Below are 57,671 nucleotides of genomic sequence, written 5' to 3' on the forward strand. Positions count from 1 at the left end.
CGGTTACATTTCGAACCCGGAAGCTAAGCCTTTCAGCGCCGATGGTACTGCAGGGGGGACCCTGTGGGAGAGTAGGACGCCGCCGAACAATCTTTGTGGGAAGCCCCGCACCTTATGGTGCGGGGCTTTTCTGCGTTTACGACGAGGGCGGACGGACGTCCTTGTTGGTGGCCGTTTCGGAATGAAGTGTGTGAAGCCGTGGTGCGGCCCGTTTGGGGTTCGCGCTCAGCGACGCAGGCAGGGAGACGCCGACGGACCTCGGATATAGGCGTCGATCGTGCGCGAGGGGTTCTTCACCTGGGTGTCTGTGCGCCTGTGCGCGGAGCCGTTGATCAGCCCCGGATTCCTCACGGCGGACCAGGGAGGTCGTGTGGTGAGGTTGCGCGCGGTGGGCTCGCGTTGTGGGGCGGGCCAGGGCAGGTGTGTGTTCTGTGGGCGGAGAGAGGGGCCGCGCTCAGAGGCGGCCGGCGGACTTCAGGGTGAGGTAAGTGTCGGCCAGGTCTGAGGCCAGGTGGGCTGGGGTGGAGTCGATGACCGTGATGCCGTGGTGGCGGAGGCGGTCGGCCGTGTGGCGGCGGGCGGCGAGGGTTTGCTCGGCGGCTGCGGCTGCGTAGACGGCCTGAGGGGTGTGGCGGCCGGCGGCCATTTCTTCGATGCGCGGGTCGGCGACGGCCGCGACGATGAGTTCGTTGCGGTGGGTGAGGCTGGGGAGGACCGGCAGTAGGGCTTCTTCCACCGGGGCCGTGTCGAGGCCGGTGAAGAGCACGATGAGGGACCGGCGCGGGGTGCTGCGGTGGATTGTGGCGGCCAGACCGCGGGCGTCCGCCTCGACGAGTTCGGGTTCGAGGGGTGCCAGAGCATCGGTCAGGGCCGGGAGCAGGTCGCGGGCGGCGCGGCCCTGCACGGAGGCTCGTACGCGGCGGTCATATGCGAGGAGATCCACGCGGTCGCCGGCGCGAGCGGCCAGGGCGGCGAGAAGGAGGGCGGCGTCCATGGACGCGTCGAGGCGAGGTGTGTCGCCGACGCGGCCGGCGGAGGTCCGGCCGGTTTCCAGGACGAGCAGAATGCGGCGGTCGCGTTCGGGGCGCCAGGTGCGGACGGCGACGGCCTGCCGGCGGGCGGTGGCGCGCCAGTCGATGGAGCGGGTGTCGTCGCCGGGGGTGTAGTCGCGGAGGCTGTCGAATTCGGTGCCTTCGCCGCGGGTCAGGATGCTGGTACGGCCGTCGAGTTCGCGTAGTCGGGCGAGCTTGGCGGGGAGATGCTTGCGGCTGGTGAAGGGCGGCAGGACGCGCAGGGTCCAGGGGACGTGGTGGTTTCCTTGCCGGGCGGCCAGGCCGAGCGGGCCGTAGGAGCGGACGGTGACGCGGACTGCGTGGTGGTCGCCGCGGCGGGTGGGGTGGAGCGTGGTGGTGAGGCGTCTGCGCTCGGCGCCGGGGACGCGGACGGTGTGACGGGACGAGGGGATGTCCGAGCCGGGCTGGAAGGAGCTCGGGGGCCAGGCGTCGCGGATCTGCGCGCGCAGAGTGCGGCGGTCCGGATTGGTGAGGGTGAGGTGTGTGCGGGCCTCGCCAGTTAGTCGAACGGTTGTGTCACCTGTTCGGGTGAAATGGAGCTTTCGTACTGGCGCGGCGAGTGCGAGGTCGCACAAAATTGCTATCAGCAGGGTGAGTTGGACGGTGAGGACGCCGAGCCAGCTGGGGAGCACGAAGCCGACGAAGAGAGCTCCGACTGCGGCGACAAGAGCGGTGCGTCCGGTGAGGGCCACGGTGTCGCCTCAGCGGGGGACGGGGAGGTGGGCGAGCACGGCGTTGATCACGGAGTCTGTGGTGACTCCCTCCATCTCCGCTTCGGGGCGGAGCTGGATGCGGTGTCGGAGGGTGGGGAGAGCAAGGGCCTTGACGTCGTCGGGGGTGACGTAGTCGCGGCCGGTGAGCCAGGCCCAGGCGCGGGATGTGGAGAGCAGTGCGGTGGCGCCTCGGGGGGATACGCCGAGGGAGAGCGAGGGGGATTCGCGGGTGGCACGGCAGATATCGACGATATAGCCGGTGACTTCGGGGGAGACGGCGGTCTTGGCGACGGCGGCTCGGGCTGCCTCGAGGTCGGCGGCGGAGGCTACGGGGCGTAGGCCTGCGGCGCCGAGATCGCGGGGGCTGAAGCCGTCGGCGTGGCGGGTGAGGATGTCTATCTCGTCCTGGCGGGCGGGGAGCGGGACCGTCAGCTTCAGGAGGAATCGGTCGAGCTGGGCCTCGGGGAGTGGATAAGTGCCCTCGTACTCAACCGGGTTCTGGGTGGCGGCCACGAGGAATGGCTCGGGGAGGGGCCGGGGGGTGCCGTCGACGGTCACCTGGCGCTCTTCCATGGCTTCGAGGAGGGAGGCCTGGGTCTTGGGAGGCGTGCGGTTGATTTCGTCGGCGAGAAGGAGGTTGGTGAAGACGGGGCCGGGTTGGAAGGAGAACTCGGCGCTGCGGGCGTCATAGACCAGGGAGCCGGTGACGTCGCTCGGCATCAGGTCGGGGGTGAACTGGACGCGCTTGGTGTCGAGCTCGAGGGTGGCCGACAGGGCTCGTACGAGCAGGGTTTTCGCGACGCCGGGGACACCTTCGAGGAGCACATGGCCGCGGCAGAGCAGTGCGACGACCAGGCCGGTGACGGCGGGGTCCTGGCCGACGACGGCCTTGGCTATCTCGGTGCGCAGGGCTTCGAGGGAGGCTCGGGCGCTGTCAGCGGTCGGGGTGCTCACGGGGGGCGTGCCTCTCTTGGGAAACGATCGAGATGTTGAGTTCGTCGAGTTGGTCGGCCAGTTGGACCAGGGCCTTGTCGTCCGCGGGGGGCGGGCCGAAGAGCAGGGTATGCAGGCCGGCTTCGGCCGCGGGCGCGGTGGTCAAGTGGGTGTGAACGGCCGGGAGAAGGATGTCGGGGGTGTGCGCGTGCGCAGGGGGCACGCCGATGAGGGGGGCGAGTCGCGTGCGGGTGGCGGCGCGCAGGACGGCGGCGGCGCGGTCGCGGGCGTTGGCCTGCTCGTAGAGGCGGGCGTGGCCTTCGGTGGTCTCGGCGGCCGGGACGGCGACCGGGAGCCGTTCGGGCACCAGGGGGCCGAGCCGGCGGGCGCGCCAGAGCGCCGCGAAGGCGGCGGCGAACGCGAGTTGGAGAAGGCCCCAGCTCCAGCCTGAGGGGATGAGGTCGAGGAAGCCGCGCTGGTCGTCCTGGGCGGACGACGGGTCAGTCATGGAGGGGAGGTACCACACCAGATGCTTGTGCGCACCGAGGAGTTGAAGGGCCAGCGAGGCGTTGCCGTGTTCGGCAAGGCGATGGTTGTAGAGGAAGTCGGAGGAGCCGAGAAGAACGGTGTCGCGGCCGGTGCCCGAGGCAGGAAGGCGCAGAAGGGCGGGGTGGCCGTCGCTGAGGTAGCAGCGGTCGGCGGTGCCGTCGGGGGCTGCGTAGCGCAGACCGCCCAACAGGGCGCTGCCCGCGCGGCGAGCGGCTGGCAGCGAACAGGCGGGCCGGCGAGGCGAGTTGGCGACCGGGGGCTGTGTGGTGATGCGGGGAGCGAAGGTATCGAGGGTGGCCGGTCCGGGGGCGAGCAGGATGATGCGGCCGGGGGTGTGCGCGGTCGCGGTGCGCAGGCCGGTCAGCTGCTGAGGAGTGAGGGCGTCGGGGTTGGTGACGAGGAGTGTGGTGCCGGGGCCGGCCGCGGCGGCGGCCTCCTCGGAGGTGGTCACGACCTGGGTGGTGACGCCGTGGGATGTCAGCAGTTGGGCGAGGGCCCGGCTCCCGGTACGGTCCGCCGAGCGGGGGTCGAGCCTGCCGTGCTGTTCGCCGGACTGGAGGGCGGCGAGCACCACGCCGGCGACGACGAGCGCGAGGAGTGCGAGGAGCAGTCCCCGGGAGCGCTTCCACAGGTGCCGGGCGGTGGGGGAGAGCGCGGCGGGTGCCGTGGTCGTCGTGGTCATCCGCGGCTCCTGGCGGGTGCCGCGGCGAGGTGGGGCTTGGTGCGCTGCAGGTCGCTGTCGAGGGCGGTCAGGAGGGCGTACTCCCGCTCGGTGCCGGGGCGGCCGCCGTATGTGACGTCGTCGAAAGTACGAGCCGCGGCGCTCAATCGGTCGGCGTGCGCGGGGAGTGCCCGGCCGGCCGCGGCGGCGGCCTCGTCCGCGGTGCGGCCCGGACCGGGCGTGAGCAGTGCACGCTCTTCGAGGGCGAGGACGATGGCGCGCATGCGTTCCTGTATCGCCTGGCTCCACTGGCCTTCGGCGGCGAGCCGATCGGCGGCCGAACGGTGCTCGGCGGCGGACCGGGGTATGTCGTCGAAGAGCGCCCCGCCGGTGGTCGGGGTGCGGCGTATCGCGCCGAGCCGCAGGCGCAGGGCGACTATCAGCAGCAACACCACGGCGGCGACGGCGAGAAGCCCGATCCAGCCGCCCGGTGTGGCGACGGCGGCCGCGTTGAACAAACCGTCGACGCGGTCCCAGAGCCAGTTCAGGGCCTGCTGGACCGGGTTGGGGTCGTGCTGGTGGTACCGAGGATCGGACAGCTCGCGCTCCGCCGCTTCCCGGGCGGGGACGCGCGGGGTCCGCACCGGTATGTCGTCACCGATGCGCGCCATGAGCCGTCCTGGCACGGCCGTGCTCCCCCCTGTTGTCACCGCATCAGCTTCCCGGAGTGGTGTCGGCGGGGGAGTCTGTGGGGGCGCCGGGGCCGGGCGTACCCGCGGTGTCCGTGCCGTAGCCGGGGAGACCGGCGGCGCGGGCGAGTTCGAGGTCGAGGGCCTCGCGGCGGATCCGCTGGTCCATGTAGAGGAGAGCGGTCACACCCGCGCTGATCGGGAAGGTGAGCGCGGAGCTGATGACGGCTCCGATGCCCATCACGGCCAGGAAGGTCCAACCGGTGGTGTCGTTGGTGCCGTTCGCCCAGTCCATCAGGCTCTCGCCGCTGACGACGAAGGCGATGAGGGTGGCCGGGATCTGGATGATGAACTCGACCAGCGCGACCAGGAGGTAGGCCAGGAGCTGGATGCCCAGCACCCGCCACCAGGAGCCCCGTACGAGCTTGGCGGAGCGGCGCATGGAGGTGATGACGCCCTGCTTCTCCAGCATCAGTGCAGGGGAGGCGAGGCTGTAGCGGACCGCCAGCCAGACGCTCACGATGGTGGCGGCAAGCCCGCCGAAAAGGGTGAGGAGCAGGCCCAGGGTTTGCGCGCCGGTGGAGATGAGGATGAGGCCGGGCGCCAGTCCGATCGCGGCGATGGCCAAGAGGATGACGGGAAGCAGGAGCAGCAGGCCGAGCAGGCGCGGGAGTTGGCCGCGGGCGTCCTGCCAGGCCGTGGCGGCGGTCACCGAACGGCCGAGGACGGCCCGGCTGGTGACCATGGTCAGCAGCCCGGTGGCGATGAGGGTGGCAAGGAGCCCGATCAGCGAGGTGACGCCGCTCGCGGCGAGGGAGTTGGCCATGTCGCGCATGGCCTCGCCCAGAGGCGAGCCGGAGCTCCTGTCCAGGGACGGTGCGTGGCCGGTGCTCTGGAACCACAGTCCGGTGACGACCGTGATGAGGGTCTGCGAGACGACCGCAACGATCAGAGATATGCCGAGCACGGTGCGCCAGTGAGCGCGCATCGTGGAGACCGCGCCGTCGAGTATCTCGCCGACGCCGAGCGGGCGCAGCGGGATGACACCGGGCTTGGCGGCCTGTGGCGTGGGGGCCCAGCCGGTGCCCCATCCGGGGCCGCCGCCCCATGGCGGTGGGTTGCCCGCCGGTCCGCCGTGCCAGCCGCTCTGGCCGGGGATGGTGGAGCCGGCGCGGGCGCGGGTGCCGCCCTGGGTGCTCTGGTCGGCCGGGCCGCTCTGGCCGGGGATCCCGGTGGGGGAAGACCACTGGCCGGCGGGCGGCTGTTGCTTGGACCAGTTCGGCGGGGACGGCTGCTCGCCGGCGGCGGCCTCGTTCGCTGCGGGCTGGGGGGCGGGCTGCTCCTGGGTGCCGCGGTCCGGCTCGTCGGAGGGGGCGGATCCGGGCGAGGCCCAGCCCGGAGAGTTGTTCATCTTCGCTCCTTCTTGCTACCCGTCCGCCGGGGCGGCCGGGGTCCGGGGTCCGCGGTGTCAGTCATCGTGTCATGGAGGGTGGCTCTGTGTACCCGGGCCCTGAGCAGTGAGGGACCTTCTGTTCGGAGCGGTATCGGCGGCAGACTGAAGCAATGGCCGATCAGTGCGAGGTATCCGAGGCGGGCGCTGCGGCGCTCGCGATCCCGTCGTTGCGTTGGGAGGAGCCACCGGAGGGGCCCGTCGTGGTCCTCCTTGATCAGACCCGGCTGCCGGCGGAGGAGGCCGAGCTGGTGTGCACGGACGTACCGGCGCTGGTGCAGGCGATCCGGACGCTGGCGGTGCGCGGTGCGCCGCTGCTGGGCATCGCGGGTGCGTACGGTGTCGCGCTGGCCGCGGCGCGTGGGTTCGACGTGGACGAGGCGGTGGAGGCGCTGGCACATGCCCGGCCGACCGCGGTCAATCTCGGATACGGAGTGCGGCGGGCTGCCGCCGCCTATCGGGAGGCGGCCGGCGGCGGGGCCGGTGCCGATGTTGCCGCGGCGGCGGCGCTGGCCGAGGCGCGGGCCGTACACGAGGAGGACATCGAGGCCAGCGCGCGGATGGCGGAGCACGGGCTGGCGCTGCTGGGAGAGCTGCTGCCGGGCGGCGGCCACCGGATTCTCACGCACTGCAATACGGGCGCGCTGGTGTCCGGTGGCGAGGGGACCGCCCTGGCGGTGGTGCGGGCGGCGCATCGGGCCGGTGAGCTGCGCCGGCTGTGGGTGGACGAGACCCGGCCGCTGCTGCAGGGGGCGCGGCTGACGGCGTACGAGGCGTCGCGCGCGGGCATGGCGTACAGCGTGCTGGCGGATGGGGCGGCGGGTTCGTTGTTCGCCGCGGGCGAGGTGGATGCGGTGCTGATCGGCGCGGACCGCATCTCGGCGGACGGGTCGGTCGCCAACAAGATCGGCAGCTATCCCCTGGCGGTTCTTGCCCGGTATCACCACGTTCCGTTCGTGGTCGTGGCGCCGACCAGCACGGTGGATCTGGAGACGGAGCAGGGGGCGGACATCGAGGTGGAGCAGCGTCCGGGCAGCGAGGTGACGGAGCTCTCGTTGGCGCCCGGACAGGGGGCCGGGGTGGGATCCGGCGCCGGAATAGTGGTGGCGCCGTTGGGTGCGCAGGCCTACAACCCGGCGTTCGATGTGACTCCGCCCGAGCTGGTGACGGCGGTCGTGACGGAGGCCGGAGTGGTCTCTCCGGTCACCCGCGACGGGCTTGCGCGGGTGTGTTCCACGTCACGATGGAGTAAGTCACGATCAGGTAATGGGATGATGGCCGAATGAAGGGACGCGTCCTGGTCGTCGACGACGACACCGCACTGGCAGAGATGCTCGGCATCGTGCTGCGTGGCGAAGGCTTTGAACCGTCGTTCGTGTCGGACGGTGACAAGGCCCTTGCGGCCTTCCGCGAGACCAAGCCCGATCTTGTGCTGCTCGACCTGATGCTGCCCGGACGGGACGGTATCGAGGTGTGCCGGCTGATCCGGGCTGAGTCCGGGGTGCCGATCGTGATGCTGACCGCCAAGAGCGACACCGTGGATGTGGTGGTCGGGCTCGAGTCGGGCGCGGACGACTACATCGTCAAGCCGTTCAAGCCCAAGGAGCTGGTGGCCCGGATCCGGGCGCGGCTGCGGCGCTCGGAGGAACCGACGCCCGAGCAGCTGTCGATCGGTGACCTGGTCATCGATGTCGCGGGCCACTCCGTGAAACGGGACGGGCAGTCGATAGCGCTGACGCCGCTGGAGTTCGATCTGCTGGTGGCGCTGGCGCGTAAGCCGTGGCAGGTGTTCACGCGTGAGGTGCTGCTGGAGCAGGTCTGGGGCTACCGGCATGCCGCCGACACCCGGCTGGTCAATGTCCATGTGCAGCGGCTGCGTTCCAAGGTCGAGCGGGATCCGGAGCGTCCGGAGATCGTGGTGACCGTGCGCGGGGTCGGCTACAAGGCCGGGCCCAGCTGAGATGACCCGGGACGGTGCGGCCCCGGAGGGAAAGCGGGGGCGTTCCGTCGGCCCGACGGCTGAAATGTCCTTTTCGGGAAGATTGGTCGCTCGGCTGCTACGGGGCGGACAGCTGCTGCCCGACGGCGCGGTGAGCGGGCCGGTACACCCGTTGCTGCGGCTCTTCAGCCGGTGGGTGCGGCGGCCGCTGCTGCCCGCCCTGCGACTGTGGCGGCGCAACATCCAGCTTCGCGTGGTCGCGACCACCTTGCTGATGTCACTCGCGGTGGTGCTGCTGCTCGGTGTCGTGGTCGTCGGCCAGGTCCGTAACGGCCTGCTCACCGCCAAGGCGCAGGCCGCGCAGAGCCAGGCCGTGGGCGGCTTCAGCGTCGCCCAGAAGATGGCCGACGGCGCCGACGACACCCGGCCCGACGACGCCGCTCGCACCGGAAACCGCGGCACCCAGGACTCCGCGACGTGGCTGACCGGCCTCGTCGAACAGCTCGCCAGCGGCGGGCAGGGCGTCTTTTCCGTCGTGGCCCTCAGCTCCGACTCCGACGAACCGTTCGGCGACTCCAGCCCCGGCACCCGCGGCCCGCGCGCCTCCGGGGACGTCGACCCCGAGCGCAGCGTGCCCGCCGAGCTGCGGCAGAAGCTGGACACCAAGTCCGGGACGTTCCGCCAGTACACCCAGATCAAGCGCATCGGGTCGGACGACGGCGTGCCGGCGCTGATCATCGGCAAGCGCCTCAATGACGTCAACAGCAACCAGTACCAGCTCTACTACCTCTTCCCGTTCTCTCAGGAAGAGGAGTCGCTGAAGCTGGTGACGGGGACGCTCGCGACGGCCGGCGTGTTCGTCGTGATCCTGCTCGGGGCCATCGCCTGGCTCGTGGTGCGCCAGGTCGTCACCCCCGTACGGATGGCCGCCGGGATCTCCGAGCGGCTGGCCGCGGGCCTCCTCCAGGAGCGGATGAAGGTCACCGGCGAGGACGACATCGCCCGGCTCGGCGAATCCTTCAACAAGATGGCGCAGAACCTCCAGATCAAGATCCAGCAGCTCGAGGAGCTGTCCAGGATGCAGCGCCGGTTCGTCTCCGACGTCTCGCACGAGCTCCGTACGCCGCTGACCACCGTACGGATGGCGGCCGACGTCATCCACGAGGTGCGGGACGAATTCGACCCCGCCACCGCACGCTCCGCCGAGCTGCTGCGCGGCCAGCTCGACCGCTTCGAGTCGCTTCTCGCGGAGCTGCTGGAGATCAGCCGGTTCGACGCGGGCGCGGCCGCGCTGGAGGCCGAGCCGATAGACCTGCGCGATGTTGTCAACCGCGTCATCGAGGGCGCCGAGCCGCTGGCCGAAGCGAAGGGCACCACCATCGTGGTCCGTGGCGCCGAGCGGCCCGTGATCGCCGAGGCGGACCCCCGCCGGGTGGAGCGGGTGCTGCGCAATCTCGTCGTCAACGCCGTCGAGCACGGCGAGGGCCGCGATGTCGTGGTGCGGCTGGCATCCGCGGGCGGCCACTCCGGCGGCGCGGTGGCCATCGCGGTGCGGGACTACGGCGTCGGCCTCAAGCCCGGCGAGGCAAGCCGGGTCTTCAACCGCTTCTGGCGCGCGGACCCGGCGCGGGCCCGTACGACGGGCGGTACGGGCCTGGGCCTGTCCATCGCCGTCGAGGACGCCCGGCTGCACGGCGGCTGGCTGCAGGCCTGGGGCGAGCCGGGCGGCGGTTCGCAGTTCCGGCTGACGCTGCCCCGTACGGCCGGCGAGGCGCTGCGCGGCTCGCCGATCCCCCTGGAGCCGGAGGACTCGCGGCGCAACCGAGGCCTGGACGAGGCGGGGCACCCGCGCGCCGGCGCGGGCCGCAAGGCGTCCACGATCCCGGTGCAGCCGCGCGCCGCGGAGCCGCGAGCGGCGGCCCGCCCGGCGGCCGACCCGGCGGCGCTGCCCGGCAGCGGCGGCGCCCGCGTGGTGCCGCAGACCGGGAGCGTACGGAGCAAGGGCACGGCGCGCGGCGAGGACGCGCACACCGGCGGACCGGCGCATGGCGGCGCGGCCGCCGACAGGTCGGAGCGGGAAGCCGGGCGGGGCGCGGAGCGGGAAGGCGGGCTGCGTGGACACTGAGCGCGGAGGCGAGGGCGAGGTGGGGTACGCATCCCCGGCCCAGGCCCGTAGAGGAGCCGGGCGGGCACGGAAGCTCGCGCTGCTCGGCTGTGCTGCCGTACTTCTGGCCGGCTGTGCGTCGATGCCGGACAGCGGCGACGTCAAGGCGGTCGATCAGTCGCCGCGAGCCGACGGCGACTCGCAGGTGCGGGTCTACGGCGTACCCCCGCAGGACGGCGCGCAGCCGACGAACATCGTCCGCAGCTTCCTCGACGCGACGACCAGCGACGAGGCGGATTTCCGTACGGCCAGCCAGTATCTGGCCAAGTCGGCCAGGCGTAAGTGGCAGCCGTTCCGGGGCACCGATGTCCTCCAGGAGCGTCCCAAGTCCGAGCCGCAGACGCGGCCCAGCCGCGAGGAGGGCAACGGCTACACGGTCACCCTCTCCGGCAGCCAGGTGGCGAAGGTGGACGCCAATCACGCCTACACGCCGGAAGAGAAGAAGTACCGGCAGACGATCCACCTCATCAAGGAGGACGGGCAGTGGCGCATCGACCGGCTGCCCAACGGCCTGGTGCTCGGGCAGTCCGACTTCCAGCGGATCTACCGCTCCGTCAACAAGTACTACTTCGCGTCCTACAACTCGGAGTCGTCGGAGCCGAAGGCGAGCCGGAACGTCCTGATTGCCGACCCGGTGTATCTGCGCCAGCGGATAGAGCCGATCGCGGCCAGTGTGGAGGCGCTGCTGTCCGGGCCGACCGACTGGCTGAGCCAGGTGACGTCGTCGGAGTTCCCGCCCGGCACCCGGCTCGCCGCCCGTGACCTGTCGCTGGACGACTCCAACGCGCTGCGGGTGAAGCTGAGCAAGCAGGCGGTCAGCACCGACACGGGCCAGTGCAAGCGGATGGCGGCCCAACTCTTCTTCACCGTCCAGGACATGACACGGGCGTCGAAGATCAGCGAGGTGGCGCTGGAGGACGCCGACGGCAACTCCTTGTGCGCGCTGACCCAGGAGCAGGCTGAACGCGACTTCTCGCCGACCCGGCACGCCGGTCACTCCGCTCAGGAGTACTTCATCGACGCCGACCACAAGGTGGTCGCCATGTCGGACTCCGCGACCGAACCGACTCCGGTGCGCGGCCCGTTCGGTACCGGCAAGACCCCGCTGCGCTCGGTCGCCATCTCGCGCGGCGAGAACACCGCGGCCGGGGTGTCGAGCGACGGCCGGTCGTTGTACGTGGCCGGCCTTGAGGACGGCATCGAGCGCGGCGCCCCGCTGCTGACCAGCACGGGCTCCGTCAAGAACCCGGACGAGGGGCTGACCGCGCCGAGCTGGGACGGCCTCGGCGATCTGTGGATCGCGAACCGCGACGCGCACGGCTCGCGGCTGCTGCGGATGCGCGAGGGGAAGGGCGACCCCGAGGAGGTCGCGGTGCCCGGCCTCGGGAAGCGGCGGATCAAGGCGATCAGGGTGGCGGCGGACGGGATCCGGATCGCGATGCTGGTGGAGGACAAGGGCCGTACGACGCTCCAGCTGGGCCGGGTCGAGCGCGGCGGCACGTCGGCGCATCCGGTGCTCTCGGTGGAGGAACTGCGACCGATCGCACCGCAGTTGGAGGACGTGGTGGCCGCCTCCTGGGCGGGCGGCAGCCGGCTGGTGGTCGTCGGGCGGGAGTCCGGCGGGGTGCAGCAGATGCAGTACATGGAGACCGACGGCTCGGCGTCCAACGCGCAGACGCTGCCCGGCGTCAACGGCGTCAAGGCGGTGGCGGCCTCGGAGGACGAGACCAGACCGCTGATCGCCGACGCCACCGAGGGCATCGTGCGGCTGCCTCCCGACGCGAACTGGAAAACGGTGGCCAAGGAGGGGACGGCTCCGGTCTACCCCGGATAACGTCCCAGCTCACGGCGCCGGCGGCGACGCGGTTGTCCACAGGGGTGGTGGCCGGGCGCCGTCGGCGGGACCCTGGAGTCATGCAGGGGGTATGGCGGGAACTGGCCGGCCTGGTGCTGCCGGTCGACTGCGCCGGGTGCGGTCGGCCGCGTAGCGAGCTGTGCACGCAGTGCCGCCGGGCGCTGTCGCGGGACGGGCGCGGTGCGCGACGGGTGACGCCGCGGCCGAGCCCCGCCGGGCTGCCGCGGGTATGGGCTGGTGCGCCGTACGCCGACGAGGTACGGGCCGTACTGCTCGCGCACAAGGAACGCGGCGCGCTGCGGCTGGCCGAGCCGCTGGGAGCGGCGCTGGCCACCGCGGTGCGGCGGGTGCCGGCCCGCGGTGGGGCGCCGGTGCTCGTACCGGTGCCGTCGGCCCGGAGATCCGTGGCCGGCCGGGGCCATGATCCGGTACGCAGAATCGCGCTGGCGGCCGCCGCCGACCTGCGGCGGACCGGTGCCGGGGCGCGAGTGCTCGCGGCGTTGCGGCAGGGCCGCACGGCGGCCGACCAGGCGGGGCTGAGCGCCCCGCAGCGGCTGGCGAACATGACCGGTGCGCTGGTGGTACGGGGCGGAGCCCGCAGGCTGCTGACGGGCGCGTCAGTGGTGCTGGTGGATGACCTGGTGACGACGGGGGCCACGCTCGCCGAGGCGGCGCGGGCGATCGGCGCGGCAGGCGGCCAGGTGTCCGGGGCGGCGGTGGTCGCGGCACCCCGTAGCGCTTTCGAAACCAACTGGAACTGACCGAAGGAATTCATCGTTGCAGGTAATGAGGGGCAAAAATCACTCAAACGGAGCTGGTGGTCGCAAGGGGGTGCCGACACCCGTCCAGGAGAGCTATGTTCGGTTGTGAGGACTTGGCGGACGCTTTGCCTCGGATGTCGTCATGGGTGCGCTTAGGGGTATTTTGCGGCGAACCTGAAATCGTGGGAATGGAGATCTTGTCCTTGGGGGAGGAGGAGGTGAAAGTCGCCAAGTCCGAGGCTTCGGCACTTACCGGAGCCTGGTGCAAGAAGGAGTTGCTCCGCCTGCGTAGCGGAGCGATCCGGGAACGGAGTTCTGCGTGGACATCGTCGTCAAGGGCCGCAAGACCGAGGTGCCCGAGCGGTTCCGCAAGCACGTGGCCGAGAAGCTGAAGCTGGAGAAAGTCCAGAAGCTCGACGGCAAGGTGATCAGCCTGGACGTCGAGGTGTCCAAGGAGCCCAACCCGCGGCAGGCCGACCGTTCCGACCGAGTGGAGATCACCCTCCGCTCCCGTGGCCCGGTGGTCCGGGCCGAGGCGGCCGCAGCCGACCCGTACGCCGCGCTGGATCTGGCCACCGCCAAGCTGGAGGCGCGACTGCGGAAGCAGCACGACAAGCGCCACTCACGTCGCGGCAACGGCCGCATCCCGGCGAGTGATGTCGCCGTCAGTGTCCCCGACGCCGCGCGCCTGAACACCAATGGCGAGCTCGCCGCCGAGGCCGAGACCGAGCCGACGGTGCCGACCACGAAGATGGGCTCGCTCGACGTCCTGGGTGAAGGCCCCCTGGTCGTTCGCGAGAAGACCCACGCGGCCGCACCGATGACGCTCACCCAGGCGCTCTACGAGATGGAGTTGGTCGGACACGACTTCTACCTCTTCGTCGATGCCGAGACCAAGCAGCCGAGTGTCGTCTACCGGCGGCACGCCTACGACTACGGCGTCATCCACTTGAACCCCGACTTGTTCGGGGAGGAAGAGCCGGGGGGCGCGGGCGGCGCGCTCGGCGGCTGACACTCACCCGCTCGGTGCCCCCGGCGTACGCCGGGGGCACCATCGTGCCTGAAGAAGGCAGGAGTTGAAGCCGTATAGTGTTTGTGCCAGCCAGGGAGTATGTGGACACGAAACGGCTACTCGCCGAGGAGACCGTCGTATGGCATTGATCGGGCTGGCCGCACGGGGCTGTTGTCAACCAGCCTTATATCCAAGCTCTGGCCCTTCGGCCGAGTAGTTGACGGGGAGGAACGATGGGGGACAGTTTCGGGCCCGTGAGGGACGGCGCGGACGACGAGGGAAGCGGAATCGGGGACGGCGCCGCGGCCGGTATTACTGCGAGCGTGCCGCGCAAGGAGCCGATCCGGGTCCTGGTGGTGGATGATCACGCGCTTTTCCGGCGGGGCCTGGAGATCGTTCTGGCCCAGGAAGAGGACATCCAGGTCGTCGGCGAGGCCGGGGACGGCGCGGAGGCGGTCGACAAGGCCGCGGATCTGCTGCCCGACATCGTGCTGATGGACGTACGGATGCCCAAACGGGGCGGTATCGAGGCCTGTACCTCCATCAAGGAGGTGGCCCCCAGCGCGAAGATCATCATGCTGACGATCAGCGATGAGGAAGCCGATCTCTACGATGCGATCAAGGCCGGCGCCACCGGCTATCTCCTCAAGGAGATCTCCACCGACGAGGTGGCCACCGCGATCCGTGCCGTCGCGGACGGTCAGTCGCAGATCAGCCCGTCGATGGCGTCCAAGCTCCTGACGGAGTTCAAGTCGATGATCCAGCGCACCGACGAGCGCCGGCTGGTGCCCGCGCCCCGGCTCACCGACCGTGAGCTGGAGGTCCTCAAGCTCGTCGCCACCGGCATGAACAATCGCGATATCGCCAAAGAGCTCTTCATTTCCGAGAACACCGTGAAAAATCACGTGCGCAACATCTTGGAGAAGCTGCAGCTGCACTCCCGGATGGAGGCTGTGGTGTATGCGATGCGGGAGAAGATTCTGGAGATCCGCTGAGCCGGTGCGCCGGTGAGTCCGTGACCGTGTGACCGCAGGGTTGCCGGCCGCCGGTCCGGGGGCCGCGCGAGCCCCCGGAGTGCCGGGCGGACCGAGCGGGCTCAGCTGAGCCGGTCGCTCATAGCTGGTCACTCGTATGAGTGAGTTCGGTGCGGAGCGCCGCGGCCAGGCCGGGGTTGTCGCAGCGCTCCAGGCGTACGGAGTCGCAGCCGACCCAGGCGGCGGCCTCATGGAGGGCCTGAGCCATGGGGCGGACGGCTTTGGGGCCCTGCAAGGAGACCTGGCGGGCGATGAGGGTCGTGCCCTCGCGGGCCGGGTCGACGCGGCCCTGCAGGCGACCGCCGGCCAGCAGAGGCATCGCGAAGTAGCCGTGTATCCGCTTGGGGCGCGGGACGTACGCCTCGAGGCGATGGGTGAAGCCGAAGATCCGCTCCGTACGCGGCCGGTCCCAGATGAGGGAGTCGAACGGCGAGAGCAGGGTCGTACGGTGCCGCCCGCGAGGCGGCGCGGCCAGGGCGGCCGGGTCGGCCCAGGCCGGCTTCCCCCAGCCCTCGACCGTCACCGGAACCAGCCCGGCGGCCTCGGCCACGGCATCCACCTGCTCGGCCTTCAAGCGGTGATAGTCGGCCAGATCTGCGCGGGTGGCCACGCCCATCGCGGCGCCGGCCTGAGCGACCAGGCGGCGGATGCACTCGGTGTCGTCCAGGTCGTCATGGAGCAGGGCATCGGGAAGGGCGCGCTCGGCGAGGTCGTACACCCGCTTCCAGCCGCGGCGCTCCGTGCAGACCACCTGGCCGGTGTCCAGCAGCCACTCCACCGCGATCTTCGTCTCGGACCAGTCCCACCACTCCCCGCCTTTCCGGCCCCCGCCCAGCTCGGACGTGGTGAGCGGGCCGTCCGCCTTGAGGCGGTCCAGGACGGCGGCGCAGGAGCGCTCGGAGTCCTCCATGATGTGCCAGCGGTGGCCCTTGGCGCGGTAGGCCCGGCGGCGGAAGGCGAAGTGCGGCCACTCCTCGATGGGCAGGATGCACGCGGCGTGCGACCAGTATTCGAAGCTGTGGGTGCCGCTCCAGTAGGCCGCGTCGACCGCCGTGCGGCCGACCGCGCCGAGGCGGGCGTAGGGCACCAGCTCATGCGAGCGGGCCAGCACCGAGATCGTGTCCAGCTGCACCGCGCCCAGATGCCGCAGCACCCCGCGCACCCCCGCCCGCCGGTCCGGGGCACCCAGCAGGCCCTGCGCCCGCAGCGCTATGCGCCGGGCGTCGTCCCGGGAGAGGGCGGCTACGGGCGGTGGCAGAGGCTGGGTGCGCGGCGCTGCGGTCATGCCGGAAAGCGTAGGGGCGGGCACTGACAACGGGCCCGGGAGCGGGCCGCGGCCCCTGACTCAGCCCGGGTAGGGAAGGTAGGGCGTGGGGTCCGGAACGGGTCGCCCGGTGGAGCCGGGCGGCGCCGGCGTCCCGGGCAGGTCGGACGGGAGCAGGGCACCGATCCACGCGTCCCGCCTGGTGCCCTCGTGGATCAGCTTGGCGCGCAGGGTGCCCTCCATCTGGAAGCCGAGCCTGCGGGCCACCGCCCGGGAGCCCTCGTTGCCCGCCTCCGCGAGCCACTCCATCCGCTCCACCCCGAGATCCGCGAACGCCCAGCGCACCACCGCGTGGGCCGCCTCGACGGTGTATCCCCTGCCGCGGTGCTCCTTGGCCGTCCAGTAGCCGAGCTCCGTCTGCCGCTCGGGGGTGTGCAGCTGAGTGAGCCGCACCAGGCCCATGGAGCCGACCAGAGAGCCGTCGGTCCGCGAGATCACGGCGAAGGCATAGCTGGTGTCGGTGCGCTAGCCCTCCGGGGCGGTCGTGCCGACGAACTGTGCCGCGTCCTGGAGGCCGTATGGAGAGGGGAGGCTCGTCCAGCGCGGAATGTCCGGTTCCTGACAAGCGGCGTGGACCGCGGCCGCGTCCGACGGTTCGAAGGGACGCAGGACGAGACGCTCGGTGGTGAGGGTGACAGGCTCCATACTGCGAGTCTGCGGGGCGGCGCGGACCGTCGCGAGGGGATTTCGCGGTGATTCCCGGCACCTTCTCGCGGGCTCATGCGTTCACGTGAGGAGGGCATACCTGCCGTCGTTGCGGCGGACCTCCCGGGCTGACGGCGTCCTCCCTTACGATGGCCGTTGCGGCGGGGCCTGCCCCTTGGAAAAATGCCGCGCCCGCGCACCCGACCGTGCCAGGCCCGACCGGCAAGGAGACCAGCCCAAGTGTCCGTCTTCAACAAGCTCATGCGTGCAGGCGAAGGAAAGATCCTGCGCAAACTGCACCGCATCGCGGGCCAGGTCAACTCCATCGAAGAGGACTTCGCGGCCCTCTCCGACGCCGAGCTGCGGGCGCTCACCGATGAGTACAAAGAGCGGTACGCGGACGGGGAGTCCCTGGACGACCTGCTGCCCGAGGCGTTCGCCACGGTCCGTGAGGCCGCCCGGCGGGTACTCGGCCAGCGTCCCTACGACGTCCAGCTGATGGGCGGCGCGGCCCTTCACATGGGATACGTCGCCGAGATGAAGACCGGTGAGGGCAAGACCCTCGTCGGCACCCTCCCGACGTATCTCAACGCGCTGTCCGGCAAGGGCGTCCACCTGATCACGGTGAACGACTATCTGGCCGAGCGCGACTCCGAGATGATGGGCCGGGTCCACAAGTTCCTGGGCCTGACGGTCGGTTGCATCCTCTCCGATATGACGCCCGCCCAGCGCCGCGAGCAGTACAACTGCGACATCACGTACGGCACGAACAACGAGTTCGGCTTCGACTATCTGCGCGACAACATGGCCTGGTCGCAGGACGAACTCGTTCAGCGCGGCCACAACTTCGCGGTCGTCGACGAGGTCGACTCGATCTTGGTCGACGAGGCCCGTACGCCGCTGATCATCTCCGGCCCGGCGGACTCGGCCACCAAGTGGTACGGCGACTTCGCCAAGTTGGTGAAGCGCCTCAAGAGGGGCGAGGCCGCCAACCCGCAGCGCGGCATCGAGGAGACCGGCGACTACGACGTCGACGAGAAGAAGCGCACGGTCGGCATCCACGAGTCCGGCGTCAGCAAGGTCGAGGACTGGCTGGGCATCGACAACCTCTACGAGTCGGTGAACACCCCGCTGGTCGGCTATCTGAACAACGCCATCAAGGCCAAGGAACTCTTCAAGAACGACAAGGACTACGTCGTCATCGACGGCGAAGTCATGATCGTCGACGAGCACACCGGCCGTATCCTCGCCGGCCGCCGCTACAACGAGGGCATGCACCAGGCCATCGAGGCGAAGGAAGGAGTGGAGATCAAGGACGAGAACCAGACGCTCGCCACGATCACCCTGCAGAACTTCTTCCGCCTCTACGGCAAGCTCTCCGGCATGACCGGTACGGCCATGACCGAGGCCGCCGAGTTCCACCAGATCTACAAGCTCGGCGTCGTCCCGATCCCGACGAACCGCCCGATGGTCCGGATGGACCAGGCCGACCTGATCTACCGCACCGAGACCGCGAAGTTCGACGCGGTCGTCGAGGACATCGTCGAGAAGAACGCGAAGGGCCAGCCGATCCTGGTCGGCACCACCTCGGTCGAGAAGTCCGAGTACCTCTCGCAGCAGCTCAACAAGCGCGGCGTCACCCACGAGGTGCTCAACGCCAAGCAGCACGACCGTGAGGCGCCGATCATCGCCCAGGCGGGCCGCAAGGGCGCCGTGACGGTCGCCACGAACATGGCCGGCCGCGGTACGGACATCAAGCTCGGCGGCAACCCCGACGACCTCGCCGAGGCGGAGCTGCGCCAGCGCGGCCTGGACCCGGTCGAGCACGTCGAGGAGTGGGCGGCCGCGCTGCCCGCCGCCCTGGAGCGGGCCGAGGCCGCGGTCAAGGCGGAGTTCGAGGAGGTCAAGGAGCTCGGCGGGCTCTACGTCCTGGGCACCGAGCGGCATGAGTCGCGCCGTATCGACAACCAGCTGCGCGGTCGCTCCGGCCGTCAGGGCGACCCCGGCGAGTCGCGGTTCTACCTCTCCCTGGGCGATGACCTGATGCGGCTGTTCAAGGCCCAGATGGTCGAGCGGGTCATGGCGATGGCCAACGTCCCCGACGACGTCCCGATCGAGAACAAGATGGTGACCCGGGCGATCGCCTCCGCCCAGTCGCAGGTCGAGCAGCAGAACTTCGAGACGCGCAAGAACGTCCTGAAGTACGACGAGGTCCTCAACCGCCAGCGTGAGGTCATCTACGGCGAGCGCCGCCGTGTCCTGGAGGGCGAGGATCTGCAGGAGCAGATCAAGCACTTCATGGACGACACCATCGACGCCTACATCCAGGCGGAGACGGTCGAGGGCTTCGCCGAGGAGTGGGACCTGGACCGGCTGTGGGGCGCCTTCAAGCAGCTCTACCCGGTCAAGGTGACCATCGATGAGCTCGAGGAGGAGGCCGGCGACCGCGCGGGCATCACCGCCGAGTTCATCGCCGATGCCGTCAAGGACGACATCAGCGAGCAGTACGCCGCCCGCGAGGAGCAGCTCAGCTCGGACGTCATGCGAGAGCTGGAGCGCCGTGTCGTGCTGTCGGTCCTGGACCGCAAGTGGCGCGAGCACCTCTACGAGATGGACTACCTCCAGGAGGGCATCGGCCTGCGGGCGATGGCCCAGAAGGACCCTCTGGTCGAGTACCAGCGCGAGGGCTACGACATGTTCACCGCGATGATGGAGGGCATCAAGGAGGAGTCCGTCGGCTATCTGTTCAACCTGGAGGTCCAGGTGGAGCAGCAGGTCGAGGAGGTCCCGGTGCAGGAGACGGCGGAACAGCCCTCCTTCGAGAAGGACCTGCAGGAGGTCCCCGCCGGCGCGCCCCGCCCCGAGATCCACGCCAAGGGTCTGGAGGCTCCGCAGCGGCCGGACCGGCTGCACTTCTCGGCGCCCAAGGTCGACGGTGAGGGCACGGTCATCGAGGGCGACTTCGTGAGCGAGGACGACGCCGACAGCCCGGCCCGCTCGGAGGCCGATGGGCTGACGCGTGCCGAGCGGCGCAAGGCGCAGAAGGGCGGCGGGCGTCGCCGCAAGAAGTAGGCGGCGATCCGCAGCGATGTCTGAGCGATGACGCGGCCCCGGCACCCCGTGCCGGGGCCGCGTTGCGCGACGGGGGCGCCCCGGTCCTGGTGGCCGGGGCGCTTCTGCGTGCCCGGGGCGGTTCTCCGGAGCGGGGACTGCGGCGGCTAGTGGGGTGCCGGGACCCAGGGCATCGGCGTCGGGCCGATGTCGAAGGCGGCGCAGCGCCAGCGGGTGTCGGCGCCGAGTTCCAGGCGGAAGGCGAGAGCGCGCAGGCGTTCGCCGGCCGCGATACGGGCGAATGCCTCGATGACGCCGGTCCGCGGCCGGCACAGCCCGCACTCGCGGAGGGCGAGGGCGGGCGTGCCGCGGCCCGGACGCGCGACGGGCCGCAGCGGAGCCTGCGGGGCGAGCTCGATCAGCCGGTCGTACGCGGTGGGCAGCGCGTGCCCCAGGAGGGCGTGGACGGGGCGCTGCCCGCTGAGCGTGAGCAGCAGCTGATGGGCGAACCACAGATGCGGCCGCCGCTCCTGGGCCCGGCGCTGGGCGCCCACGGTCGGCAGGCGCGCGGCGGTGGCGACGTCGGCCGCGGGGCCGACGGGGCGGCCCGGGGTGGTGCGGGCGGTGGCCGACGGTGCGCCGGGGCGGGTGCGGCCGGGGCCGCGACCGGGGCCCGCGCCGGGGCCGCGACCGGCGCCGGCGGGGCGGCGGGGGGAGGGGGTGCGGCGAGTACGGGGAGGGGTTCGGGCGGGCTGTTCGGGCGCGCCGGAAGCTCCGGGGCGGGTGCGGGGCTGTGGGGCGGCGCCGGGGCCGTCGGGGGCGGTGGCGGGGGCGCGGCGGGGCTGGGGGACGATTTCGGGCGTCGCCGGGGCGCCGGCGACAGGAGCCGGCCGGGGGCCGGCCTGCTCCGGCGCGGCGTGGGGCGCGGCGTGGGGTGCGCGGCCGCCGGCGGGCCCCCCGCTGCCGGGCGGCGGGGTGGCCGCCGAGTGACCGCCGTGGCCGGGCTCGGTGGCTGTTTCGGAGGCGGGGTGGGCGGGGTGGGCGGGGTTCAGATGGGTTTCCGTCATGGTGGTCTCCCCCTTGTGCCGGGCTGGTGTACCGGGCTGGTCGATTACCCGTCGGTAGCTTCGTGGGATCTTCTATCGGCGCGACGGTGCGGGCAGCAAGGTGAGAGGGGGCGGGTGAGCGGGTGGCGGAGAGTTCACCCGCTCGTGGCGGGGGCGTGGGAAATGGCCTCGGGACAAGGGCGGGACGGGGGTTCGCGGAGGCGGGCGCGGGGGCTGTGGGGGCGGCCCGATGGGGGACTCTCGCCCGTATGCTGGCTGGGCATTCTTCAGAGTCGAACCAACTGAGCGGAAGCGGCTGCCATGCGCGTCTATGTCCCCCTGACCCTTTCCGGTCTCGCAGAGGCGCACAAAAGCGGTGAGCTGGGCTCGGGAGCGTCGGCCGCGTACGCCGTCACGCCCGCGCTGCGCGAGTGGTACGTCTCGGACGACATCGAGGAGCTGGAGTACGCGGCGCTGAACCGGGCGGCTCAGGCCTCGCTGCGGCAGCTGGCCGGGACTCCGCAGGCCGCGCGGCGGCGGGTCGTGGTGGCGGTGGATGTGCCGGAGGGTGCGGCGGTGGCCGATCCGGACCGGGGGCTCGATGAGGCGGCGCTGGGTGAGGTGCGGCTGGCCGGGCCGGTGCCGTTGACGAAGGCGGCGGCGGTGCATGTGGACGCCGCCGATGCGGAGGCGGATGTCGCGGCGGCCGCGGCGGCGCTCGGCGCGGCGGATCAGGGGGATGACGAGGCACAGTTCACGGTGGACGGTGCGCAGGACCACGATCTGATGTGGTTCGGGGTGCAGGAGATTCCGCAGCTCCTGCAGTGAGGCTCCGGGCGCCCGCCGTCCGTTCCGCGGTGTGGTCGCTTCTGCGGCGTTGTCAGTGGGGGCGGGTACTTTTTCTTCATGGGGACGTACAACGGGACGCACAACGGATCACACAGGGGCAAGCGCGCGGCCCACATCGTGTGGGACTGGAACGGCACGCTGTTCCATGACATCGACGCCGTGATCATGGCGACCAATTCCGCGTTCGCGGAGATCGGGCTGGAGCCGATCACGCTCGAGCGGTACCGCGAGCTGTACTGCGTGCCCGTCCCGCTGTTCTACGAGCGGCTGATGGGGCGGTTGCCGACGGACGCCGAGTGGCTGGTGATGGACGAGGCGTTCCACCGCCACTACACCCAGCACCGGATACGCTGCGGCCTCGCCGAGGGGGCGGACCTGCTGCTGGAGGGTTGGCAGGCGGCCGGGCACAGCCAGTCGATTCTCAGCATGTATGGGCACGACGAGCTGATACCGCTGGTGCGGGGCTTCGGGATCGAGGCGCTCTTCCTACGGGTGGACGGCAGGACCGGACCGTCGGGCGGCGGCAAGAGCGAGCACATGGTGCGGCATCTGGCGGCGCTGGAGGGCGTGGATCCGGGGCGCACGGTCGTCATCGGTGACGCCGTGGACGACGCCGTGGCGGCGCAGGACGCGGGGGCCCGTGCGGTGCTTTACACCGGCGGCTCGCACAGCCGCAGCAGTCTTCAGGCCGCCGGGGTGCCGGTGGTGGACAGTCTCGCCGAGGCGGTGGAGGCGGCCGCGGAGATGGCGCGGGGCGGAGCGCCCGCGTAGCGGTGGGCTCACCCTCCGGATTCCGTGGCCGTGGCCGTCGGCGTCCGGAGTCCTACCCGTGGCGTCGGCGCGGGGTCACACCCCGTACCCGGCGCCGTCGTGCCATCGCACATCTGCTACGGCCAGGCGTTGTCCGGATGGTCTAAGTTCGCGGTGGGGTTTTGTACGTACACGGCCCATGACGGCACCCCTGCCGAGAGCGATAGCCTTGCACCGTGATCAGCGCGATAACCCGCGGGGGCATCGAGGCCCCCGCCGTGCGCCCGGGACACCATCGTGACCGGGCGGTCGCTGGTCTTTGCGGCCAAAGGCCCATGTCGACTTTGTCAAAACTTGTCGAACACGGCACGGCCCTCTCTCATCGCGGCATAGCGTCGACATCGACAGGACACCCCGCGTCGCGGCGGCGTTGTGCAGCTTCCACGGAGTTCTTCCACGACGTCACGCAATGGCGCGCGACAGGAGCCAGAGGACATGCAGACCAAGCTGGACGAAGCCAAGACCGAGCTGCTCGCCAGGGCCGCCCGGGTCGCTGAAAACAGCCCGGCCGGGGGGCATCTCCCGGTACGCGGCCTCGACCCGGAGACCCTCACGGGATACCTCCAGCGCTACTACCTGCACACCGCCCCCGAGGACCTCGCCGACCGCGACCCGGTCGACGTCTTCGGTGCCGCGCTCTCGCACTACCGCCTCGCGGAGATGCGTCCGCAGGGCACCGCGAACGTCCGGGTGCACACCCCGACCGTCGAGGAGAACGGCTGGACCTGCAGCCACTCCGTCGTCGAGGTCGTCACCGACGACATGCCGTTCCTGGTGGATTCGGTCACCAATGAGCTCTCGCGGCAGGGCCGCGGAATCCATGTCGTCATTCACCCGCAGGTGACCGTCCGCCGGGACGTCGCGGGCAAGCTCATCGAGGTCCTCGACGCCAACGGCGACGTCCACGGGAAGCACGGGAAGAACGGCGGCAACGCCAAGGCCGCCGAGCTGCCGCACGACGCGGTGACCGAGTCCTGGATCCATGTCGAGATCGACCGCGAGACCGACCGCGAGGACCTCAAGCAGATCACCGCCGATCTGCTGCGGGTGCTGTCCGATGTCCGCGAGGCCGTCGAGGACTGGGACAAGATGCGCGCCGCGTCGCTGCGCATCGCCGAGGAACTGCCCTCCGAGCCGACCGCCGACGATCTGCGCGAGGACGAGATCGACGAGGCCCGGGAGCTGCTGCGGTGGCTGTCCGACGACCACTTCACCTTCCTCGGCTACCGCGAGTACGAGCTGGCCTGTGCCCCCGGTGAAGGCGGGACCGAAGAGGATGTGCTGACCGCCGTCCCCGGTACCGGCCTGGGCATCCTGCGCGCCGACCCGCCGCACCGCGAGAGCGACGCCGGCCACCCCGTCTCGCCGTCCTTCAACCGGCTGCCCGCCGACGCCCGCGCCAAGGCCCGCGAGCACAAGCTGCTCATCCTGACCAAGGCCAACAGCCGCGCCACGGTGCACCGCCCCTCGTACCTCGACTACGTGGGCGTGAAGAAGTTCGACAAGGACGGCAATGTCGTCGGTGAGCGGCGCTTCCTGGGCCTGTTCTCGTCGGCCGCGTACACCGAGTCCGTCCGCCGGGTCCCGGTCATCCGCCGCAAGGTCACCGAGGTTCTCGAGGGCGCCGGGTTCTCCCCGAACAGCCACGACGGGCGCGACCTGCTGCAGATCCTGGAGACCTACCCGCGCGACGAGCTGTTCCAGACCCCGGTCGACCAGCTCCAGGCCATCGCCACCAGCGTGCTCTACCTCCAAGAGCGCCGCCGGCTGCGGCTCTACCTCCGCCAGGACGAATACGGCCGCTACTACTCCGCGCTGGTCTACCTCCCGCGCGACCGCTACACCACCGGCGTCCGGCTGCGCCTGATCGACATCCTCAAGGAGGAACTGGGCGGCACCAGCGTCGACTTCACCGCCTGGAACACCGAGTCGATCCTCTCCCGGCTGCACTTCGTCATCCGCGTCCAGCCCGGCGCCAGCCTGCCGGACCTCACCGACGCCGACGCGGACCGCATCGAAAGCCGCCTGGTGGAGGCCGCCCGGTCCTGGGCCGACGGCTTCGCCGAGGCGCTGACCGCCGAATGCGGCGAGGAGCGCGCCGCCGAGCTGCTGCGCCGCTACAACCACGCCTTCCCCGAGGGCTACAAGGCCGACAACTCCCCGCGCAGCGCGGTCGCCGACCTCCAGCACCTGGAGAAGCTCACCGGCGAGCCGGGCAAGGACTTCTCGGTCAGCCTGTACGAGCCGGTCGGCGCGGGCCCCGGCGAGCGCCGCTTCAAGATCTACCGCAGGGGCGAGCCGGTCTCGCTCTCGCGGGTGCTGCCGGGCCTGAACCGCCTGGGCGTCGAGGTCGTCGACGAGCGCCCGCACGAGCTGCGCTGCTCGGACGCCACCATCGCCTGGGTCTACGACTTCGGCCTGCGGATGCCCGAGCATGTCTCCGGCGACGACGCCCGCGAGCGGTTCCAGGACGCGTTCACCGCGGTGTGGACGGGCGCGGCCGAGAGCGACAACTTCAACAAGCTGGTCCTGCAGGCGGGCCTGAACTGGCGCCAGGCGATGGTGCTGCGCGCCTACGCCAAGTACCTGCGGCAGGCCGGTGCCACCTTCAGCCAGACGTACATGGAGGACACCCTCTCCAACAACGTCCACACCACCCGGCTGCTGGTCTCGCTCTTCGAGGCGCGGATGGCCCCGGAGCGGCAGCGGGCCGGCACCGAGCTGACCGACGGGCTGCTGGAGGAGCTGGAGGGCGCGCTCGACCAGGTCGCCTCCCTGGACGAGGACCGCATCCTGCGCTCCTTCCTCACCGTCATCAAGGCGACGCTGCGCACCAACCACTACCAGCGCGACAGCGAGGGCAACCCGCACGCCTACCTGTCCATGAAGCTGGACCCGCAGGCGATCCCGGATCTGCCGGCACCCCGCCCGGCGTACGAGATCTGGGTGTACTCGCCCCGCGTCGAGGGCGTCCACCTGCGCTTCGGCAAGGTCGCCCGCGGTGGTCTGCGCTGGTCGGACCGCCGGGAGGACTTCCGTACGGAGATCCTCGGCCTGGTCAAGGCGCAGATGGTCAAGAACACCGTCATCGTGCCGGTCGGCGCGAAGGGCGGCTTCGTCGGCAAGCAGCTGCCGGACCCGTCGGTGGACCGCGACGCCTGGCTGGCCGAGGGCATCGCCAGCTACAAGACCTTCATCTCCGGTCTGCTGGACATCACCGACAACCTGGTCGGCGGCGAGGTCGTACCCCCGCAGAACGTCGTCCGCCACGACGAGGACGACACCTACCTGGTGGTCGCGGCCGACAAGGGCACCGCGACGTTCTCCGACATCGCCAACGAGGTCGCCGAGTCGTACGGCTTCTGGCTTGGTGACGCCTTCGCCTCCGGCGGCAGCGCCGGCTACGACCACAAGGGCATGGGCATCACCGCCCGCGGCGCCTGGGAGTCGGTCAAGCGGCACTTCCGCGAGCTGGGCCACGACTCCCAGACCCAGGACTTCACCGTGGTCGGCGTCGGCGACATGTCCGGTGACGTCTTCGGCAACGGCATGCTGCTCAGCGAGCACATCCGTCTGGTGGCCGCCTTCGACCACCGGCACATCTTCATCGACCCGAACCCGGACGCGGCGACCTCGTACGCCGAGCGCCGCCGGCTCTTCGAGCTGCCCCGCTCCTCCTGGGCGGACTACAACACCGAGCTGCTCTCGCAGGGCGGCGGCATCCACCCGCGCTCGGCCAAGTCCATCCCGATCAACGCGCAGGTGCGGGCGGCCCTCGGCATCGAGTCCGGCGTGAAGAAGATGACGCCGGCCGACCTGATGCAGGCCATCCTCAAGGCGCCGGTCGATCTGCTGTGGAACGGCGGCATCGGCACCTACGTGAAGTCCTCGGCGGAGTCCAACGCCGATGTGGGCGACAAGGCCAACGACGCCATCCGCGTCAACGGCGAGGACCTGCGGGTCAAGGTCGTCGGCGAGGGCGGCAACCTGGGCCTGACCCAGCTGGGCCGGATCGAGTTCGCCGCGGCCGGCGGAAAGATCAACACCGACGCGATCGACAACAGCGCCGGTGTGGACACCTCCGACCACGAGGTGAACATCAAGATCCTGCTCAACGCGGTCGTCAGCGAGGGCGACATGACGGTCAAGCAGCGCAACAAGCTGCTGGCCGAGATGACCGATGAGGTCGGCGCGCTGGTGCTGCGCAACAACTACGCGCAGAACACCGCCCTGGCGCTGGCCCTCGCCCAGTCCTCCAGCATGCTGCACGCCCAGCAGCGCTTCATGCGCCGCCTGGTGCGCGACGGTGACCTCGACCGGGCACTGGAGTTCCTGCCCACCGACCGGCAGATCCGCGAGCGGCTGAACGCCGGGCGCGGCCTGACCCAGCCCGAGACCGCGGTGCTCCTGGCGTACACCAAGATCACGGTTGCCGATTCGCTCATCCAGACCGGGCTGCCGGACGACGCCTACCTCCAGCGGCTGCTGCACGCCTACTTCCCGTCGGCGCTCTACGACCGCTTCCCCGAGCAGGTCGACGGGCATGCGCTGCGCCGCGAGATCGTGACGACGGTGCTGGTCAACGACACCGTCAACACCGGCGGTACGAGCTTCCTGCACCGTATGCGCGAGGAGACCGGCGCCTCTCTCGAAGAGGTCGTGCGGGCGCACACCGCGGCCCGCACGATCTTCCGGCTGAACCAGGTCTGGGACGACGTCGAGGCGCTCGACAATGTCGTCGCCGCCGATGTGCAGACCCGGATCCGGCTGCACTCGCGCCGGCTGGTCGAGCGCGGCACCCGCTGGCTGCTCAACAACCGCCCGCAGCCGCTGGAGCTGTCCGAGACCATCGGCTTCTTCAGCGAGCGGGTCGCCCAGGTCTGGGCGGAGCTGCCCAAGCTGCTGCAGGGCAGCGACGTGGAGTGGTACCAGACGATCCTGGAGGAGCTGACCGCCGCGGGCGTGCCCGAGCCGCTGGCCGTCCAGGTGTCCGGCTTCTCGTCGGTCTTCCCGGCGCTGGACATCGTCGCCGTCGCGGACCGTATGGACAAGGATTCGCTGGAGGTCGCCGAGGTCTACTACGACCTGGGCGACCGGCTGCGGATCAACCAGCTCCTCGACCGCATCCTGGAACTGCCGCGCAACGACCGCTGGCAGTCGATGGCCCGCGCCTCGATCCGCGAGGACCTCTTCGCGGCGCATGCGGCGCTGACCGCCGATGTGCTCTCGGTGGGCAACGGCTCCTCGACGCCGGAGCAGCGGTTCAAGGCGTGGGAGGAGGCGAACGCGGCGATCCTGACCCGGGCCCGCGCCACGCTGGAGGAGATCTACGGGTCGGAGGGCTTCGACCTGGCGAACCTGTCGGTGGCCATGCGGACCATGCGGACGCTGCTGCGCACGCACCGCTGACCTGTCCGCTACGGCGAACGGCCCCGGAGCGCATGCTCCGGGGCCGTTCCCGTTCGGGATGTCCGCGTCGGGGTGCGGGTCAGCGGTGGGCCTCGTAGGCCTCGATGACCTCGTCGGTGGGGCCGTCCATCAGCAGTTCACCGTGCTCCAGCCACAGGACCCGGTCGCAGGTGTCGCGGATCGACTTGTTGTTGTGGCTGACCAGGAAGACCGTGCCGGCCTCCTTGCGCAGCTCGCGGATGCGGGCCTCGGAGCGCTTTTGGAAGCTGCGGTCGCCGGTGGCCAGTGCCTCGTCGATCATCAGGACGTCGTGGTCCTTGGCCGCCGCGATGGAGAACCGCAGCCGGGCCGCCATACCGGACGAGTAGGTGCGCATCGGCAGGGAGATGAAGTCGCCCTTCTCGTTGATGCCGGAGAAGTCGACGATGCCGTCGTAGCGCTCGCGGACCTCTTCACGGGACATGCCCATGGCAAGGCCGCCGAGGACGACGTTCTTCTCGCCGGTCAGGTCGTTCATCAGGGCCGCGTTGACGCCCAGCAGGGAGGGCTGGCCGTGGGTGTAGACATGGCCGCGCTCCGCCGGCAGCAGGCCGGCGACCGCCTTGAGCAGCGTCGACTTGCCGGAGCCGTTGGAGCCGATCAGGCCGATCGACTCGCCGCGATAGGCGGTGAAGGAGACGCCCTTGACCGCGTGCACCTCGCGCACACCGGTGGAGGGCTTGCGGCGGATGATGCGGTTCAGCGCCGCGGTGGCGCTGCCCCTGCCCGCGCCGGTGCCGTAGACCCGGTAGACGATGTGCAGATCGTCCGCGATCACGGTCGGGATCCGCTCCTCGGCCGCCTCGGTCGGCCGGAGGCCGTTGTCCTGTTCAGCCACGTCCGTACCGCTCCTCAGCCTTCCAGAAGTACACATAGCCGATGACACCGGCCAGCAGTGCCCAGCCTGCCGCGAACGCCCATACGTGCGGCGGCAGTTGCTTGTGGGTGAAGCTGTCGATCAGCGCGAAGCGCATCAGGTCGATGTAGACGGCGGCGGGGTTGCCGTTGAGCAGGATCTCCACGATCTTCGGCACGTGCTTGCCCTGGAGGATCACGCTGATGCTGAACATCACGCCGGACGCGTACATCCAGGTGCGCATGACGAACGGCATCAGCTGCGCCAGGTCCGGGGTCCGGGAGCCGAGTCGCGCCATGACCATCGCCAGGCCCGTGTTGAAGACGAACTGCAGGGTCAGGGCCGGGAGGGCCAGCAGCCACGACCAGGTCGGCAGCTGCCCGAAGCAGACCAGGATGACCACCAGCGCACCCATGGAGAACAGCAGTTGCTGCAGCTGCGCCAGGCAGATCGAGATGGGCAGGCAGGCGCGCGGGAAGTGCAGCGCGCGCACCAGGCCGAGGTTGCCGGAGATCGCCCGGGTGCCGGTCAGGACCGAGTTCTGCGTGAAGGTGAAGATGAAGACGCCGGTCACCAGGAACGGGATGAAGTCCTGGACGTGCTTCCTCGTGTCGAGCAGCACACCGAAGATCAAGTAGTAGACGGCCGCGTTGAGCAGCGGGGTCAGTACCTGCCAGAGCTGGCCGAGCTTGGCGGTGGTGTACATCGCGGTGAGCCGGGCGGTGGCGAACGAGGTGATGAAGTGCCGCCGTTGCCACAGCCGGCGGGTGTACTGGGCCAGCGAGGGGCGGGCGCCGCTCACCGTGAGGCCGTGCGCCTCGGCCAGCGCGCGCAGCTCGGGGTCCGGCGGCGTGCCAGGGGTGGGGACCCGGGAGGCTGCCGGGGTCGGGGCCGGGGGAGCGAGGGTCTGGGGCATGGGGCCGCTTTCGTGAGTGCGACGGGGGCGGTGGCATGCGGATGCGTTACGGGTGCGAGCGAGGCGACGACGGAACGGGTCCGTATCGTCGCGACGCTGCCGACACTAAAGGGATTTCACGTCGAGACGCAACCGTAGCGTCGTGACGCTATGCTCAAGCCATGGCAAAAAACGGGGCACAAGACGGGGCGCAAGACGGCAGAGATACGGACTCCGCGGCGCGCCGGGCACCGGCCGGCGCCGCCGTGCTTCGGGAGGACAAGACCGCTGCGATCCGTGCCGCGGTCTTCGAGGAGCTGGCCGCGGCCGGGTTCGCCCGGATGTCCATCGAGGGCATCGCGCGGCGCGCGGGCGTCGGAAAGACCGCGGTCTACCGGCGGTGGCGATCCAAGCTGCACCTCGTCCTGGACGTGGTCTCCGCGGTGGCCGCCGCGGGCCTGCCGACGCCGGACACCGGGTCGCTGCGCGGCGACATACGGATGCTGCTGGAGGTCGCCGCCCGCGCGCTACGGCACCCGATGGCCTCGCAGATCATCCCGGACCTGCTGGCCGAGGCGGCCCGCAGCCCCGAGCTCGCCGCGGCGCTCAAGGCGGCGCTGCACGACAGCCAGCAGGGCGTCGCCATGGCGATGGTGGCGCGGGCCGTCGAGCGCGGCGAGATCCCGGCCGGCGTCGACGGAGGGCTGGCGCTCGATCTGCTGACCGGGCCGCTGTACTGGCGCCTGGTGGTCGTCCGCGACGACCTGCCGGACGGCTACCTCGACGCGCTGGCCGGCTCGGTCGCGGCGGCTCTCGGGGCGGAGTGAGCCCGGGGGCGCCGGACGGCGGCGCGCGGCGGCCCGAAGCCGTAGTGGGCCGAAGGTGTCGCGGCCCGGGACGTCGCAGCCCGAGACGTCGTGGTTCGTGGTGATGCGGACGCGCCCCCGGTCAAGACCTGACCGGGGGCGCGTCCGTGCGGTGTCCAGCGGCCGGCGTCAGCCCGCCATTTCGATGCCGGAAGTGCCGGAGGCGTCCGAGCCGCCCGGGGTGCCCGTCACCCGGTCGTCCCCCGCCTTGCGCGGCGCCGGCAGCTTGACCAGCCCGGCCTCGGCCGCGGCCGCACGCGGGCGCGGCGCCACGGTGCGCTCGCCCGTCGGCTCCGGCTCGGGGCCCGCCTCCTGGCCGAGGAAGACCTGGCGCACCACACGCTCGGCGGCGTGCCCGTCGTCCCACTGGCAGAACCGCTCGCGGAACGCGGCCCGCAGCTCACCGGCCCGCTGGTCGTCCCAGCGGCCGCTGCGGAACGCCTCGATCAGCTCGTCCTCGGTGGTGGCGATGACACCCGGGGTGTCGCCCGGCTTGCCCGAGAGCAGGTCGAAGGTGACGCCGCGGGAGCGGACGTAGGTGTCCCAGTCGTCGGCGTAGTTGATGATCGGCCGGTCGAGGTTGGCGTAGTCGAACATGATCGACGAGTAGTCCGTGACCAGCGCGTCGGCGGCCAGGCACAGCTCCTCGACGACCGGGTGGCCGGACACGTCGATCAGCGCGCCGCGCTCCTGGAGGTCCTGGAGCGCGGGGTCCTGGTCGTAGAAGTAGTGGGTGCGCACCAGCAGGACGAAGTCCTCGCCCAGCTCGCGGGAGATCTTCTCCAGGTCGAGGCGGGGGACATAGCCGACCTGGTAGTCGCGCATGGTCGGCGCGTAGAGGACGGCGGTCTTGTCGGGGGCGATACCCAGGCGCTCGCGGAGGGCGAGGACGTCCTCGGCGGTGGCCCGGTAGTAGACGTCGTTACGGGGATAACCGGCGTCCAGCGACGTGAAGTTGCAGGGGTAGACGCGCTCCCACTGCTCGGTGGTGTGCTGGTTGGAGGAGAGCGAGAAGTCCCAGCGGTCGGCGCGGGCCAGCAGCTTGCGGAAGCTCATGCCCTTGGCGGCGGCCGGGTAGCGCTTCTGGTCGACGCCCATCGACTTCAGCGGGGTGCCGTGGTGGGTCTGCAGGTGTACCTGGCCCTCGCGCTTGACCACACCGTCCGCGAAGTTGACGTTGTTGACCAGGTACTTGGCGCGGGCCACGACCTCCCAGTAGCGCGGCGAGTTCAGCACGACGTGGTCGACACCCGCCGGGACCTGGTCGGCCAGGTTCTGCTTGACCACCCACACGCCGTGCACCTGCGGCGCCAGCTCCTTGGCCTTCTCGTAGATCGCGAGGGGGTTGCAGGCGGGCAGGCGGTTCCAGTACGCGGAGTAGACCGCGAGGTTCTCGTCCAGGGGCTGGCGCAGCAGCGCCTGGTAGCGCAGGTCCATGGCCTTCTTCTTGGCCTGCTTGACCCGCTTGCCCGCGTGCTTGCGGACCGTGCGCTGCACCTTGCCGGCGACCTTGAGCCCGGCCAGCGCCGGATAGGCGTCCTTGGCGAGCAGCGCGTACTTGCCGCCGGCGATGCCCGCGGGGCGGACGAAGCCGGCCGGTACCCGCATGCGGTAGTCGCGGGCGGCGCGGTGGAAGAACTCGGCCGTGGCGCTCTGCGGCAGCCGGCCCGGCTTGTCCAGAATGGTCAGATAGTGGTCGATCATCTTGCGGAACATCTGAGGGCGCCAGCGCGAGAGTTCGGGGTGCGCGTCGAGATAAGCGAAGACGCGGCCGTACTGGTCGAAGACATCGAAGTGCTTACGGCTGGTGGTGCGCAGGATGTTGCCGCCCTGACGGCGCTGACGGTAGTGCAGACCGACCTGGTCCAGAACGGCGATCCGCTGGGCGGTGATCAGCGTGCAGAACGTCCAGGGTGCGTCCTCGTAGTAACCCACCGGGAATTCAAAGCCGTGCTCCTCGACAAAGTCGCGGCGGTAGGCCTTGTTCCAGACGATCTGCAGCAGATCGAGGATCTCGGGGCGCTCGGCCAGCGAGAAGGAGGGGGCGCCGGATTCGTCGAGCAGGTCGGCGAGTGCATTGCGCCGGGCGGAGCCGTCCCAGTAGGTCCGCGCGTAATCGAAGATGAGGATGTCCGGGTCCTCGGTGGCGGCCAGCCGCTCGGCGAGGGCGCCGAGCGCACCGGGCACGAGGGTGTCGTCGCTGTCGAGGAAGAGGATGTAGTCGCCGGTGACCTTCTCCAGACCGGCGTTACGGGCCAGGCCCAGACCGACGTTCTCCGGGAGGTGCAGGACCTGGACGCGGTCGTCGAGGGCGGCGTACTCGTCCAGGATGGCGCCGCTGGCATCGGGCGAGCAGTCATCGACGGCGATCAGTTCGAAGTCCGGGAAGTCCTGTGCCAGCACCGAGTCCATGCATTCGCGCAGGTACCCCTGGACTCTGAAGCACGGGACGATGACGCTGAAGCGGGGTGCGGCGGCGTCGCGGACTATCTCGGACATGCGGTACTACTCCTCGTGACGAGCTGAGTACAGAACGCAAAAAGGCCCCGAAGGGCGCGTTCCATTGTCAGCCATCCGACTCGCGTTCACCCAAAAAGGTTGGTCTTCGTAACCTGAAAGTTCTGTACGACACATCGGGGCCCGAGGAATGCAGTGACTTTCCGGACGGGCGAGATTTTTGAGGCAACCAAATACTGGATATGAGCCTCTTCCGTAAAAGGCCACCTGAACAGGAGCTTCGATTGCCCGACCGCTCCCCGTGGATATCCCGCCGGCTGCTGCTCCAGGCGACCGGCGGTGGTGTGCTGGCGGCGACGGCCGGCGCCGCCGTGTGGGCCAGGCTCTCCCCCGACGAGCCGCTCGGCCCGCCGGCCGGGCCCGCCGGCCCGGGACGGTCCGTGGTGGCCGCCGGGAACCAGACTTTTCTGCACGTGGTCGCGCACGCGGACGACGCGCTCTACTTCATGAACCCGAATCTGGAGCAGTCCCTGCGCAGCGGGGCACGCTCGGTCACGGTCTGCCTCACCGGCGGCGAGTCCGACGGACGCAACGCCGGCCGGGGCACCCCCCACCCCGACCGCGTCCCGCACAACCGGGCGGCCTACGCGCGGGCCCGGACCAACGGGCTGCGCGCCGCCCACGCCATGATGGCCACCGGGGACCCGGCCAGCCCCTGGCGCCTCGAGGCGGTCACCCTGCTCCCCGGCTTCCAGGTGGAGCTGCACACCCTGCGCGAGGCCCCGCAGAACCAGCTGATCTTCCTGGAGCTGGTCGAGGCCAGGACCGTATCGGCGCCCCGCGCGATGAGCCTGCGCGGCCTCTGGCTCGGCGTGATCCCCACCCTCCCCACGCTGCGCCCCCAGGACACGCCCGTACCGGCCGCCTACCGCTACACCCGCGACCAGCTCACCCGCACCCTGATGGCGGTGCTCGACCGGGTGCGGCCCACCGTGGTGCGCACCCTCGACCCGAACGCGGTGCACTCCTCCGCGGTACCGCAGCGCGCCAAGGACCCCCGGCTGTCCGGGCTGCGCTACTTCGACCACCAGGACCACACCGCCTCCGCCTACTTCGCCCAGGCGGCGCTGGCCGCCCACTGGGGGCGCCCGCACCACGGACCGGCCGTCGTGGAGAGCTATCTGGGCTACGAGCTCGGCGTCCTGCCCAACAACCTCGACAGCAGGACCGCCCGCCGCAAGGGCCGGCTGCTCTCCGTCTACGGCTGGTCCGACGGCCGCCACTGCGGCGATCCGGCGGGCTGCGGCGACCGCAAGGTGGGCGATACGGCCTACCGCGGCGGCTCCCGCAACTGGACCCGCAGCACCCGGCTGCGCGCCCCCGGCTCCAACGCCTGGGTCCGGCCCACGCAGGACGGCCGGCTCGCCGCCTTCGTGGTGCTGGCCGGCCGGGCGCACTGCTGGATCGAGACGCGTGCGGGCAGCGGCCGCTTCACCGGGCCCGCGCCGCTCGGCGGCGACCTGCTGGAGGGCCAGATCCATGCCGTACGGCATCTTGACGGCGCCCTCCAGCTGTTCGCCGCCCGCACCCTGCTGCCGGGCCGTGGCACCGCCCACCGCCGCGAGCTGACGACCGCCCTGCAGACCGGCACCGCCCGCGACGGGACGCCCGTCTTCGCGCCGTGGGAGCCGCTGGACCCGCCGGACGCGGACCCGGTCCGGTCGCTGGAGACCGGCTACCCGGCGGCGGTGGCGGCCCCGGACGGCACGGTGCATGTCTTCGTGCGGACCTGGGACGGCGGTGTCGCCTGGCGCAGCGGTCCGCGGGGCGGGCGGTGGACGGCGTGGCGGCACCTGGAGGGCCCGGTCAGCACCCTGACGGCCTCACCGCACGTCGTCGACGGCATCGACGCCTGTGTGGACAGCGACGGGATGATCCACCTGGTCGCGCCGAGCGGCCGGACCGTACAGCACTGGGTGTCCAAGGAGGCCGGGCGGATGCCCCGCCCGGCCGCCGCCACCGGGCTGCCCGAGGCGGCCGGGCCGGTCAGTGTCGTCCCCCTGGAGGACGGCGCGGTCCGCGCGCTCTTCCGCCGCGCGGACACCGCACAGGTGCTGGTCGCCGAGCGGCACAAGCTGATCGGCAGCTGGCGGGTGTCGGCGCAGTGCACACCGGTCGGCGGCTACGGGCGGGTGGCCGCGGCACCGGTCGGCTCCGGCGGCCGGATGGCGATCGCGGCGCGCGACGATGCGGGGGATGTCCGGGTCGCGATGGCGCAGGAGGCGGCCGGGCCCTGGCACACCGGGAAGGTGCCGCATTCGGCGGCGGCCGGTGTCGCCGTGGACGCCGCGGGCCGCGCCGTGGTGCTGGCGCTCGGCAACGACGGCAGGCTGTATACGGCCCGGCAGCGGGCGGCCGGGCAGCGGGCACCGTTCGGGGCGTGGGCTCAGGCCGGTTCGCGGGGGCGGGTCGGCGGCGCGCTGTGACCGGTCCGGCGGCCCGGCAGCAGTATCCGCCGGGAGACCAGGAAGGTGAACGGTAGCGCGAGCAGTGCCGCCGCCGGCGGCGCCACCTTGCTGTTCACCTCGCACCAGCTCACCAGCACCACCAGCCCCACGCTCTGCGTCACGTAGTTGGTGACCTGGGTCAGCGGGAAGAGCAGGAACTTCTTCCAGGTGGGCCGGGTGCGGTAGGTGAAGTAGGTGTTCAGGAAGAACGAGCAGGCCATGCTCACCAGGAAGCCGGCGGTGTACGCCGCGAAATACGGCAGCGCGCGGTGCAGCGGCAGATAACAGGCGTAGAAGGTAAGGGTGTTGACCCCGCCGACGACCGCGAAGCGCACTATCTGGCCCCATTGGGGGCGCGCCGGGAGCGCGGGGTGCGCGCGAAGGGGCATCAGCCGGCCTGCGAGGGGGCGACGACGGTGGGGGAGGCGACGGTGGTGGCGGCGACAGTGGTGGCGGTGTCCGGCACGGTGCGGGCGGGGGCCGTCCCGCCGGTCTCCTTGACGAGGAAGTGCGGCCGCCGCTTGGACTCGTAATAGATCCGTCCGATGTACTCGCCGATCAGCCCGAGCATCACCATCTGCAGCCCGCCCAGGCCCACGACGATGGCCACCAGGGTCACATAGCCCGGTGCGGTGACGCCCCCGACGGCGGCGGCGCCGATCACCCAGAGGGTGTAGAGCGCGGCGAGCGAGGCGAGGCTCAGGCCCGTGTAGATGGCCGCCCGCAGCGGGCGGCAGTTGAACGAGAGCATGCCGTCGAAGCCGTAGTTGACCAGCGCGCCCAGCCGCCACTTCGTCTCGCCGGCCTCCCGGGCGGCGTTGCGGTAGTCGAAGGTGATGGTGTCGAAGCCGATCCAGGAGAACAGCCCCTTGGAGAAGCGGTTGTACTCCGGCAGCGAGATCAGCGCGTCCACGGCGGTGCGCGACAGCAGCCGGAAGTCGCCCACGCCGTCGGTGAGTTCGACATCCACCCAGGTGTTGACGACGCGGTAGTAGAGGCGGCTGAAGGCGGTTCGCAGCCGCTGGTCGCCGTCCCGGCTGCGCCGGGCGACGACCTGGTCGTGGCCGAGCTGGTAGAGGTCGAGCATCCGCTCGATCAGCTCGGGCGGGTGCTGGAGGTCGGCATCCATGATGATCACCGCGTCACCGGTGGCCTCCTTGAGCCCGGCCAGCATGGCGGGCTCCTTGCCGAAGTTGCGGCTGAGGGAGAGGTAGCGGGTGGTGCGGGGGTGCTGCTGCGCGAGGTCGCGGATCCGGGGCAGGGTGCCGTCGGCGCTGCCGTCGTCCACGTAACACAGCTCGTACTCGACGGCGAGCCCGCCGAGGACCGCGCGCACCTGCTCGTCGAACCGGCTTATGACGGCCTCTTCGTTGTAGCAGGGGACGACGAGGGAGAGCTTCATGGTCGCGCCTTTTCGCCGAGGGTCAGGGGACGGCTCGGTCACCGCCCCCTGAGGGATGATTCTGGCAAATCTGGCGGAATGTCACGATTTGGGGCGACATGGTGAATGTGGAGTCGCGGCGTCTGCGCAGGGTGGTGGCCAGGCCCACCGCGGCCAACGCCAGCGCGCCCGCGCCGCTCGCCGCCAGCCCCGGTACCAAGCCCGGAGGGGTGTACGCGCACGACAGCCGCGAGGCGCCGGAGCCCAGCGGGACGGCCAGCAGACCGGCGAACGAACCCGCGGCGCGCCACGGCCCGCCGTCCACCGAACAGCCCCACCCGGGTACCGCCACAAGAGCGAACAGCGCGCTGCCGGAACTGCCCGCCGGCAGCTCGGCAACCAGCCCGTGTCCGCTGGTGTTCACCCTGACGGGCCCCTTGGCGCGCAGCGCGCCCACCGCGGCGGCTAGCCTGCGCGGCGGGAGACAGCCGATGGCGTGCGCGGGCACATGCTGCCGGCCACGCCCGGTGAAGCGCACCGCCAGGACGCCGTCGGCGGGCACCTTTCCCAGCCGGCGCACCGGGTTGGCGGTGACATCGTGCCGCCCGATCGCCCGGCTGCGCCTGCCCAGGCCGCTGACCTGCCCGGAGAACCATGGCGCGTACCAGACGGCGGTCCCGCCCGGCGCGCAGCGCGCGGTGAAGGTGGTGCCCGGCCCGGCGGGCCCGGTGCCCGACCACGGCGGGTCGACGGCGGGCAGGGCCCAGCCTGTGCCGTCGCGCACCGGGGCGGGGCCCGCCGTCGGCGTCAGGGCGGGGACCTCGTAGACCTTGGCGCCCAGGACCTGCTCCTGGCGGGCGAAGACGGTATCCAGGCGGCCGCCGGGCCGTGGCAGCCGGTCCCGTACGGTCAGCAGCGGGCCCGGACGCGCGGTCCGGACGGTGAACCGGCCGTGGCTGCGCGGCGCCAGATAGCTGCTGACGCCCATCAGGGCCCGCCCCACCGGGTCCTCGAAGCTGAGCGTGTGGCGCCCCTTGATGTACCAGCCCGCGCCCAGCCTGTGCAGCGTGCGGGCGGTGGCGGCGGGCACATAGCTGCTGTAGTAGGAGCCGCCCTCGCCGCCGATCAGCAGCGGATCGTTGTTGGCGAACTCGTGCGGGCCGGGGTCGGTACGTGCACGGGGCCAGTCGCTCCGGGCCGCGAGCCCGTCCTGGACGGCGAGCGCCCGCTGGCTGAGCGTGACCTTCGGCCGGAACCACTCGATCTTGTCCCGCAGCACCGCGAGGGAGAGCGCCGAAAAAGCCGAACCGAGCACAACGGTGCAGGTCAGCGCCACGACCGCGGCGGCGCGCAGCGCGCCTTGGCCGGTGCGGCGGCGCGAGCGCGCGAGCGCGATCAGTGCGCCCAGGGCGAGGGTCCCGCCGCCGGCCACCAGGATCCAGGTGGCGGCGCCGACCGAGGGCCGGTCGCGGCACAGCCAGGCGAGCAGCGCCACCAGCACCGCACCCGCGGCCAGTTCACCCGGCCTCGGCCGGTGCGCCAGCGCGAGCCAGGCGATCATCACCAGGATCCCGCTGAGCACGAAGCCGGCCCGGAACGGGCTCCCGTTGGGCAGCGCAAAGCCGTGCCACAGCAAAATCGTCGGCTCCCACACGAACGAACCGGCCACCCCGGCCGCCAGGACCGACCACCCGATACGGGCTCCGGCCGGCACGGCCCGCACAAAGGGGAACGCCGCCACCAGCAGCAGCCCGAACACCCCGATGAAGATGTTCGGGACCTCCGCCTCGCCGCCCCCGCCCGGCAGCAGCTGTGCCAACTGGTCCAGCAGCTCCGGCGGTCCGGGGTAGTCCGCCTCCGGTGCGGGCTGCGCGGCCCGGCTGGCCGCGAAGGTGACGGTCAGCGCGGGCGCCGCCAGCAGGATGCCGGTGACCGTCATCGAGCCGGCCCGCGCCAGTGCCCGCAGCCGGCCACGGACCGGCGTCCCGCAGGCCGGCGTCAGCCGCACCAGCAGCACCAGCACCGTGGCGAGGGTCGCCATCGCCGCCGTATAGAAATTCCCCGCCCACGCGAGCGCGCACAGCAGCGTGCCCGCCACCCAACGGCGCCGCTGCAGACACCAGTCCGCGGCGATGCCCGTCATCGGCAGGGACACCAGCCCCCACATCCACATCGGATCGGCGAACCCGTCGCGCAGCACCCAGGCGCACAGCCCGTACCCCACCGCGAGCAGCGCCCGCAGCAGCCCGGACCCGGGCTGCAGACGCCCGAGGAAGACGGTCATCAGCGCCGCACCGAGACCGATGCTCAACAACGTCACCAGGAAGACCGGCAACTCGACCAGATGCCGCGGAAAGAGCCCGACGAGCCAGGAGAACGGATTCATCAGGTACGTGAGGAAATCGGCCAGGAACGGAACGCCGTACCCGCTGCTCCAGTTGAAGAACAGATCGCCGCCGGCGGTGCCGTGCAGCAGGTCCCACAGCCGGGCGTGGAACGGGATGAACTGATTGCCCAGGTCGTTGACGGCGCGCGAGCGCGCTCCGAACGGGTAGCCGCCGTGCACCGCCAGCGCCAGGCAGTACGCCCCCATGGACAGCAGCGCCGCGAGGCCGGGGGCGGCCGGGCGGCGGAGGGTCGGTCTCACAGTGCCGCGGTCTCCAGCTCCAAGATCAAGATCGCCGGAGGCTCACTCTAAGGGATATGTCTTGAATGTTCGTTTCGCTGTGCCGAAGTGCGGGGTAGTTTCCCCTGATTCCCCTGTGGCTGCCGGTATCGCCCACGGGCCCGGAGGAGAAGGAACGGAGGGCAGGTGGCCGTCACCGACACGCCCCCGCCCCACGACGCCCCGAGGCCGACCGTCTCCGTCATCGTCCCCGTGCACAACACCCGCCGCTACCTCGGCCGCAGCCTGGGCTCCGTCTTCGCCCAGACGCTGGACCAAGGCCGCATCGAGGTGATCGCGGTCGACGACGGCTCCACCGACGGCAGCGGCGCATGGCTGACGGAAACGGCCCGCACCCACCCCAACCTGACGGTCCTCCACCGCTCGGCATCCGGCGGCGCCGGCCGCCCCCGCAACATCGGCCTGGCCCACGCCACCGGCGACTACGTCTTCTTCCTCGACTCCGACGACCGCCTCGGCCCCGAAGCGCTCGCCCGCCTCACCGACATGGCGCAGACACACGGCTCGGACATCGTCTACGGCCGCCTGGTCGGCGCCGACGGCCGCGACGCCCCCGTCGACCTGCGCACCACCAGCGGCAACGTCTCCCTCTTCGACTCCCCGGTCTACTGGACGCTGGCCGCCTACAAACTCTTCCGCCGCGCCTTCCTCGACCGCCACCGCCTCCGCTTCGTCGAAGGCCGCCTGCGCGCCGAGGACCTCCCCTTCGGCATCACGGCCCTGCTCCGCGCCGAGGTCATCTCCGTCCTCGCCGACTACGACTGCTACTACCTGCACGGCCGCGACGACGACAGCAACGCCAGCCGCCGGCCCATCGACTGGCCCGAATACCTCGCCTACATCGGCACGGTCCTCGCCGGCCTCACCGACGCCGTCCCGCCCGGCCCCGACCGCGACAAACTGATGGTCCGTCACTTCCACGGCGAGATCCTCATGCCCTTCGCCGCCCCCTACCTCGCCGGCGACCCGCCCGGCCGCCGCGACATGATCACCGCCGCCCGCCCCCTCGTCACGCGCTATCTCACCGACCGCGTCCTGGCCGCCCTGCCACCCCGCCTCCGCCTCCGCGCCCACTGCCTGCGCGCCGGCCTCGACGACGAGCTGACCGCCGTCATCCGCGCCGACACCGAAACCCGCCCCGGCCCGCCCCACGTCGACCCCGACGGCCGCGTCTACGCCGCCTACCCCCACTTCCGCGACCCCGCCCGCCCCCTCCCGGACGCCCTCTACGACCTCACCGACCGCCTCGCCCTGCGCCAGCGCCTGATCGGCTACCGCTGGGCCGACGGCGCCCTCCACCTGAACGGCACCGCCGAACTCCCCGGCCTGACCGCACACTCCGTCGACATCGTGCTCCGCGGCCGGGGCGCCGAACACCGCCTCCCCGCCCGGTACGCGGACGGCACATGGCACGCCGTACTCGACCCGGCGACCGCCGCGGACGGCGAGCCGCCGGCCGACGGCATCTGGGGCCTGAAAGTCGCGGTCACCGCCTACGGCGCGGGCCGCGCACCCGTACGCCGCGCCGCCTGGCTGCACCCCGAACACGAGGACCCCGCAAGCCTCGCCCCGCGCATCGTCACCCGCGACCCCGCCGCCCCCGCCGTCGCCGCCCTCTTCCTCTCCCACCCCCACGGCCATCTCCACCTCGACCTGGACGGCCGCGGCACCCGCCGCCCCCCGGGCGCCGACCTGCAAGGCGAGACCACCCGCACCACCCTCAGCGCCGACCTCACCCTCCCCGGCTGCCCCACGGACGCCAGGCTCCAGCTGCTCCTCCTCGACGCGACGCGCACCGTGGCGCTGCGCACCAAGGTCAAGCGCGGGGCGGGCGACCGGTACACGGTGCGGGCCCGGCTGCGCGGCGCACCGACGGGCAGATGGCGGGTGGCACTCCTGCTCACCGCGGGGCCGCTGCGCTGCCGGCTGCCGGTACGGGGCGGCGACGGCGAGGACGGCGAACCGCTGACCGTCACCACTCACTGAGCGCGCCCGCCACCGCCCCGCGCCTGCCTCAGCCCACCTGCGCCGGCACGGCACACGCCTCGGCGATCGCCCCGGTGTCCCAGCAGAACGGGCGGATACCGGTGACCTTCCCGTCCGCGACCTCGAGTCTCACGCCTGCCGGCGCAGCCCCCACCCGGCCCACGCCGAGCTGATCATGTCCCGCACGTCGTGGTGCGCCTTCCAGCCCAGCTCCGCGGTGATCCGCTCGGCCGCGGCCACCACCCGCGCCGGGTCGCCGGGGCGGCGCGGCGTGACCTTGGGCGTCACGCCCTCGTGCCCGGTGACCTCGCAGATCAGATCGATCAGCTCCCGTACCGAAACGCCTTCGCCGCGGCCGATGTTGAGGGTCAAGTCCCGCACCGGGCCCGGCTCGGCGAGCTTGCGGGCCGCGGCCACATGGGCGTCGGCGAGGTCGGCGACATGGATGTAGTCGCGGATGCAGGTGCCGTCGGGGGTGTCGTAGTCGTCACCGAAGATGCGGGGCGCGGCGCCTTCGGTGAGCTTCTCGAAAACCATGGGGACGATGTTGAAGACGCCGGTGTCGGCCAGTTCGGCAGTGGCCGCGCCGGCAACGTTGAAGTAGCGCAGGCAGGCGGTGCTGATGCCGTGCGCCGCACCGACCGCGCGGGCCATCCACTCACCGACGAGCTTCGTCTCGCCGTACGGATTGATCGGCACACAGGGCGTGTCCTCGGTGACCAGATCGACGTCCGGCATGCCGTAGACGGCGGCCGAGGAGGAGAAGACGAAGCGGCCGACGCCGGCGGCGGCCATGGCCTCCAGCAGCGTCTGCAGACCGTGCACGTTCTCCCGGTAGTAGACGAGGGGCATCTCCACCGACTCGCCGACCTGCTTCTTGGCGGCCAGATGCACCACATCGGTGATCCGGTGCGCGGCGAAAGTGCGGTCCAGCAGCGCACGGTCGAGCGTGGAGCCGACGATCAGCGGGACGCCCTCGGGGATCCGGCCGGCGATGCCCGTCGTCAGGTTGTCGAGCACCACGACCTGCTCGCCCGCCTGACGCAGGGCCCGTACGACATGGGCGCCGATGTAGCCGGCACCACCCGTGATCAAGTAAGACATAGCGCCAATCCTAGGACGGGGAACACAGCAACGGGGGCAAGGGAGAACGGTTCAGAGGCGGAGTCTGCGGGCCGCGATACGCCATACGCTGCGCAGCCCGGCCGCCACCCGCAGCGACAGCGCGCCGCCGGTCGTCGCATACGGCTGGGCCAGGAGCAGAAAATGGCGGCGGCTGGGCAGGACACGGCGGCGCAGGCCGGGGCCGGCCGCGCGCAGCGAGGCGCGGAAACCCGAGCCGTCCGCGCAGCGCACCTCGGCCATCAGGTCCCACGGCTCGGGACCGCCCGCCCGCCCGCTGCCACGTTCGACCAGGGTGCCCAGATCCAGCACCACCTCGGCGGTCCAGCAGGCCGCCGACCCGGAAACGGCCGGGTCCGCGGTGAGCGCGGCGGTGTGCACAGGGCCCCGCCGGTCGTCCCGGCGGCGTCGCAGTTCGACGTCGATGCTCGCGGGCCCCGCCGCGGCCAGCCGTCCGTAAAGGTCGTGGACGCGCAGCCGCAGCGTGCTGCGGGGGCCGATGAGCGGCTCGGCGTCGATGGCCACCGGAAGGCGGTGCATCGGCTTGGTGCCCAGGGCGTCCAGTTCCACCTCGGGGAGGTCCGCGGACCATACGGCGCGGCCGTCGGCCTCCGCGTACGGGGGCAGCAGCCGCCCCGGCCGGGCGGCGAGCTGGGTGAGGCGCTCCAGATCCCGCGGGGCGGGCGACGCCAGAACGACGCGGGCCAGCCACCGGGCCGGGGCGCGGGCGGCGCGCAGATCGGCCTCGTCGAAGCCCGCCAGGTAGTCGCGGGTCAGCCGCCACCACTCGGCGCGGTAGTCGGCGCCCCGGGTGTGCAGCTCACGGACGTACATCCGCAGATCGTGATCGAGGAACTTGGTGCCCGCGGCCTGCGCGAGAGCCTTGTGCCCGGCGGCGAGGAAGATCCGCACACTGGCCCGGTGGGCGTCGATGCGGGCCTGCCAGTTGGCGACGTCGGTGCGGTCGAGGGAGATCGACTGCTTGGCCGCGGACCGGCGCACATGCCAGATGTAGACCCGGTCGGGGATCGTGGCGATGCGCTCCGCGGCGGCCAGGACATGCGCCGTGAAAACGAAGTCCTCATAGGTGTAGCGGCCCTCGGGGAACGCGATGCCGTGCTCCGACAGGAACGCGCGCTCATAGAGCTTGTTGACGCACAGGGTGTCGCGGACCAGCAGCGGGTCGGCGTCGGCGGAAGAGTGCACCGCTGCCTCGCGGTAGAGCGCCGGCTGCCAGGGAACATCGCGCTGCGCGGGCAGCTCACGGCGTACACAGGCGCCCGACACCACCGGGACGTCGTGCCGCAGCGCAGCGGCCAGCAGCGCCTGCGCCGCGCCCGCGGGCAGCACATCGTCGCTGTCCAGGAACATCACGAAGCGGCCGGTGGCGGCGCGCAGCCCGTCATTGCGCGGGCTGCCGCAGCCGCCGCTGTTCTCGGCGCGGTGGATGACCCGCACCCGGGGATCGGTACGGGCCAGGGCGTCCAGGGCGTCGCCCGTGCCGTCGGTGGAGGCGTCGTTCACCGCGATCACCTCGGCGACCGTCGCTCCAGGGGGACCCTGAGCCAGCGCGGAGCGCACGGCATCGCCGACATGGACGGCATCGTTGAAGGCGATGACGACGATGCTGACCTGCGCGGTTGGCGTGATGGTGGGCCCAGGCAGTGGCTCAAGGGCTTCTTTCACAGTCACTAAATCTACATTTCGTGTCGACAGCATCTCTGGGGGCACGAGCGGGATCCGGTCCGTTTGTCTGATGGATCAGAGGCAGAATCCCCTCGAGGGGTTGCACCCGTCGCCACGGTTTGGCGTGTTCTTTCCGTCTTCTTACTGGCGCGGAAGGCCGGTCTTACTGGCGGGAAGGCCGGGCTCGGGCATGCATCGGCCCGTAAGGACCTCCGCACAAGCTGTAACGACGCGAAGCCCGCACGATGCCGATCCGGGCGCCACCACGTTTCCCCCGCCCGCCCCCGGCCCTTCTCCCGCCCGCCCCCGGCGCCTCACTCCACGAGCAGATCCGCCACCCGGGCCGCCGCGCCCCCGTCGTCCCGGTGACAGAACGCCTGCCGGAAATCCGCATACGCCTCCGCGCCGGCCCGGACGATGGCCGGCAGGTCACCCAGCGCATCGATCAGCTCCCCGGTGGAGGCGAGCAGCGGGCCCGGAACCCGAGCCTCGAAATCGAGCGTGAAACCACGCAGGCTGTCGCGGTAGTGCGGCAGATCGGGCGTCAGGAACAGCATCGGGCGGCCCGTGTTGGCGAAATCCGCGGCCAGCGAGGAGTAGTCGGTGACCAGCACATCGGCGGCCAGGAGGAGCTCCGTGGCGTCGGGGTGCGCCGAGACATCGAGAGCGAACGGCGCATGGTGGGCCGGCAGCCGGTCGGCCACCAGCGGATGGCTGCGCACCAGCAGGACGTGGTCGTCGGCCAGGGCCTCACGGGCCAGCCCCAGGTCCACCGGCAGATGCAGGCGGTGATGCGCGGCGTCGTAGGCCAGATCGTCGCGAAGAGTGGGGGCGTAGAGCACGACCTTACGGCCCGGCTCGATGCCCAGACGCCCCCGTACGGCCGCCGCCACCCGGTCCCGGTCCGCCGCCAGCAGCGCGTCGGTACGCGGCAGACCGGACTCCAGCAGCTCACCGCTGTACCCCAGAGCCGAGCGCAGCACGGGCGTGCTGTGCGCATTGGGGGACAGCAGCACGCTCCACTGCCGGCCCAGCCGGGGCCGCGGCGCCAGATGCGCCAGCCCCGCACACAGCGTGCCCGCCAGCCCCGCACCGATCTGCTTGAGCGGCGTGCCGTGCCAGGTCTGGACAACGGTCTGCCCGTCGCGGCGCAGAAACCACGAAGGCAGGTGCGTGTTGGTGACGACCCAGCGGCTGTGAGCCAGCGCACCGTGCCACTCGGCACTGCCCACGACCACCGCACGGGCGGTGTCCGGCACCACCGCCTGGCCGTCCCGCACCGCCCACAGATGCGCGACATCCGCCCCCCGGCGCACCAGCTCCTCGTGCACCGCACGCGGCGAATCCCCGTACGCCCGGCCGCCGAAGCTGCTGTAGAGGACGGCCTCACGCAGCGGCCGGCCACGGTGCAGCGGGTAGTGCAGCTCGCGCAGCACCCGGCGGCGGTAGGGGCCGCGGTCGGTGACGGGCAGCACCGGGCCCGCCGTCACCAGCGCCTCGTCATGACGGTGCCGGTCGAGGGTGAGCGGCTTGCCACCGACCGTACGGGAGGTGGGCAGCCCGTCGAAGACGGCGGGCGCGAAGCGCACCGGGGCATCCAGGGCCGAGCCCGCGGCCCCCAGCTCCCGCAGATGCAGCGTCCAGCGGCCCTCACGCAGCGGCAGCTCGCCCGCAAGGGAAGGAACCGCGCCCAGCGGCAGCGCACAGTGGAAGCGGCCGCCGTCGTGGGTGGCCGCAAAGGCCACCTCGGCCGCATGCGCACCGTGCTTGAGGACGACCTCGGTGGCCGGCGGCGCGGCATCCGGCAGCCGCCCCGCCACCAGAAGAGTGCCGTCCGCCCGCCACACGACACGGTCCACATACGGCTGCGGAGTGCGGTCATGAAGGACGAGATTCCCGCCGGCGGTCGCCGCCACCACCAGCTCACGGCCGTGCGGCAGCGGATGACCCACCGGCGACAGCCCCGGCGGGCAGGCGATACGGTCCGTGCCGCCGTCCGGCAGCACCAGCTCCGCGGCCCAGGTCTCGGTGTGCACCGGCAAGACCGCCCGCGGCGCGTCATCCCGGCAAGGGCGGGCGGCGGCCAGCGCGTCGAGGCGGATCCGGACGGTGAGCCGCGCGTCCCGCCCTCGAGCCGCTTGCCCCGCCTCCACCGGGAAGGACACCACCGTGCCCGTCCCCTCATGGGTCAGCCGCAGCGCCGCCGGAAACGGGCCTGGCGCCGTCACCGTCAGATCCAGGGCGTCGGCCCCCGCCAAGCCGTGCCCGGCCAGCCGGCGCGTACGGCGCTCGACCGACAGCCGCAGCCGCCCCCCGGCGTACCCGGGAACGATCCGCACACAGCCGTCCCCGGCCTCGTGCGCCGGCGGCGCCGCCCCCGAACCGCCCCGAGCCGCCCGCAACGGCGCCGCCCGCACCACCCCCGCCGACGCGACGATCACCCCGACCGTCCAGTCCCCCTCCTCCCAGCGCCCACCCCTGCGCAGCCGGGCCGGATCGAGCGTGACCTCGAAGCCCGCCCAGTCGTAACAGTGCCGCTCCTGACCGGATTCGGCGGTCGCCTGCGGCATCGCCACCGCCCGCAGCGGCAGCAGGATCCGGCGCCGCCCCTGCGCCACCACCACCGTCCTGAGATAGCTGTGCCGGGTGGCCGCATCCAGATTCCGCAGATACGCCCAGCCGCGCAAAACCAGCGACCCCTCCCGCCACACCGCCTCCTGGACCTGCGCCCGGACGGGGAAATCCGCCCGGTCCAGCCGGGTCACGCCTGGCGGCAGCTCCAGCGGGGGAGTGAACGGGAGCACCGCGCGCTTGCGCAACGGCGGCCCGGCGACATCGAACCCGGACGGGTTACGGGACTCGTACGCCAGCAGCGCGAGCAGATCCGCGAGCCGGCCGGCGCGGATCAGATACCAGCGCATCCGCAGCTCCACCGGGAGCGTGGGGAACAGCCGCGGATCGACCTGGGCGAGGAAGTCGCGGGCGCCCTCCAGGAACGCGGTACGGCACTCGGGCGCGGCCGCGGGCAGCGCCGCGACCAGATCGAGCAGCCCCTCGGTCAGCGCCCACCGGTCGTTCTCGCGCCGGAAGCCGTGACGGTCGGGATGGGCCGGGTCGGCGAGAAAACGGCGGATGCCCGCCATCGTCGCGAACCGCTCCCGCACGCCCGCCACATCCGGCCGCCGGTGCCGCCCGGCGCCCTCCGGCAGCCGGTGGTGGACGACGTGTTGATGAAGGACGTCCACCGCCCCCGCCAGGAAGTGCGCGGGCACCGTCACCGCCGCATCGTCACACAACTCGCCTTCGGGAAAAGCGAGTTCATGACGGTCCCAGAAGGTGCGGCGGAACACCTTGTTGCGGACGTAACGGTCGGACAGCAGCGTGCGGTCCTCGGTGATGTGGGTGCGCAACGCCGTGCCGCGGGCCGCCGGACGGTCCCGCGACGGACTGCGGCCGAACGCACCGAGCCGGTAGACATTGCCGGTCGCGAAATCCGCACCGGACCGCTCCAGCAGGCCGGTCAGATCCTGATAGGCGCGCGGCAGCAGCACATCGTCGGCGTCGAGGAACGCCAGATAACCGGTCCCCGGATAGGCATGCCGGGCACCGGTGTTGCGCGCGGCACCGACAGTGGGAACCCCTCCAGGACGGCGCACGACACGGAACCTGGGGTCCCGGTCGGCGAACGCGCGGACGACACTGGCGCTCTCTTCGCCGGCCCCCTCCACCAGCACCACATCCAGCTCGGTCAGCGTCTGGGCCGCCACCGACTCCAGACACTCCTCCACATTCCGCTCGGACCCCCCGATACGAGGAACCGGGACGACCACGGTGAGCCGAGGCTTCATACGCGCGGACCTGCCTTTCCGAACAGGCGAATCACGGGATTGCGGCGTTCAACTCGCCCGTCGGCGGCGCGGTCACCGGATCTGCGCTGAAAGGGTGAGACGGCGGGGGCCCGCACAGGGGCGGCGTGCCGCACAGCCGGGCTCCCCCTCGATGCCGTAGACCGTTGGGCAGCGCCACAGCGCCCTACGCGCCGTGTCCCCAGGGAAAGGTGACCGCGACCCGATGCCCGGCCGAACCGACAGCTCCGCCGCCACCAACCGGCCCGACGTACCCGCCCCGCAGGCGCGCGGCACCCGGCCCGCCAGGGACGCCGGCACCGCACCGCACGCCTCCACCGCGCGCTTCCCGGCCGGCGAACGCACCGGCGTGGTACGGCCCTTGCCCGCCCGCCCCCGCTACCGCCGCCAGCTGCGCCGGATCGGCCCCGGGCGGGTGCTGGACATCGGCTGCGGAGCGGGCGACACGCTCGCCGGCTGCGCACCCGGCAGCGTCGGCATCGACCACGACCCGCGCTCCGTCCACAAATGCCGGGCCCGCGGACTCACCGCCTACACCGCCGACGCCTTCCTCGAGAGCCCGCACGCCCGCCCCGGCGCCTTCGACGCACTGCTGTGCGCGCACGTCCTGGAGCATCTCGACGACGAACAGGTCGAGGGTCTGCTGCGGGCCTATCTCCCCTACGTCCGGCCGGGCGGCGGCATCCTGCTGATCACCCCGCAGGAGGCCGGACACCGCGCCGAGGCCGCCCCGGTCCGCTTCACCGACTTCCCCCTGCTGCGCGCCTTCGCCGAGTCGGCCGGACTGGCCGTACGGCGCACCTACTCCTACCCCTTGCCGCGCGCCGCCGGGAAACTGCTGCGGCGCAATGTGTTCGCGCTGGTGGGGCAGGTGCCCCGGTAGGGCGTACGGGCCGGGCCGGGGCGGCCGGCCCGGCCCGTACGCCCGTCGGTCAGCGCCCCGCCGTACGGGACTTCCGGCGGGCCGAGACGATCGCCCGGGTGACGACCGGCGGCAGCACATCCAGCGCGACCCGGCGCAGCACACTGCGCTGCGGGCGGGGCGCCGGACGGGCCGCGGGGCGCGCGGCGGCTGCCGCGGGCGCCTGAGCCGCCGGACGCTCGGCCGCACGGGCCGCGGCCTTCGGCCGGTGCCGGGAGACCGGCTGCGCGGGCTCCTTGGCGCCCTTGGCGCTCAGCCGGATCAGCGGGGCGTCATTGACGTACTGCACCTCGTGCCAGACGTCCTTACGGGACTGCAGCCACTCCAGCAGCGCCTTCTGCAGGGGCTCCGGATCGCCCCATGTCCCGTAGAACTTGGTACCGGTGATGCAGATGGGGCGCAGCCCCTCGTTGGCCACGGCCTGCCAGGTGGCCGCCGCCACCCCCGGGCAGTGCTCGGCCCGGTAGTCGTCCATGACCACAATGCCCTCGTCGGTGAGCAGCTCCCGCACCGCCAGGATGTCGCCGTGCACATGCTCGTACAGATGCGAGGCGTCGATATGCGCGAACCGCACCGTGCCGTCATCGACATGGTCACGGACGACGGAGCTCAGACCCTGCACGATGGTGGGCAGCTCATCGTGGAACGAGAGGTAGTTGGCCTCGAAGGCACGACGCGTCAAGGTCGCGTAGGACTTCTTCATCTCCTTGGAGTTGGAGACGTCCTCGGCAGGGGAATCGAAAAGATCGCAGACCGTGAAGCGCTCGTCGGCGCGCATCCGGGCACCGAGGAAAATGGCACTCTTGCCCATGAACGCGCCCAGTTCGAGCAGGTCGCCCGCGACGGACCGGTCCCGCTGATGCGCGAGGAACCAGTCGAACATCAGCTGGTCGGCGGTGAAGAACCAGCCCTTGACATCGGACAGTCGGGTGGGGCAGGGGAGTTGTTCGGCACTCTGGTCTGCGATGGGGGCAGTCATGTGCGGTCCGTCTCCAGACGGTCGGGAATCGATGGCGAGGTGCGACACGTGATGCGACACGTATAGGGATGCGTGGAGGTATGTGCCGGCTTGTTCTGCCGTGGATGTGATGCGGAGGAATCCGCTGTTACCGAAGCCTCAGCCGTGACCTTCAGCCGTGACCTTCAGTCCCGGCCGATGCTTCTGCTGTTGTAGATGCGGCCGACACCGGGGCCGGTTCCGCGTGGGCGCGGACCCGCGCAGGGCCCGGGGCGCCGCCGCCCGGCACCCGAAACGTCCGAGCGCGTCTACGCAGTGTCCACGACAAGACCCTGTCGCACCATGCGTTTCACGGCACTGACCGCCATCGGCCGCCATCGATCGTCATGGTAGGGGGAGAGAAGTGAACGGAAGGTGGCGCAGGCCACTCGCGGGCACCGCGGCACGACCCGGGGCCCGCGCCGCCGGCCCGCCTACTTCACTGCGCCGGCCATCACACCGGAGACGAACTGCCGCTGGAAGGCGAAAAAGACGATCAGCGGCACCACCATCGAGACAAACGCGCCCGGCGCCAGCACATCGATGTTGTTGCCGAACTGCCGCACCTCCTGCTGCAGGGCAACGGTGATCGGCGGACGGCCGCTGTCCGCGAAGATCAGCGCGATCAGCATGTCGTTCCACACCCACAGGAACTGGAAAATCCCCAGCGACGCGATCGCCGGCCCGCCCAGCGGCATCACCACCCGGGTGAACAGCCGCAGCTCACCCGCCCCGTCCAGCCGGGCCGCCTCCAACAGCTCGCGCGGGATCTCCGCGAAGAAGTTCCGCAGCAAAAACACCGCGAACGGCAGCCCGAACGCCGTATGGAAAAGGATCACCCCGGCCGTGGTCTCGAACAGCCCCACCGCACCGAACAGCTTCGCCACCGGGATCAGCGCCACCTGAACGGGCACCACCAGCAGCCCCACGACCACCATGAACCAGCCGTCGCGCCCGGGAAAGTCCATCCACGCAAACGCATAACCGGCCAGCGACCCGATGACCACCACCAGCACCGTGGCCGGCACCGTGATCGCCGCGGTGGTCAGCAGCGAGCCCATCACCTTCTCGTTGCCCAGCAGCTGGCTGTAATTGTCAAAGGTGATCTGGGCCGGCTTGCTGAAAACCTGCCACCAGCCCGACTCGGCGATCTGCTGCGGGCTGCGCAGCGACGACAGCAGCAGCCCGACGGTCGGCATCAGCCAGAAAAGCGCCACCAGGATCAGAAAGATCCGCAGCGCACCGCCGCCGGTCCGGGCCGCGATCCGCGTGCTCAGCGGCCGCCCGGCCCGTACGGCACGGCCCGCCGCCCCGGCCTCGGAGGCACCCTCGACAGTCGTCATCGCAGACGCTCCTTCCGGATGCGCCGGAGATTGACGTACATCACCGGCAGCACAAGCAGCAGCAGGAATACGGCGATCGCACTGCCCAGACCCTCGTCGACGTCCGTACCGAACGACGACTGGAACAGCTGGAGGGCGAGCACATTGGCGGAACGGATACTCGAACCCGGCGCGATGATGTAGACCAGATCGAAGATCTTCAACACATTGATCATGAGCGTGACCAGGACGACCACCAGAACGGGCGCCAGCAGCGGCACCGTGATCCGCCGGAAGACCTGCCACTCACCCGCCCCGTCCACCCGCGCCGCCTCCAACAGCTCGCGCGGCACCGCCGCCAGCCCCGCCGCGATCAGCACCATCGCGAAACCGGCCCACATCCACACATAAGAGCCGATGATGGCCGGGGTGACCAACGCCGGGCCGAGCCAGTCGACGCCGTTGTACGCCTCCGCGAAATTCGCCGCGGGCAGCCGCAGCCGGGCACCGTCGGCCTTCCCCGCAGGCAACGCGTACGTCCCGTCGGCCGCCGTCGTCGCCGAGGCGACCACCGCACCCCCCTTGACCGCCTCGACCGTCAGCCCCGCCAGCGCCTTCTCCCGGCCGTCGATGACATTCGGCCGGCCACCGCCACCGCGGGTGAAATCCAGCCAGACCGCGCCGGTGACCATCCCCGGCCGGGGCTTCGCGGCGGCCGCCGGCCGCGCATCCCGCACATCGCCCTGCTGTACGGCGACCAGCGGCAGATTCACCGCAGCCGCCGCACCACCGGCCCGCACCGCCGACCTGGTCGTGAACGCCCCGCCGCCCGACGGCCGCAGATCGCCGTTCGGCCGGGGCTTGGCGCCCGGGAACGGCGCGGGATCGGCGAACGTGTCATGCACACTCACCCACACCGCATTGGCCACGCCGCGCTCCGGATCCTGGTCGTAGACCAGCCGGAAAATGATGCCCGCCGCCAGCATGGAGATCGCCATCGGCATGAAAACGACCAGCTTGAACGCGGTGCCCCAGCTGATCCGCTCGGTGAGCACCGCGAAGATCAGCCCGAGAGCCGTGGAGACGGCCGGCGCGACCACAACCCAGATGACGTTGTTCTTCAGCGCCGTGCGGATGCCGTCGTCCGAGAACAACTCGCCGTAGTTGCCCAGCCCCACAAAGCCGTTACCGGACGCGTCGAACAGGCTGCGGTAGACGGAGAAGACGATGGGATAGACGACCAGCGCGCCCAGCAGCACCAGCGCGGGCAGCAGAAAGACCGCCGCGACCCAGGGCCGGGTGCCCATGACGCTCCTGCCGACGCCCCTGCGCTTCCTGGCAGCGGCGGTCTTGCTCGCGGCGGCTCGTAAGTCGCTCATCGTGACGGTCCCCCCGGTCCGGTCGAGGCGGTCGGCGTCCCTACCCGAACGATGTCGGTCAGCGCCCGCGCGATGTCGTTCACCGTCCGAACGATGTCGGTCAGCTCCCGAACTGCGTCGGCCGGCGCCTGAACTGTGCCGGTCAGTGCCTGAACTGCGTCGGTCAGTGCCCGAACTGTGCCGGTCAGTGCCCGAACGATTTCGCGGCGTCCTTCTCCAACTGCGCCTGCGTGCCCGCGACATCCTCGGGGTTCTTCAGAAAGTCCTGCAGGTCCTTCCACTCGCCCTGGCCCGGCTTGCCGCCGAAGGAGGCGGGCGCCTGGTCCGACATGTCGAAACGGAAGTCGTCGCCCGCCGCGATCAGCGCCCCCGCGATCTTGCGCATCACCCCATTGGCATACGCCGCCCGGTCCAGCTCCTTGTTCGGCGAGATGAACCCGCCCGCCTGCGCCCAGATCTTGGCCGCGTCCGTCGACGCCAGGAACGTCAGCAGCGCCTGCGAACCCTTGCTGTCCTTGAGCGCCACCGCCACATCGCCACCCGTCACCACGGGCGACCTGTCACCCACGGCCGGGAACGGGAAGACCTTGGCGTCCGTGCCGATCTTCGCCTTGGTCTGGGCGATGTTCGCCGCGGCGAAGTCGGCCGAGGAGACCATCGCGGCCTTCGGCGCGTCACCGCCGCTGAAGGTCTGCGTCACCGATGTGGGGAAATCCGTCTGCAGCGCCCCGGAATTGCCGCCGGACAGGAGATCCTTACGGCCGAAGAGCCGGCCGAGCGTGGTCAGCGCCTGCTTGACCGACGGATCCGTCCACTTGATCGCGTGCTGCGCCAGCTGGTCGTACTTCCGCGGCCCCGCCTGCGAGAGATAGACATTCTCGAACCAGTCGGTCAGCGTCCAGCCGTCCGAACCGCCGACCGAAACCGGCTCCACACCCGACTCGGAAATCGTCTGCGCCGCCTTCAGGAACTGCGGCCAGTTCTTGGGCTCCGTGGCGCCCGCATTGTCGAACGCCTTGGCGTTGTACCAGACCAGCGACTTGTTGCTGGCCTTGAAGTAGACCCCGTACTGCGTGCCCTTGTGGGCGCCCAGATCCTGCCAGCCCTTGGAGTAGTTCTTCGCGAGCTGCGCCTTCGCGGTGGCGCCGAGCGGCTTGAGCCAGCCCTTCCCGGCGAACTCGTTGAGCACACCCACCTGCTGGAGCATCGCGATGTCCGGCGGACCGCCACCGGCGATCTTCGAACCGATGAAACCGGCCATGTCGTCACCGCTGGGCACGAAATCGACCTTGGCCCCGGTGCGCTTCTCGAACTCGTCCAGCACCTTGACGAAGTTCTCCCGCTCGGGCCCCGTCCAGACCGCGGTGACCTGCAGCTTTTGCCCACTGAGCTGCGGGAGGCGGACGGTGGGGGCGGTGCTGCCGCCCTTACTCCCGCCGCTCGCGTCATCCTTGGTGCCGCCACACGCGGCCAGTACGAGGGCGAGCGCCGCGGCCGCCGCCAGTGCGGTCGTCGCGCGTCCAGCCCTGCGGTCGAATCGTGTGCGCATCCCCGTAGCCCCTTATCGCTGCGCCTGCCGTGCGTGCGGTGGTGCCGGTTGCGGTGGTGCTCTTCGCGGTGCCGTGCGTGCGGTGGTGTGCCGGTTGCGGTGGTGCGGTGGTGCTCTTCGCGGTGCTGTGCGTGCGCTGGGTGTGCCGGTTGCGGTGGTGCTCTTCGCGGTGCTGTGCGTGCGCTGGGTGTGCCGGTTGCGGTGGTGCCGGGACGGCTGCCGTGTGCGGCTGCCGATGTGCGGCGCATCTCCGCACCTACGCACCCTGCATCGGCGTACGCACCCTGCCTCGGCGTCTCGGCGCGACAGGTCGACGCCCTGCCGGTGTGCGACAGGTCTACGCCCTGGGCAGAGGGTCCGCAATACCGCGTTCCCCACCAACTCACCTTTTGTGATGGGGCTGTTACGGGCCGCCGCCCCGGGCTCACACCAGGGGCGGCGTGGTGGACGTCCCCAGGGACTGCGCGGCCCGCTCCAGGGCGCTGGCCAGGAGTGCCAGGTCCGTAGGGCCGTTGCCCAGCTCACGCAGCGGGCGCCGGGCCGGCGGGTCCCCCATCCGCTGCCACTCCAACGGCACGACCGTCGGCCGCAGCGTGGACGTACGGGGTATCCGGCCGGTCACCCGGCCCGCCTGGAACGGCGTGGAGGAGCCGTCCTCCGCCCGGTTCAGCCGCCCGCGGCCCGGCAGCACCGGCTCGGACGGCTCGGCAGGATCGGCCGGGACGCCCAACTGGATGCGCAGACCGGCCCGTTCGCCGGTCGCGGTCTCGCGCGTACGGTCCGGATGGCCGCTCGCCGCTATCAGATGGACGCCCAGCGCCGCGCCGTCCCGGGCGACCGCTTCCAGGGCCCGCACCACGGAACCGGCGGCCGGCCGGCCCGTACTGCCCAGGGCCGGGGCCACCAGCGCGTCGAAGTCGTCGACGAGCACGAACAGCCGTGGCATCGGCGGGACCTGGTTTTCCTCGGCGGGCGCCCCGCTGCGCGCTCGCAGCTGCAGTGTGCCCGTGGTCGACGGGTCCGCCGGTGTGCTGCTGCCTCCGTTTCGGCAACGATTACGGAGAGTGATTGGTTCCTGCGCTCCGTCACCGTCCTCCGTCGTGCGGCGCGGAGAGACGATCCGCGGCGCGGGGAGATGCTTGGCGCGCCATTCGGCGAACGGCGTGCCGCCCAGTATTTCCGCGCGCCGCTTCAGCTCGGAGGACAGCGCCTGCGCGAACTCCCGCATCCGGACCGGATCCGAGGCGGCCAGATACGTCGTGACATGCGGCAGATCCGTGCACACCCGCAGCCCCTCGCCGCGCTCGCTGCCGCCGCCGTCCACCAGGACCAGCGACAGCAGATCGGGGCGGTCCGCGGCGGCGAGCGAGGCGGCCAGTGAGCGCATCAGCTCGGTCTTGCCGGTGGCCGCCGCGCCCTCCAGGAGGAGGTGGGTGCCGTCGGCGACGAGGTCGGCGGCCAGCGGCCCGTGCGGGCCGGCGCCGAGCACCGCGGGGGTGCTGGGCCGGTCGGTGTCCAGGGCGGCGGCCCAGCGCGCCATCAGGGACGCGGGAGTGGCGCGGGCCAGCCCCAGCTCGTCCAGCAGCCGGGAGGAGTCGGGGAGCGGGACGGCCGTGCGGTGCACCCGATGGCCGCCGACCGTGGCTGTCGCATCGGCCTCGCGCAGCGGCGCCAGCGCGCGGGCGAACCGCTCGGCCCAGGCGGAGGAGACCGCGTCCACCGCGGCGACCGTGCCGTTCGGCCCGGAACCGGGCTGGACGACGCGCAGCGCCGTGGCCACATCGCCGCTGAGCACCGCCACCGCCCCGCACTCGCCGAACGCGGGCGACGCCACCCGGGCGGCCTCGTACGTCGCGGCCAAGGGGAAGGCGGGGGACGCGGCGGGCGTCTCCGCCAGACAGATCAGGTGGATGCCGGCCGACGGGCCGCCCGCCGCGAGCCGGGCCGCGGTCTCCCGCAGCTCCGACGAGCCGAGGTCGCCGTCCACGATCACGACCGTGTGCGGACCCCGGTGGCGGGCCGCGGCGGCGGCGACCTCGGCGCGGTCGGCGCTGGGCCAGTCGGTGCCGAGCGGGCCGTCGTCCAGGCGGCGCATCAGCTCGGCCGTACGGGCCGCGGCCTGCTCCTTGTCGTAGGCGAGCAGCAGCCGGCAGTCCTGGCCGTGCGCCGGGCGGACGTGCGGCAGCCAGCCGAGCCAGGACCAGTCGGCCACCCGCTCCTCGGTGCCGCGCCCCCGGTCCGTGGAGATCAGCACGATCTCGAGGGCGGAGGGGGAGTGCAGGGCGGCGAGCTGGGCCACGGCGGCGCGGGCCAGCCCGGCGAGTCTCTCGCGCGGCCCGGCCAGGCCCAGGGAGCCCGCCCGGCGCAGCTCGACGGTGACCGGCACGGCGGTCCGGCCGCCGCCCTTGCCGGCCGTCCCCAGCCGGACGGTGAGCGCGTCGGGGTGCTCCTGGCCGCGCTCCCACAGCCGGGGCCCCGGGCCGAGCGCCGTCAAGAGGACCGCGGCGGCATCCGGCCAGCGTTCGTGCGCGGCGCTCGCCCCGGCGGCCGGGTCGGCCGCCACGGAGCCCGGCCCGTACGCCTCGCCGGCCGGCGAGGCCGCCGGCCCGCTGCCGCTGCCCGGGGCCGGGAGCGCCCCGGCGTCGTCCGGCCCCTCCAGGGCGGGCCGGCCGGCGGCCAGTCGTCGCGCCCAGGCGCCGATGCCGCCGCGGCGGGCCGCCTTGGGGGATGCGGGGTCGGCGGGTGCCAGTTGCTGACGGCCGGCGTGGGTGCCGTCCTGGGGGCCGGGGGTGTAGGTCCGGGCGCCGTATTCCTGAGGGGCGTGGTCGCTTTGACAGGCGGGGGCGGCCGGGTGGCCCGCCCCGCCGGGTGGCGGCCCGTCGTCGTGCGGCGCCGTACCGCGCAGGGGCGTGTCCCGCCGCGCGGTGGCGCCCTGCGGAGCGCGGGCGGCGGGCGGCGGCGGGAAGGCGGGGGCGGCCGCGCTCCGGGCGCCGTAAGGGGCTTCCCGGGGGCCGGCCTCCCCCTGCCCGCCCGCAGGAGCGACAGCCGGAGAGACCCGCGCCGCACCGGTCGCGGCCCCCGGCGCGACCCGCAGATGCCCCTCGCCGTCGGGGGCGGCCGGCAGCGCCGGGTCCGGGGTGGCGGGGGAGGACTGCAGCCGGAGCGCGGATTCGCCGACCCGCAGCAGC

The 57,671-nt window shown here is 71.6% G+C and carries 36 protein-coding genes, 1 rRNA gene and 1 pseudogene (1 of these 38 running past the window's edge); 16 read left to right on the top strand and 22 right to left on the bottom strand.

Annotated features, from left to right (window positions below; genetic code table 11):
- Positions 1–88, top strand: a 5S ribosomal RNA gene (gene rrf / locus ACZ4S3_RS17500); the annotation flags it as partial.
- A gap of 366 nt (positions 89–454) precedes the next feature.
- On the opposite strand, the gene ACZ4S3_RS17505 is transcribed toward rrf, so the two are convergent.
- Genes ACZ4S3_RS17505 through ACZ4S3_RS17525 form a run of 5 tightly spaced genes read right to left on the bottom strand, consistent with a single transcriptional unit; the run spans position 455 to position 6,029 of the window.
- Entirely contained in the window at positions 455–1,765 is a 1,311-nt protein-coding gene (locus ACZ4S3_RS17505) for a DUF58 domain-containing protein (protein ID WP_467934263.1), read from the bottom strand.
- A gap of 9 nt (positions 1,766–1,774) precedes the next feature.
- The gene (locus ACZ4S3_RS17510) at positions 1,775–2,740 is read right to left on the bottom strand and encodes an AAA family ATPase (protein ID WP_467934267.1); all 966 of its coding nucleotides are present in this window, start codon (positions 2,738–2,740) and stop codon (positions 1,775–1,777) included.
- Positions 2,721–3,950 carry a DUF4350 domain-containing protein gene (locus ACZ4S3_RS17515; protein ID WP_467934270.1) on the bottom strand — a complete coding sequence of 410 codons (1,230 nt, stop codon included), beginning with the start codon at positions 3,948–3,950 and terminating at the stop codon, positions 2,721–2,723. Before ACZ4S3_RS17515 ends, ACZ4S3_RS17510 begins: the two co-directional genes overlap by 20 nt.
- Positions 3,947–4,600: a DUF4129 domain-containing protein gene (locus tag ACZ4S3_RS17520; RefSeq protein WP_467934274.1), complete on the bottom strand. Its 654-nt coding sequence runs from the start codon at positions 4,598–4,600 to the stop codon at positions 3,947–3,949. The genes ACZ4S3_RS17515 and ACZ4S3_RS17520 overlap by 4 nt, the downstream gene beginning before the upstream one ends.
- A gap of 43 nt (positions 4,601–4,643) precedes the next feature.
- A complete protein-coding gene (locus ACZ4S3_RS17525; RefSeq protein WP_467934277.1) occupies positions 4,644–6,029 on the bottom strand; it encodes a DUF7847 domain-containing protein in 1,386 nt (461 codons plus the stop codon).
- Positions 6,030–6,181: 152 nt separating this feature from the next.
- Here ACZ4S3_RS17525 and mtnA point away from each other — a divergent pair, with 152 nt between their 5' ends.
- The 7 genes from mtnA to ACZ4S3_RS17560 all read left to right on the top strand — a co-directional run bounded on the left by mtnA (position 6,182) and on the right by ACZ4S3_RS17560 (position 14,794).
- Positions 6,182–7,354 (top strand): S-methyl-5-thioribose-1-phosphate isomerase, encoded by a 1,173-nt coding sequence (gene mtnA / locus ACZ4S3_RS17530; RefSeq protein ID WP_467934280.1) that lies wholly within the window; start codon positions 6,182–6,184, stop codon positions 7,352–7,354.
- Positions 7,351–8,028 (top strand): two-component system response regulator MtrA, encoded by a 678-nt coding sequence (gene mtrA / locus ACZ4S3_RS17535; RefSeq protein WP_467934283.1) that lies wholly within the window; start codon positions 7,351–7,353, stop codon positions 8,026–8,028. Before mtnA ends, mtrA begins: the two co-directional genes overlap by 4 nt.
- A 1-nt stretch (position 8,029) precedes the next feature.
- Positions 8,030–10,132: an MtrAB system histidine kinase MtrB gene (mtrB, locus tag ACZ4S3_RS17540; RefSeq protein ID WP_467934287.1), complete on the top strand. Its 2,103-nt coding sequence runs from the start codon at positions 8,030–8,032 to the stop codon at positions 10,130–10,132.
- A complete protein-coding gene (locus ACZ4S3_RS17545; RefSeq protein WP_467934291.1) occupies positions 10,122–12,005 on the top strand; it encodes an LpqB family beta-propeller domain-containing protein in 1,884 nt (627 codons plus the stop codon). The genes mtrB and ACZ4S3_RS17545 overlap by 11 nt, the downstream gene beginning before the upstream one ends.
- 80 nt (positions 12,006–12,085) lie before the next feature.
- The gene (locus ACZ4S3_RS17550) at positions 12,086–12,787 is read left to right on the top strand and encodes a ComF family protein (protein ID WP_467934293.1); all 702 of its coding nucleotides are present in this window, start codon (positions 12,086–12,088) and stop codon (positions 12,785–12,787) included.
- A gap of 319 nt (positions 12,788–13,106) precedes the next feature.
- Positions 13,107–13,799: a ribosome hibernation-promoting factor, HPF/YfiA family gene (hpf, locus tag ACZ4S3_RS17555; protein ID WP_467934297.1), complete on the top strand. Its 693-nt coding sequence runs from the start codon at positions 13,107–13,109 to the stop codon at positions 13,797–13,799.
- A gap of 233 nt (positions 13,800–14,032) precedes the next feature.
- The gene (locus tag ACZ4S3_RS17560) at positions 14,033–14,794 is read left to right on the top strand and encodes a response regulator (protein ID WP_467934302.1); all 762 of its coding nucleotides are present in this window, start codon (positions 14,033–14,035) and stop codon (positions 14,792–14,794) included.
- Positions 14,795–14,912: 118 nt separating this feature from the next.
- On the opposite strand, the gene ACZ4S3_RS17565 is transcribed toward ACZ4S3_RS17560, so the two are convergent.
- A complete protein-coding gene (locus ACZ4S3_RS17565) occupies positions 14,913–16,118 on the bottom strand; it encodes a winged helix-turn-helix domain-containing protein (RefSeq protein WP_467934305.1) in 1,206 nt (401 codons plus the stop codon).
- Positions 16,119–16,178: 60 nt separating this feature from the next.
- Positions 16,179–16,802, bottom strand: a pseudogene (locus ACZ4S3_RS17570) (GNAT family N-acetyltransferase).
- Positions 16,803–17,042: 240 nt separating this feature from the next.
- On the opposite strand from ACZ4S3_RS17570, the gene secA reads away from it, so the two are divergent.
- Entirely contained in the window at positions 17,043–19,874 is a 2,832-nt protein-coding gene (gene secA / locus ACZ4S3_RS17575; RefSeq protein ID WP_467934309.1) for a preprotein translocase subunit SecA, read from the top strand.
- A 146-nt stretch (positions 19,875–20,020) separates the two neighbouring features.
- Here secA and ACZ4S3_RS17580 read toward each other — a convergent pair whose 3' ends face one another.
- Complete coding sequence (locus tag ACZ4S3_RS17580) at positions 20,021–20,920, bottom strand: Rv3235 family protein (protein WP_467934313.1); 900 nt, start codon at positions 20,918–20,920, stop codon at positions 20,021–20,023.
- 300 nt (positions 20,921–21,220) lie between these two features.
- Between ACZ4S3_RS17580 and ACZ4S3_RS17585 the strand changes: the two genes are divergently transcribed.
- The 3 genes from ACZ4S3_RS17585 to ACZ4S3_RS17595 all read left to right on the top strand — a co-directional run bounded on the left by ACZ4S3_RS17585 (position 21,221) and on the right by ACZ4S3_RS17595 (position 27,967).
- Entirely contained in the window at positions 21,221–21,727 is a 507-nt protein-coding gene (locus ACZ4S3_RS17585; protein WP_467934317.1) for a DUF6912 family protein, read from the top strand.
- Between the two features lie 78 nt (positions 21,728–21,805).
- On the top strand, positions 21,806–22,519 hold the full coding sequence (locus ACZ4S3_RS17590) for an HAD family hydrolase (protein WP_467934321.1): 714 nt from the start codon (positions 21,806–21,808) through the stop codon (positions 22,517–22,519).
- 474 nt (positions 22,520–22,993) lie between these two features.
- Positions 22,994–27,967, top strand: coding sequence for an NAD-glutamate dehydrogenase (locus ACZ4S3_RS17595; protein WP_467934324.1), 4,974 nt, complete (start codon positions 22,994–22,996; stop codon positions 27,965–27,967).
- 79 nt (positions 27,968–28,046) lie between these two features.
- Here the strand turns inward: ACZ4S3_RS17595 and ACZ4S3_RS17600 are convergent, their stop codons facing one another.
- Positions 28,047–28,880, bottom strand: a complete 834-nt coding sequence (locus tag ACZ4S3_RS17600; protein ID WP_467934328.1) for an ABC transporter ATP-binding protein — start codon at positions 28,878–28,880, stop codon at positions 28,047–28,049.
- Positions 28,837–29,778 (bottom strand): ABC transporter permease, encoded by a 942-nt coding sequence (locus tag ACZ4S3_RS17605; protein WP_467934332.1) that lies wholly within the window; start codon positions 29,776–29,778, stop codon positions 28,837–28,839. Before ACZ4S3_RS17605 ends, ACZ4S3_RS17600 begins: the two co-directional genes overlap by 44 nt.
- A 161-nt stretch (positions 29,779–29,939) precedes the next feature.
- On the opposite strand from ACZ4S3_RS17605, the gene ACZ4S3_RS17610 reads away from it, so the two are divergent.
- Positions 29,940–30,584 (top strand): TetR/AcrR family transcriptional regulator, encoded by a 645-nt coding sequence (locus ACZ4S3_RS17610; RefSeq protein ID WP_467934336.1) that lies wholly within the window; start codon positions 29,940–29,942, stop codon positions 30,582–30,584.
- Positions 30,585–30,752: 168 nt separating this feature from the next.
- Here ACZ4S3_RS17610 and ACZ4S3_RS17615 read toward each other — a convergent pair whose 3' ends face one another.
- Positions 30,753–33,122: a bifunctional glycosyltransferase/CDP-glycerol:glycerophosphate glycerophosphotransferase gene (locus ACZ4S3_RS17615; RefSeq protein ID WP_467934339.1), complete on the bottom strand. Its 2,370-nt coding sequence runs from the start codon at positions 33,120–33,122 to the stop codon at positions 30,753–30,755.
- A gap of 242 nt (positions 33,123–33,364) precedes the next feature.
- On the opposite strand from ACZ4S3_RS17615, the gene ACZ4S3_RS17620 reads away from it, so the two are divergent.
- Positions 33,365–35,566, top strand: a complete 2,202-nt coding sequence (locus ACZ4S3_RS17620) for a PIG-L family deacetylase (protein ID WP_467934343.1) — start codon at positions 33,365–33,367, stop codon at positions 35,564–35,566.
- On the opposite strand, the gene ACZ4S3_RS17625 is transcribed toward ACZ4S3_RS17620, so the two are convergent.
- From ACZ4S3_RS17625 to ACZ4S3_RS17635, 3 genes are read right to left on the bottom strand one after another with little or no spacing between them, the layout of a single operon-like run.
- Positions 35,527–35,976: a GtrA family protein gene (locus tag ACZ4S3_RS17625; protein WP_467934347.1), complete on the bottom strand. Its 450-nt coding sequence runs from the start codon at positions 35,974–35,976 to the stop codon at positions 35,527–35,529. The two genes, ACZ4S3_RS17620 and ACZ4S3_RS17625, sit on opposite strands and share 40 nt — an antisense overlap.
- Complete coding sequence (locus ACZ4S3_RS17630; RefSeq protein WP_467934351.1) at positions 35,976–36,989, bottom strand: glycosyltransferase family 2 protein; 1,014 nt, start codon at positions 36,987–36,989, stop codon at positions 35,976–35,978. Before ACZ4S3_RS17630 ends, ACZ4S3_RS17625 begins: the two co-directional genes overlap by 1 nt.
- Positions 36,990–37,011: 22 nt before the next feature.
- Positions 37,012–39,615, bottom strand: a complete 2,604-nt coding sequence (locus ACZ4S3_RS17635; RefSeq protein WP_467934355.1) for a YfhO family protein — start codon at positions 39,613–39,615, stop codon at positions 37,012–37,014.
- A 165-nt stretch (positions 39,616–39,780) separates the two neighbouring features.
- Here ACZ4S3_RS17635 and ACZ4S3_RS17640 point away from each other — a divergent pair, with 165 nt between their 5' ends.
- Positions 39,781–41,640 carry a glycosyltransferase family 2 protein gene (locus ACZ4S3_RS17640; protein WP_467934359.1) on the top strand — a complete coding sequence of 620 codons (1,860 nt, stop codon included), beginning with the start codon at positions 39,781–39,783 and terminating at the stop codon, positions 41,638–41,640.
- A gap of 129 nt (positions 41,641–41,769) precedes the next feature.
- On the opposite strand, the gene galE is transcribed toward ACZ4S3_RS17640, so the two are convergent.
- From galE to ACZ4S3_RS17655, 3 genes are all read right to left on the bottom strand, one after another.
- A complete protein-coding gene (gene galE / locus ACZ4S3_RS17645) occupies positions 41,770–42,744 on the bottom strand; it encodes a UDP-glucose 4-epimerase GalE (RefSeq protein ID WP_467934365.1) in 975 nt (324 codons plus the stop codon).
- Positions 42,745–42,795: 51 nt separating this feature from the next.
- Positions 42,796–44,448: a glycosyltransferase family 2 protein gene (locus tag ACZ4S3_RS17650; RefSeq protein ID WP_467934369.1), complete on the bottom strand. Its 1,653-nt coding sequence runs from the start codon at positions 44,446–44,448 to the stop codon at positions 42,796–42,798.
- A gap of 314 nt (positions 44,449–44,762) precedes the next feature.
- The gene (locus tag ACZ4S3_RS17655; protein ID WP_467934373.1) at positions 44,763–48,296 is read right to left on the bottom strand and encodes a bifunctional glycosyltransferase/CDP-glycerol:glycerophosphate glycerophosphotransferase; all 3,534 of its coding nucleotides are present in this window, start codon (positions 48,294–48,296) and stop codon (positions 44,763–44,765) included.
- A gap of 223 nt (positions 48,297–48,519) precedes the next feature.
- Here ACZ4S3_RS17655 and ACZ4S3_RS17660 point away from each other — a divergent pair, with 223 nt between their 5' ends.
- Complete coding sequence (locus ACZ4S3_RS17660) at positions 48,520–49,197, top strand: class I SAM-dependent methyltransferase (RefSeq protein ID WP_467934377.1); 678 nt, start codon at positions 48,520–48,522, stop codon at positions 49,195–49,197.
- A gap of 49 nt (positions 49,198–49,246) precedes the next feature.
- Here the strand turns inward: ACZ4S3_RS17660 and ACZ4S3_RS17665 are convergent, their stop codons facing one another.
- From ACZ4S3_RS17665 to ACZ4S3_RS17685, 5 genes are all read right to left on the bottom strand, one after another.
- The gene (locus ACZ4S3_RS17665) at positions 49,247–50,215 is read right to left on the bottom strand and encodes a class I SAM-dependent methyltransferase (RefSeq protein WP_467934381.1); all 969 of its coding nucleotides are present in this window, start codon (positions 50,213–50,215) and stop codon (positions 49,247–49,249) included.
- 452 nt (positions 50,216–50,667) lie between these two features.
- Positions 50,668–51,576, bottom strand: coding sequence for a carbohydrate ABC transporter permease (locus ACZ4S3_RS17670; RefSeq protein WP_467934385.1), 909 nt, complete (start codon positions 51,574–51,576; stop codon positions 50,668–50,670).
- The gene (locus ACZ4S3_RS17675; protein ID WP_467934388.1) at positions 51,573–52,934 is read right to left on the bottom strand and encodes a carbohydrate ABC transporter permease; all 1,362 of its coding nucleotides are present in this window, start codon (positions 52,932–52,934) and stop codon (positions 51,573–51,575) included. The genes ACZ4S3_RS17670 and ACZ4S3_RS17675 overlap by 4 nt, the downstream gene beginning before the upstream one ends.
- A 184-nt stretch (positions 52,935–53,118) precedes the next feature.
- Positions 53,119–54,483: an ABC transporter substrate-binding protein gene (locus ACZ4S3_RS17680; RefSeq protein ID WP_467934392.1), complete on the bottom strand. Its 1,365-nt coding sequence runs from the start codon at positions 54,481–54,483 to the stop codon at positions 53,119–53,121.
- 424 nt (positions 54,484–54,907) lie between these two features.
- Positions 54,908–57,671, bottom strand: partial view of an FHA domain-containing protein gene (locus ACZ4S3_RS17685; RefSeq protein WP_467935539.1) — the 3' portion only. It continues 557 nt past the right edge of the window; 2,764 of the gene's 3,321 nt are visible here — the last part of the coding sequence; the start codon falls outside the window, past its right edge — the gene reads right to left on this strand; it ends in the stop codon at positions 54,908–54,910.

This window comes from Streptomyces sp. NPDC028368, assembly GCF_055565615.1.

Coding starts and splice junctions, on each gene's coding strand:
- ACZ4S3_RS17615 (WP_467934339.1), bottom strand. CDS start 33,122: ATGTCCGAGATAGTCCGCGACGCCGCCGCACCCCGCTTCAGCGTCATC.
- mtrA (WP_467934283.1), top strand. CDS start 7,351: ATGAAGGGACGCGTCCTGGTCGTCGACGACGACACCGCACTGGCAGAG.
- ACZ4S3_RS17520 (WP_467934274.1), bottom strand. CDS start 4,600: ATGGCGCGCATCGGTGACGACATACCGGTGCGGACCCCGCGCGTCCCC.
- ACZ4S3_RS17585 (WP_467934317.1), top strand. CDS start 21,221: ATGCGCGTCTATGTCCCCCTGACCCTTTCCGGTCTCGCAGAGGCGCAC.
- ACZ4S3_RS17660 (WP_467934377.1), top strand. CDS start 48,520: ATGCCCGGCCGAACCGACAGCTCCGCCGCCACCAACCGGCCCGACGTA.
- ACZ4S3_RS17580 (WP_467934313.1), bottom strand. CDS start 20,920: ATGACGGAAACCCATCTGAACCCCGCCCACCCCGCCCACCCCGCCTCC.
- ACZ4S3_RS17560 (WP_467934302.1), top strand. CDS start 14,033: ATGGGGGACAGTTTCGGGCCCGTGAGGGACGGCGCGGACGACGAGGGA.
- galE (WP_467934365.1), bottom strand. CDS start 42,744: ATGTCTTACTTGATCACGGGTGGTGCCGGCTACATCGGCGCCCATGTC.
- ACZ4S3_RS17525 (WP_467934277.1), bottom strand. CDS start 6,029: ATGAACAACTCTCCGGGCTGGGCCTCGCCCGGATCCGCCCCCTCCGAC.
- ACZ4S3_RS17565 (WP_467934305.1), bottom strand. CDS start 16,118: ATGACCGCAGCGCCGCGCACCCAGCCTCTGCCACCGCCCGTAGCCGCC.
- ACZ4S3_RS17610 (WP_467934336.1), top strand. CDS start 29,940: ATGGCAAAAAACGGGGCACAAGACGGGGCGCAAGACGGCAGAGATACG.
- ACZ4S3_RS17680 (WP_467934392.1), bottom strand. CDS start 54,483: ATGCGCACACGATTCGACCGCAGGGCTGGACGCGCGACGACCGCACTG.
- ACZ4S3_RS17675 (WP_467934388.1), bottom strand. CDS start 52,934: ATGAGCGACTTACGAGCCGCCGCGAGCAAGACCGCCGCTGCCAGGAAG.
- ACZ4S3_RS17630 (WP_467934351.1), bottom strand. CDS start 36,989: ATGAAGCTCTCCCTCGTCGTCCCCTGCTACAACGAAGAGGCCGTCATA.
- ACZ4S3_RS17605 (WP_467934332.1), bottom strand. CDS start 29,778: ATGCCCCAGACCCTCGCTCCCCCGGCCCCGACCCCGGCAGCCTCCCGG.
- mtnA (WP_467934280.1), top strand. CDS start 6,182: ATGGCCGATCAGTGCGAGGTATCCGAGGCGGGCGCTGCGGCGCTCGCG.
- ACZ4S3_RS17665 (WP_467934381.1), bottom strand. CDS start 50,215: ATGACTGCCCCCATCGCAGACCAGAGTGCCGAACAACTCCCCTGCCCC.
- ACZ4S3_RS17515 (WP_467934270.1), bottom strand. CDS start 3,950: ATGACCACGACGACCACGGCACCCGCCGCGCTCTCCCCCACCGCCCGG.
- ACZ4S3_RS17595 (WP_467934324.1), top strand. CDS start 22,994: ATGCAGACCAAGCTGGACGAAGCCAAGACCGAGCTGCTCGCCAGGGCC.
- ACZ4S3_RS17600 (WP_467934328.1), bottom strand. CDS start 28,880: ATGTGTACTTCTGGAAGGCTGAGGAGCGGTACGGACGTGGCTGAACAG.
- mtrB (WP_467934287.1), top strand. CDS start 8,030: ATGACCCGGGACGGTGCGGCCCCGGAGGGAAAGCGGGGGCGTTCCGTC.
- ACZ4S3_RS17625 (WP_467934347.1), bottom strand. CDS start 35,976: ATGCCCCTTCGCGCGCACCCCGCGCTCCCGGCGCGCCCCCAATGGGGC.
- ACZ4S3_RS17590 (WP_467934321.1), top strand. CDS start 21,806: ATGGGGACGTACAACGGGACGCACAACGGATCACACAGGGGCAAGCGC.
- ACZ4S3_RS17670 (WP_467934385.1), bottom strand. CDS start 51,576: ATGACGACTGTCGAGGGTGCCTCCGAGGCCGGGGCGGCGGGCCGTGCC.
- ACZ4S3_RS17655 (WP_467934373.1), bottom strand. CDS start 48,296: ATGAAGCCTCGGCTCACCGTGGTCGTCCCGGTTCCTCGTATCGGGGGG.
- ACZ4S3_RS17550 (WP_467934293.1), top strand. CDS start 12,086: ATGCAGGGGGTATGGCGGGAACTGGCCGGCCTGGTGCTGCCGGTCGAC.